The 57,124-nt window shown below is 59.5% G+C and carries 53 protein-coding genes and 5 pseudogenes (1 of these 58 cut by a window edge); 26 read left to right on the top strand and 32 right to left on the bottom strand.

Features of this window, described 5'->3' with window-relative positions; all coding sequences use genetic code 11:
- The 6 genes from HT585_RS28645 to HT585_RS28620 form a co-directional block, all read left to right on the top strand.
- Window positions 1–250, top strand: partial view of a DUF6691 family protein gene (locus tag HT585_RS28645; protein WP_176356190.1) — the 3' portion only. 200 nt of this gene lie to the left of the window's left edge; 250 of the gene's 450 nt are visible here — the last part of the coding sequence; the start codon falls outside the window, past its left edge; the stop codon is at window positions 248–250.
- A gap of 44 nt (window positions 251–294) precedes the next feature.
- A complete protein-coding gene (locus HT585_RS28640) occupies window positions 295–1,158 on the top strand; it encodes an MBL fold metallo-hydrolase (RefSeq protein ID WP_210270617.1) in 864 nt (287 codons plus the stop codon).
- A gap of 23 nt (window positions 1,159–1,181) precedes the next feature.
- Complete coding sequence (locus HT585_RS28635; RefSeq protein WP_176356188.1) at window positions 1,182–2,855, top strand: bifunctional protein tyrosine phosphatase family protein/NAD(P)/FAD-dependent oxidoreductase; 1,674 nt, start codon at window positions 1,182–1,184, stop codon at window positions 2,853–2,855.
- Between the two features lie 69 nt (window positions 2,856–2,924).
- Window positions 2,925–4,685, top strand: a complete 1,761-nt coding sequence (locus HT585_RS28630; RefSeq protein ID WP_176356187.1) for a SulP family inorganic anion transporter — start codon at window positions 2,925–2,927, stop codon at window positions 4,683–4,685.
- A 398-nt stretch (window positions 4,686–5,083) separates the two neighbouring features.
- Entirely contained in the window at window positions 5,084–5,527 is a 444-nt protein-coding gene (locus HT585_RS28625; RefSeq protein ID WP_246707993.1) for a Spy/CpxP family protein refolding chaperone, read from the top strand.
- A 34-nt stretch (window positions 5,528–5,561) separates the two neighbouring features.
- Entirely contained in the window at window positions 5,562–5,948 is a 387-nt protein-coding gene (locus HT585_RS28620; RefSeq protein ID WP_176356283.1) for a DUF302 domain-containing protein, read from the top strand.
- A gap of 749 nt (window positions 5,949–6,697) precedes the next feature.
- Here HT585_RS28620 and HT585_RS28615 read toward each other — a convergent pair.
- The 3 genes from HT585_RS28615 to HT585_RS28600 form a co-directional block, all read right to left on the bottom strand.
- On the bottom strand, window positions 6,698–6,964 hold the full coding sequence (locus tag HT585_RS28615) for a DUF1488 family protein (protein WP_176356185.1): 267 nt from the start codon (window positions 6,962–6,964) through the stop codon (window positions 6,698–6,700).
- Window positions 6,965–7,535: 571 nt separating this feature from the next.
- Window positions 7,536–8,846: a glucoamylase family protein gene (locus HT585_RS28610; RefSeq protein ID WP_176356184.1), complete on the bottom strand. Its 1,311-nt coding sequence runs from the start codon at window positions 8,844–8,846 to the stop codon at window positions 7,536–7,538.
- A 385-nt stretch (window positions 8,847–9,231) separates the two neighbouring features.
- On the bottom strand, window positions 9,232–11,838 hold the full coding sequence (locus HT585_RS28600) for a cation-translocating P-type ATPase (protein ID WP_176356183.1): 2,607 nt from the start codon (window positions 11,836–11,838) through the stop codon (window positions 9,232–9,234).
- Window positions 11,839–12,325: 487 nt separating this feature from the next.
- On the opposite strand from HT585_RS28600, the gene HT585_RS28595 reads away from it, so the two are divergent.
- Window positions 12,326–13,090, top strand: a complete 765-nt coding sequence (locus tag HT585_RS28595; protein ID WP_176356182.1) for a Crp/Fnr family transcriptional regulator — start codon at window positions 12,326–12,328, stop codon at window positions 13,088–13,090.
- On the opposite strand, the gene HT585_RS28590 is transcribed toward HT585_RS28595, so the two are convergent.
- Together HT585_RS28590 and HT585_RS28585 are read right to left on the bottom strand one after the other, a co-directional pair.
- Window positions 13,066–13,848: an amino acid kinase family protein gene (locus HT585_RS28590; protein ID WP_425513796.1), complete on the bottom strand. Its 783-nt coding sequence runs from the start codon at window positions 13,846–13,848 to the stop codon at window positions 13,066–13,068. The genes HT585_RS28595 and HT585_RS28590 overlap by 25 nt on opposite strands.
- A 165-nt stretch (window positions 13,849–14,013) precedes the next feature.
- Window positions 14,014–14,478, bottom strand: coding sequence for a Rossmann-fold NAD(P)-binding domain-containing protein (locus tag HT585_RS28585; protein WP_343214109.1), 465 nt, complete (start codon window positions 14,476–14,478; stop codon window positions 14,014–14,016).
- Window positions 14,479–14,501: 23 nt separating this feature from the next.
- Here HT585_RS28585 and pyrF point away from each other — a divergent pair, with 23 nt between their 5' ends.
- Window positions 14,502–15,254 (top strand): orotidine-5'-phosphate decarboxylase, encoded by a 753-nt coding sequence (gene pyrF / locus HT585_RS28580; protein ID WP_176356181.1) that lies wholly within the window; start codon window positions 14,502–14,504, stop codon window positions 15,252–15,254.
- 91 nt (window positions 15,255–15,345) lie between these two features.
- Complete coding sequence (locus HT585_RS28575) at window positions 15,346–15,534, top strand: hypothetical protein (protein WP_176356180.1); 189 nt, start codon at window positions 15,346–15,348, stop codon at window positions 15,532–15,534.
- 123 nt (window positions 15,535–15,657) lie between these two features.
- Here HT585_RS28575 and HT585_RS28570 read toward each other — a convergent pair whose 3' ends face one another.
- Together HT585_RS28570 and HT585_RS28565 are read right to left on the bottom strand one after the other, a co-directional pair.
- Window positions 15,658–15,786, bottom strand: coding sequence for a type II toxin-antitoxin system RelE/ParE family toxin (locus HT585_RS28570; RefSeq protein ID WP_210270608.1), 129 nt, complete (start codon window positions 15,784–15,786; stop codon window positions 15,658–15,660).
- 114 nt (window positions 15,787–15,900) lie between these two features.
- Entirely contained in the window at window positions 15,901–17,679 is a 1,779-nt protein-coding gene (locus HT585_RS28565; RefSeq protein ID WP_176356179.1) for a chloride channel protein, read from the bottom strand.
- Window positions 17,680–18,400: 721 nt separating this feature from the next.
- Here HT585_RS28565 and HT585_RS28560 point away from each other — a divergent pair.
- From HT585_RS28560 to trxC, 3 genes are read left to right on the top strand one after another with little or no spacing between them, the layout of a single operon-like run.
- Entirely contained in the window at window positions 18,401–18,781 is a 381-nt protein-coding gene (locus tag HT585_RS28560) for a DUF302 domain-containing protein (RefSeq protein ID WP_246708003.1), read from the top strand.
- Between the two features lie 52 nt (window positions 18,782–18,833).
- Window positions 18,834–19,310 carry an EF-hand domain-containing protein gene (locus HT585_RS28555; protein ID WP_176356178.1) on the top strand — a complete coding sequence of 159 codons (477 nt, stop codon included), beginning with the start codon at window positions 18,834–18,836 and terminating at the stop codon, window positions 19,308–19,310.
- Window positions 19,307–19,768 (top strand): thioredoxin TrxC, encoded by a 462-nt coding sequence (gene trxC / locus HT585_RS28550; protein WP_176356177.1) that lies wholly within the window; start codon window positions 19,307–19,309, stop codon window positions 19,766–19,768. Before HT585_RS28555 ends, trxC begins: the two co-directional genes overlap by 4 nt.
- A 141-nt stretch (window positions 19,769–19,909) precedes the next feature.
- Here trxC and HT585_RS28545 read toward each other — a convergent pair whose 3' ends face one another.
- The 9 genes and pseudogenes from HT585_RS28545 to HT585_RS28510 all read right to left on the bottom strand — a co-directional run bounded on the left by HT585_RS28545 (window position 19,910) and on the right by HT585_RS28510 (window position 27,956).
- Window positions 19,910–20,671 (bottom strand): DUF1194 domain-containing protein, encoded by a 762-nt coding sequence (locus HT585_RS28545; RefSeq protein WP_176356176.1) that lies wholly within the window; start codon window positions 20,669–20,671, stop codon window positions 19,910–19,912.
- Between the two features lie 470 nt (window positions 20,672–21,141).
- Window positions 21,142–22,908: an arsenical pump-driving ATPase gene (gene arsA, locus HT585_RS28540; RefSeq protein WP_176356175.1), complete on the bottom strand. Its 1,767-nt coding sequence runs from the start codon at window positions 22,906–22,908 to the stop codon at window positions 21,142–21,144.
- 326 nt (window positions 22,909–23,234) lie between these two features.
- Window positions 23,235–23,504, bottom strand: a pseudogene (locus tag HT585_RS28535) (DUF2442 domain-containing protein); the annotation flags it as partial.
- A gap of 12 nt (window positions 23,505–23,516) precedes the next feature.
- A pseudogene (locus tag HT585_RS31940) lies at window positions 23,517–23,763 on the bottom strand (hypothetical protein); the annotation flags it as partial.
- A gap of 102 nt (window positions 23,764–23,865) precedes the next feature.
- A complete protein-coding gene (gene rpiB / locus HT585_RS28530) occupies window positions 23,866–24,312 on the bottom strand; it encodes a ribose 5-phosphate isomerase B (RefSeq protein WP_057217418.1) in 447 nt (148 codons plus the stop codon).
- Between the two features lie 20 nt (window positions 24,313–24,332).
- Window positions 24,333–25,610, bottom strand: coding sequence for a TRAP transporter large permease (locus HT585_RS28525; RefSeq protein ID WP_176356173.1), 1,278 nt, complete (start codon window positions 25,608–25,610; stop codon window positions 24,333–24,335).
- 12 nt (window positions 25,611–25,622) lie between these two features.
- Complete coding sequence (locus HT585_RS28520) at window positions 25,623–26,090, bottom strand: TRAP transporter small permease (RefSeq protein WP_176356172.1); 468 nt, start codon at window positions 26,088–26,090, stop codon at window positions 25,623–25,625.
- Window positions 26,091–26,170: 80 nt separating this feature from the next.
- Window positions 26,171–27,163 (bottom strand): TRAP transporter substrate-binding protein, encoded by a 993-nt coding sequence (locus HT585_RS28515; protein WP_176356171.1) that lies wholly within the window; start codon window positions 27,161–27,163, stop codon window positions 26,171–26,173.
- Window positions 27,164–27,203: 40 nt separating this feature from the next.
- Entirely contained in the window at window positions 27,204–27,956 is a 753-nt protein-coding gene (locus HT585_RS28510; protein WP_176356170.1) for an FCD domain-containing protein, read from the bottom strand.
- A 459-nt stretch (window positions 27,957–28,415) separates the two neighbouring features.
- Between HT585_RS28510 and HT585_RS28505 the strand changes: the two genes are divergently transcribed.
- Window positions 28,416–28,565, top strand: coding sequence for a hypothetical protein (locus HT585_RS28505; RefSeq protein WP_210270606.1), 150 nt, complete (start codon window positions 28,416–28,418; stop codon window positions 28,563–28,565).
- Window positions 28,562–28,789, top strand: a complete 228-nt coding sequence (locus tag HT585_RS28500) for a hypothetical protein (protein ID WP_176356169.1) — start codon at window positions 28,562–28,564, stop codon at window positions 28,787–28,789. The genes HT585_RS28505 and HT585_RS28500 overlap by 4 nt, the downstream gene beginning before the upstream one ends.
- 621 nt (window positions 28,790–29,410) lie before the next feature.
- On the opposite strand, the gene HT585_RS28495 is transcribed toward HT585_RS28500, so the two are convergent.
- From HT585_RS28495 to HT585_RS28485, 3 genes are all read right to left on the bottom strand, one after another.
- Entirely contained in the window at window positions 29,411–29,698 is a 288-nt protein-coding gene (locus HT585_RS28495; protein WP_176356168.1) for a hypothetical protein, read from the bottom strand.
- Between the two features lie 29 nt (window positions 29,699–29,727).
- Window positions 29,728–30,477 (bottom strand): Crp/Fnr family transcriptional regulator, encoded by a 750-nt coding sequence (locus tag HT585_RS28490; protein ID WP_176356167.1) that lies wholly within the window; start codon window positions 30,475–30,477, stop codon window positions 29,728–29,730.
- 1,795 nt (window positions 30,478–32,272) lie between these two features.
- Complete coding sequence (locus HT585_RS28485; RefSeq protein ID WP_176356166.1) at window positions 32,273–33,118, bottom strand: LysR family transcriptional regulator; 846 nt, start codon at window positions 33,116–33,118, stop codon at window positions 32,273–32,275.
- A 100-nt stretch (window positions 33,119–33,218) separates the two neighbouring features.
- Between HT585_RS28485 and HT585_RS28480 the strand changes: the two genes are divergently transcribed.
- The 4 genes and pseudogenes from HT585_RS28480 to HT585_RS32315 all read left to right on the top strand — a co-directional run.
- Window positions 33,219–33,680: an Atu1372/SO_1960 family protein gene (locus HT585_RS28480; RefSeq protein WP_176356165.1), complete on the top strand. Its 462-nt coding sequence runs from the start codon at window positions 33,219–33,221 to the stop codon at window positions 33,678–33,680.
- Between the two features lie 11 nt (window positions 33,681–33,691).
- A complete protein-coding gene (locus tag HT585_RS28475; protein ID WP_176356164.1) occupies window positions 33,692–34,849 on the top strand; it encodes an aminotransferase class V-fold PLP-dependent enzyme in 1,158 nt (385 codons plus the stop codon).
- Between the two features lie 20 nt (window positions 34,850–34,869).
- Window positions 34,870–35,658, top strand: coding sequence for an SDR family oxidoreductase (locus HT585_RS28470; protein ID WP_176356163.1), 789 nt, complete (start codon window positions 34,870–34,872; stop codon window positions 35,656–35,658).
- Between the two features lie 260 nt (window positions 35,659–35,918).
- A pseudogene (locus HT585_RS32315) lies at window positions 35,919–36,140 on the top strand (arginase family protein); the annotation flags it as partial.
- A 39-nt stretch (window positions 36,141–36,179) separates the two neighbouring features.
- On the opposite strand, the pseudogene HT585_RS28460 reads toward HT585_RS32315, so the two are convergent.
- Window positions 36,180–36,368 (bottom strand): annotated as a pseudogene (locus HT585_RS28460) (integrase core domain-containing protein); the annotation flags it as partial.
- Between the two features lie 136 nt (window positions 36,369–36,504).
- Between HT585_RS28460 and HT585_RS31935 the strand changes: the two are divergent.
- Window positions 36,505–36,966 carry a hypothetical protein gene (locus HT585_RS31935; RefSeq protein ID WP_246707992.1) on the top strand — a complete coding sequence of 154 codons (462 nt, stop codon included), beginning with the start codon at window positions 36,505–36,507 and terminating at the stop codon, window positions 36,964–36,966.
- A 128-nt stretch (window positions 36,967–37,094) separates the two neighbouring features.
- A complete protein-coding gene (locus tag HT585_RS28450) occupies window positions 37,095–37,490 on the top strand; it encodes an ArsR family transcriptional regulator (protein WP_158556202.1) in 396 nt (131 codons plus the stop codon).
- A gap of 22 nt (window positions 37,491–37,512) precedes the next feature.
- On the opposite strand, the gene HT585_RS28445 is transcribed toward HT585_RS28450, so the two are convergent.
- The gene (locus HT585_RS28445) at window positions 37,513–37,941 is read right to left on the bottom strand and encodes a hypothetical protein (RefSeq protein WP_115422767.1); all 429 of its coding nucleotides are present in this window, start codon (window positions 37,939–37,941) and stop codon (window positions 37,513–37,515) included.
- The gene (locus HT585_RS28440; protein WP_176356162.1) at window positions 37,942–38,661 is read right to left on the bottom strand and encodes a hypothetical protein; all 720 of its coding nucleotides are present in this window, start codon (window positions 38,659–38,661) and stop codon (window positions 37,942–37,944) included.
- A 143-nt stretch (window positions 38,662–38,804) separates the two neighbouring features.
- Here HT585_RS28440 and HT585_RS28435 point away from each other — a divergent pair, with 143 nt between their 5' ends.
- Window positions 38,805–39,035: a helix-turn-helix domain-containing protein gene (locus HT585_RS28435; protein WP_115422812.1), complete on the top strand. Its 231-nt coding sequence runs from the start codon at window positions 38,805–38,807 to the stop codon at window positions 39,033–39,035.
- 384 nt (window positions 39,036–39,419) lie between these two features.
- On the opposite strand, the gene HT585_RS28430 is transcribed toward HT585_RS28435, so the two are convergent.
- Window positions 39,420–39,890 carry a ProQ/FINO family protein gene (locus tag HT585_RS28430; RefSeq protein ID WP_176356161.1) on the bottom strand — a complete coding sequence of 157 codons (471 nt, stop codon included), beginning with the start codon at window positions 39,888–39,890 and terminating at the stop codon, window positions 39,420–39,422.
- Window positions 39,891–40,130: 240 nt separating this feature from the next.
- Between HT585_RS28430 and HT585_RS28425 the strand changes: the two genes are divergently transcribed.
- Window positions 40,131–40,793, top strand: a complete 663-nt coding sequence (locus tag HT585_RS28425) for an XRE family transcriptional regulator (RefSeq protein WP_176356160.1) — start codon at window positions 40,131–40,133, stop codon at window positions 40,791–40,793.
- Window positions 40,794–41,411, top strand: a complete 618-nt coding sequence (locus HT585_RS28420; RefSeq protein WP_176356159.1) for an RES family NAD+ phosphorylase — start codon at window positions 40,794–40,796, stop codon at window positions 41,409–41,411.
- Window positions 41,412–41,431: 20 nt separating this feature from the next.
- On the opposite strand, the pseudogene HT585_RS28415 reads toward HT585_RS28420, so the two are convergent.
- Window positions 41,432–42,457, bottom strand: a pseudogene (locus HT585_RS28415) (type IV secretory system conjugative DNA transfer family protein); the annotation flags it as partial.
- Window positions 42,458–42,655: 198 nt separating this feature from the next.
- Here HT585_RS28415 and HT585_RS28410 point away from each other — a divergent pair.
- Window positions 42,656–44,374, top strand: coding sequence for an adenylate/guanylate cyclase domain-containing protein (locus HT585_RS28410; RefSeq protein WP_246707991.1), 1,719 nt, complete (start codon window positions 42,656–42,658; stop codon window positions 44,372–44,374).
- A gap of 318 nt (window positions 44,375–44,692) precedes the next feature.
- Here the strand turns inward: HT585_RS28410 and HT585_RS28405 are convergent, their stop codons facing one another.
- The 8 genes from HT585_RS28405 to HT585_RS28370 form a co-directional block, all read right to left on the bottom strand.
- Entirely contained in the window at window positions 44,693–44,971 is a 279-nt protein-coding gene (locus HT585_RS28405) for an HU family DNA-binding protein (RefSeq protein WP_115422300.1), read from the bottom strand.
- 183 nt (window positions 44,972–45,154) lie between these two features.
- Window positions 45,155–45,526 carry a hypothetical protein gene (locus HT585_RS28400; protein ID WP_176356158.1) on the bottom strand — a complete coding sequence of 124 codons (372 nt, stop codon included), beginning with the start codon at window positions 45,524–45,526 and terminating at the stop codon, window positions 45,155–45,157.
- Between the two features lie 951 nt (window positions 45,527–46,477).
- Window positions 46,478–47,917, bottom strand: coding sequence for an NAD-dependent succinate-semialdehyde dehydrogenase (locus tag HT585_RS28395; RefSeq protein ID WP_176356157.1), 1,440 nt, complete (start codon window positions 47,915–47,917; stop codon window positions 46,478–46,480).
- A gap of 151 nt (window positions 47,918–48,068) precedes the next feature.
- Window positions 48,069–49,682, bottom strand: a complete 1,614-nt coding sequence (locus HT585_RS28390; protein ID WP_176356156.1) for a dipeptide ABC transporter ATP-binding protein — start codon at window positions 49,680–49,682, stop codon at window positions 48,069–48,071.
- Entirely contained in the window at window positions 49,679–50,497 is an 819-nt protein-coding gene (locus tag HT585_RS28385; RefSeq protein ID WP_115422304.1) for an ABC transporter permease, read from the bottom strand. Before HT585_RS28385 ends, HT585_RS28390 begins: the two co-directional genes overlap by 4 nt.
- Complete coding sequence (locus HT585_RS28380; protein WP_176356155.1) at window positions 50,494–51,438, bottom strand: ABC transporter permease; 945 nt, start codon at window positions 51,436–51,438, stop codon at window positions 50,494–50,496. Before HT585_RS28380 ends, HT585_RS28385 begins: the two co-directional genes overlap by 4 nt.
- A 15-nt stretch (window positions 51,439–51,453) precedes the next feature.
- Window positions 51,454–53,013, bottom strand: a complete 1,560-nt coding sequence (locus HT585_RS28375) for an ABC transporter substrate-binding protein (protein WP_176356154.1) — start codon at window positions 53,011–53,013, stop codon at window positions 51,454–51,456.
- A 140-nt stretch (window positions 53,014–53,153) separates the two neighbouring features.
- A complete protein-coding gene (locus HT585_RS28370) occupies window positions 53,154–54,065 on the bottom strand; it encodes a GntR family transcriptional regulator (protein ID WP_115422307.1) in 912 nt (303 codons plus the stop codon).
- Window positions 54,066–54,196: 131 nt separating this feature from the next.
- Between HT585_RS28370 and HT585_RS28365 the strand changes: the two genes are divergently transcribed.
- Window positions 54,197–55,315 carry a C45 family autoproteolytic acyltransferase/hydrolase gene (locus HT585_RS28365; RefSeq protein ID WP_176356153.1) on the top strand — a complete coding sequence of 373 codons (1,119 nt, stop codon included), beginning with the start codon at window positions 54,197–54,199 and terminating at the stop codon, window positions 55,313–55,315.
- A gap of 57 nt (window positions 55,316–55,372) precedes the next feature.
- On the top strand, window positions 55,373–56,701 hold the full coding sequence (gene aptA / locus HT585_RS28360) for an omega-aminotransferase AptA (protein WP_176356152.1): 1,329 nt from the start codon (window positions 55,373–55,375) through the stop codon (window positions 56,699–56,701).
- The last annotated feature ends 423 nt before the right edge of the window (window positions 56,702–57,124 follow it).

Raw genomic sequence — 57,124 nt, 5'->3', positions numbered from 1 at the left:
CCTTGAGGAGCGGTTCCAGTTGCCCACCGCCACGCGCCTCGATGCCCGACTTCTTGGCGGATCGGCACTCTTCGGCATTGGCTGGGGCATTGCCGGCTTCTGCCCTGGCGGGGCGCTCCCCGCCCTTGGCACGGGTCGTATTGAAGTGTTCGCATTCGTCGCAGCACTCCTGTTGGGGATCTTCGCCGCCAGGGGGCTGATGGCACTTGACAATGCTCGTGCCTCGCGTGCTGCACCCGGTGCCCAATAACACCTCATGAACAGGAGATTTCCGTGACAAATTATCCGATCGACATGTCCGTAAAGCCTGAAGTCGAAGCCTTTTTCGACCCCAGCACCAATACGATAAGCTACGTGGTCAAGGATCCCAATTCGTCCTCCTGTGCCGTGATCGACAGCGTGATGGACATCGACTACGCCGCCGGGCGGATCTCCTATGACCACGCAGACCGGATGATCGCCCATATCCTCAAGCATGAACTGATGCTGGAATGGATCATCGAGACCCATGTCCACGCGGATCACCTGTCTGCGGCCCCTTACATCCAGGGCAAGCTGGGCGGCAAGATCGCCATCGGCGACAAGATCCTGGTGGTGCAGGATGTCTTTGGCAAGATCTTCAACGAAGGCACCGAGTTTCAACGGGACGGCAGTCAGTTCGACGCGCTGCTTAAGGACGGTGACACCTATCGGATTGGCGGCATGACCGCTGTGGCGATTTATACCCCCGGACACACTCCCGCGTGCATGGTGCATGTAATGGGCAATGCGGCTTTTGTCGGCGACACCCTTTTCATGCCTGATGGCGGCTCGGCCCGTGCCGATTTCCCCGGCGGGGATGCCGCGACGCTCTATGACAGCATCCAGAAGGTGCTCTCCTTGCCGGACGAGATGCGCCTTTTCATGTGCCACGACTACGGCCCCAATGGCCGGGACATTCAGTGGGAGACCACCGTTGGTGCGGAAAAAGCCCACAATATCCACGTCGGGGCCGGAAAGACCAAAGACGAATTTGTCAGGTTCCGCACCGAACGCGATGCCACCCTATCGATGCCGAGACTAATCATACCGTCGTTGCAGGTGAACATGCGCGCAGGCGAGATGCCGACGGACAAGGATGGCCGGCCGATGCTGAAAGTGCCGGTCAACGGCCTTTAAACGTCGCGAACAGGGAGGTCCCAATGGAACCCAAAGAAATCTCGGCGAAACTATCGGTCAGTCCGCAGATCACTCCGGAAGACGTGGCGAAGGCCCATGACCTCGGGTTTCGCGCCATAATCTGCAATCGGCCCGATGGCGAAGGCCCAGACCAGCCGAGCTATGCCGAAATCGAAGCCGCTGCGACGAACGTGGGGATTGAGACGCGCTATATCCCCGTTGCCGGAGGCATGGTCGCCGATACCGATACCCAAGCTTTCGCAACGGCGTTGCGCACCCTTCCGGGGCCGGTTCTCGCCTACTGCCGCACCGGCACGCGGTCGGCCACGCTCTGGTCGCTCGCCGAGGCGGGTTCGCGCCCCCTCCCCGAAATCCTCGGCGCGACCAAGGCTGCAGGCTATGACATGGGCGGCGTTGTGCGTCGCATCGCAAATGGCGGCAAGACCCCGACGGACAAGGCCGATGCCAGCTACGACATCGTGATCGTTGGCGCCGGCGCTGCCGGCATCGCTGTCGCGGCAAGTCTCATGTCTCGCAGGCCGGTGTTGCAGATCGCCATCATTGATCCGGCCGATGTGCATTACTACCAGCCGGGATGGACGATGGTTGGCGCGGGCGTCTTTAAGCCTGAAAAGACCGTGCGTACTATGGGTTCGGTGATCCCGAAGGGCGTGCACTGGATCAAGGCGGCCGTGGCGGCTTTTGAACCCAAGACGAACAGCGTCATCCTTGATGGGTGTCGGGTCGTGGGCTACAGGCGGCTGATTGTGGTTCCCGGCCTCAAGCTCGACTGGAACAGGGTCGAGGGACTTGTCCAGACGCTGGGGCGCAACGGCGTGACCTCGAACTATCGCTACGACCTTGCCCCCTACACATGGGAACTGGTGCAGGGCCTGAAATCCGGCCGCGCTCTGTTCACCCAGCCGCCCATGCCGATCAAATGCGCAGGCGCACCGCAAAAAGCACTTTATCTGTCGGGCGATGCCTGGCACCGCTCCGGCGCCCTGAAGAACATTGACATACAGTTCATGAACGCGGGCGGCGTGTTGTTCGGGATCAAGGAATATGTTCCCGCATTGATGGAGTACGTGCAGAAATATGACGCATCGCTGAACTTTTTTCACAACCTTGTCGCGGTGGACGGTCCGGCGAAAAAAGCATGGTTCGACGTGGCCAAGCCCGATACGCCAAGGGAACGGATCGAGGTCGAGTTTGACATGATGCACGTCTGCCCATCCCAGACCGCGCCCGATTTCATCCGTGTTTCTCCGCTCGCCGACTCTGCAGGCTGGGTTGATGTGGATCAGGCAACCTTGCGCCACAAGACATTTGACAACATCTGGTCGCTTGGCGATGTCATGAACGCCCCCAATGCCAAGACGGCGGCGGCGGCGCGCATGCAGGCTCCGGTGGTGGCCGAGAACATCATTGCCGATATCGGCGGCAAATCGGCGGCGGCGCAATACAACGGCTACGGCTCGTGCCCGCTGACGGTGGAGAAGGGAAAGGTCGTGCTGGCCGAATTCGGCTATGGCGGCAAACTGCTTCCCAGCTTCCCCAGGTTCCTGATCGACGGTACAAAGCCCAGCCGCGCCGCATGGCTCCTGAAAGAGATGATACTGCCGCCGATCTACTGGCGAGGGATGTTGCGCGGCCATGAGTGGTTGGCAAAACCTGAGAAGATCACCGCAGCCTGATCCGTATGTTCATCAATTAAGACCAGCGGTTCTTCTCGCGGCCGGTCAACCACCGCAGGGTCCAACAGCATGACGTTCAAAACGCTTTCCGCCTACATGCCGATTCTTCGTTGGGGTCGGACCTACGATCGTCAGGCGTTTTCTGGCGATCTTCTCGCGGCGGTCATTGTTACGATCATGCTGATCCCGCAATCTCTGGCCTACGCCATGCTTGCGGGTCTGCCACCCGAGGCGGGGCTTTACGCATCGATTGCGCCGATCATCCTTTATGCGATCTTCGGCACCAGTCGGGCGTTGGCGGTTGGGCCGGTGGCCGTGGTGTCGCTCATGACCGCCGCTGCCATCAGCACGATCGCCGATCAGGGCAGCATGGGATATGCCATCGCGGCCCTGACTCTGGCGGGACTATCCGGCGTGATGCTGCTGACGCTGGGACTGTTCAAGCTCGGCTTTCTCGCGAACTTCCTGTCGCATCCTGTGATCGCGGGGTTCATCACGGCAAGCGGCATCCTGATCGCAGCCAGCCAGATCAAGCATGTTCTCGGCATCAGCGCAAGCGGTGACACGCTTCCTGAACTGCTCGGATCAATTGTCGAAAACCTCGGCGAGACAAACTTGGTCACGCTGGCCATTGGCCTGCTTGCAACCGCCTTTCTGTTCTGGGTGCGTAAGGGGTTCAAGCCGTTGTTGCGTCGTCTCGGCCTGGGTCCTCGTCCGGCGGACATGGTCGCAAAGGCAGGGCCGGTCTTCGCCGTTGTTTTGACCACGTTGGCAGTTTGGGGATTTCGGTTGGACGCGCAGGGCGTCAGCATCGTCGGCGCGGTTCCTCAAGGGTTGCCGCCGCTGACGCTGCCTTCGTTCTCACCCGATCTGATCGGCCTGCTTGTTCTGCCTGCGTTCCTTATCTCGATCATCGGATTTGTGGAATCGATTTCGGTCGCACAGACCCTGGCCGCCAAGAAACGCCAGCGAATTGATCCGGATCAAGAGCTCATCGGTCTGGGCGCGGCCAACATCGGTGCGGCTTTCACCGGGGGTTACCCTGTGACCGGCGGGTTTGCGCGGTCGGTGGTGAATTTCGATGCAGGCGCTGAAACGCCCGCCGCAGGGGCATTCACTGCCATCGGGCTCGGTATCGCAGCCCTGGCTTTGACGCCGCTGATTTACTTTCTGCCCATTGCCACCCTGTCGGCGACCATCATCGTGGCCGTCCTGAGTCTTGTCGACTTCTCAATCCTGAAGCGGAGCTGGTCTTACTCCAAGCCCGACTTCATCGCTGTTGCGGCAACCATGCTCTTCACGCTCGGAATGGGGGTTGAGACAGGCGTTTCTGCGGGGGTAATTCTCTCCATTGGGCTGCACCTCTATCGAACGTCGCGCCCGCATATCGCCGAAGTCGGCCTGGTTCCCGGAACACAGCATTTCCGCAACATCCACCGCCACAAGGTTTTGACCGATCCCGGCCTACTGACGATCCGCATTGACGAGAGCCTCTATTTCGCAAATGCGCGGTTTCTGGAGGACTACGTCTATGATCGCCTCGCGGCCGAAGGCTCGATTCACGATGTGATTCTGATGTGCTCGGCGATCAACGAGATTGACCTCAGCGCGCTTGAAAGCCTTGAGGCTATCAATCATCGGCTCGGCGAGATGGGTGTCACACTGCACCTGTCAGAATTGAAAGGACCAGTTATGGATGGGCTGAAGAAATCCACTTTCCTCGAAGCGCTGACCGGACAGGTGTTCCTGTCGCAATACGACGCCTGGGTGAGGTTGGTGTCACAATCAAGTGATGTCTGGCCCCGTCCAGTCGCAGTACCAAGCGGTTAAGCGCAGATGTGTTCCACTACGGCGGGACTGTTCCGGCCGGAAAAATAGGCGCGTTCCGGCAGGGTCCTCAGGGATGGCGGGGGATCGGTCTGTGCCTGATGCCCGCGAGCTTGCGGGTAGCGCCGCTCAACTTTGATGGGAAACACGTTAGCGCTGCATTCCGTTGGATTGGTAGCGGTTGATCGGCCGACGTGACGCGTCATTGCGCGATTTGCATCTGCCAGGCTGATCGAGATCAGCTCCATCTCGCTCCAATTGGCCCAATATCCAGGGGCAGCACCCCAGTGTGGAGGTGCGAAAGGATATTCGCCATGTCACGGTTCTCCATATCTGCAGCAGTCTTGGTCTTGCTCGGAGCATCCTTCACCTCACCATCCTACGCTCAGCCCCAAGGAGGCATGATGGGAATGATGGGTGGCGGGTGCCCAACCGTTGGCATGATGGGTCACGGTCGGATGGGCCAGGGCTTCCAGGGCGATGGCGGTTGGTTTGGCGGCGCAATGGGACGCCAGCCGAAGATGGGTGCAATGACCGAGGGCCGAACAGCCTATCTCAAGGGCGAACTGAACATAACTTCGAAGCAACAGGCGGCCTGGGACGCCTACGCGTCTGCGGTTTCCGGACGCGTCGAACTCATGCAGGGTTTGCATGAGGGCATGATCGAGACAATGAAGAAGGGTACTGCGACGGAGCGCATGGACTCTCGGATTTCAGGCATGGAGGCGATGCTGGAGTCCTTGAAAGCGATGAAGCCGGTAACCGAAGGTCTCTACGCCGTGTTGACCGATGAGCAAAAGGTCGTCGCTGACGATCTGATCGGCGGCGATTGTGGTGCTTTTTGACCTGCCGACAGCGAGGCGCACTCAGGAGATTTCGATGAGCTATTACTTCAGCAGGACCATCGCGCTGCCTATGGATAAGGCGATTGAGCACGTCACTGCGGCTCTTGCGGCAAAAGGGTTCGGCGTTCTCACGACGATCGACGTCGCGGCGACGTTGAAGAAGAAGTTGGACGTGGAGTTTCCTCCGTACGTGATCCTCGGTGCCTGCAATCCGGATTTCGCTTACAAGGCTCTGCAGCGCGAGCGTCGGATCGGCACGATGCTGCCGTGCAACGTCATCCTGCAGCAGGTCGATGCAAGCCATATCGAAGTCTCTGCCGTCGATCCTGTCGCCTCGATGCAGGCAGTGAACAATCCGGACCTCGTCTCCCTCGCGGGGGAAGTGCAAGACCAGCTAAAGCAGGCGTTGGCAGGACTTTGATGGAAAGGTTCATATCTGGCGTTGATCTCCCTGCAACTCCTTCTTAGCCATTGATGTACTAAAAAGAAGCTGAAAGAACAACGGTTCGAATCTCTTCAGGGCGAGGGAGGGCATGCGTCTAGGAAGACGATTTCCGGCCGTTGATAGGCCCACGTCGCATCCGAGAATTCGTTATGCGAAAAACCCTGAGCGCTTCGCTTTTCTTGCCCCGTTGTTCTCACTCAGAGCCAGCTGCTCACGCAAATGCCGGCAATCTTCGATTGGTGTGTCCATTGTGGCGTGAAATCGCCATTGTGAAACGACCCAGCGGCAGCGTAGTCTCGGCTGGCCCAGAGTACTGAAGGTCGTGCACGGTGACGTTGCTCGTGGGCACGGTTTCTCCTTTCCGCTGTGTATAACGCAGTGGATAACCTGTGGACTGATTATCAGATTGTCAACGTCGGTACCGTTTTTGTTCTTTTCGTGTTCTCGTTGCGCCGAGAGTCAAGATAGACCGCAGACCTGACCGATGATGGGCCGATCAAGGCCATCAAGAAAAAATGGCGGCGACAATGACGAGCTCGAACCGACGGCTACGCATCGCTTTGTGTAAACCTCGGCAGCTTCGCGCGGTAGGGCGAACCGCCTTTCATGCTCCGCCCCACTGGCCGGCTCTGGCCGACATCATGTCGCGTCGCCGCTGTTAGCCATTGGGGTCCGCGGGGATCAATGAGCGGCTGATTGCCGTGTGACGTCGCGGCGTTCACGATTTACCTGAAGTTCGATACACCCAACACAATAGCGCCTTGCGGGTTGGAGTTGTACGCGCGCGTCGCAGCGTCCACGATTATTGGCCGCATCTTGTCAAAGGCTTCAAGATATTCTCGTTCTCCCGGGGTTATCAAAGATAATCCCCTGGCGAGAACATCCAGGGTAACGAAACACTTGACCTCAAACATCCCATCGTATCCGGCAAAGCGAACGCGCCTGTGGGTTTCGTCATAACTGCGGGCATTATTGGGAAATGAGAGAGTCATGACGTACTTTCGGTTGGAGCAACATGGAAGTGCTGAAGGCGGAGGAGCACCCTCCTGTTTCGGGCATCGCTCGAGTGCATGTTCGTTCCTTCGGCCGGCCATGGAACAGTATGCGCCTACCTCTGGGAATCCTTAAACATTTCCATCGTGGTCGCAGCCAGATCCTTCCGAACCGTTCAATCCCGTGCAGCTTTTACGACTACCTCCATCTTTGAATCCATCAAGAGCCGCAGATTCCGGATTAACGCTTCCAGACAGAAACCGTCACAAAGTGGAAATCACCGCCTGAAACCCTTTTTAGGGGGAACAAATTACTTCCCTGGCAACTACCGGACGCGGAGCGCGTCATTGTCAGGCAAGGGATGGATCAGCCGTATGTCTCGGTTCTTGCATGGCTCCCGCAGATGGTCATCAGTGCCGCGTGCCTAAGCCACAGCGGTCCCGATCGAGTTGGCGACTGCGCAGACTGCCCGCCGTTGCGGCGCAATACGATGGGGCCCTTCGCCAACTGCCTACACATTTTTTTGCTCCGCCGAAATATCGCCTTCAACAATCTGAATCCGCAACAGCGTCACAGCCAACCGCCCTTGAATCCCGCACGCCGCAGTCCTGTGACCACGTAAGGGCACGCGCGCATCAGCCGCCACAGTAAATCCGATCTGTAATTCTCACACATCAGTACCACAGGACCGAGGTTGATGCCGAAGTGATAGGGCGACGTCCAGCCAGCGTCGGCATCTGCTTCGTTCTGAAAGGTCAGATTGAAGCTGCACCGAAAGCAGTACTCGCCGGCAACTTGCGGATAGACTTCCTGAAAATGAACAATCGTCGGCACCACGATCTCGGGGGCGAACGGCAGCGACGCCACCACGGCCCACGGCGCGACCGTCCCGTCATCAGGGCCGTACGGTACGCCGCGCGCGACATAGTCGAAGAAGGCGCGTTCGATGCCCTGGACACGGCGGGTCGTCCATCCGGGTCCGTCGCTCGCGGTCAAGCCCCAGAAATTTTCTCCGTAGCCCACAAATTCAAGCGGATTGCGGATCGCGTACTCTAGCTGGACATAGGTGGCGCGGCGGCTGTTCTCGAAATAGTCGATCCCTTTGTCTCGCGTGAACGCATCTTGGATTCCCCGGAAGTCTATCCAGATGTGCGAGTACTGGTGGATGAAGAACGGGCCGCCATAGATGAATTCATAGCCGTAGATTTCCTTCCACTGGTAGGTCGAGGTCCACGCCAAGTAGCTCTCCTCAGCCAGGGGATGGGTTGGCGAGCCCAAGCCGAGGACGTAAAGAAGAGCAGCCTCGTCGTAGCCTTCCCAGCGGTAGGGTAGAAACCCGGCCTCGGGTGTCCAGCCGTGGCTCAGCGTCGCGGCGCCGTCGCACGCCCATTGCCAGTCCGCCCGCCGGTAGAGTGCGTCGGCGAGCGACCGTATCTCCTGCTCGTCTTCGCTGTTCCGATCGAAATACGCCGCGGCGGCGAGCATGCCGGCCAGCAGGAAGCCGGAATCGACGGTTGATAGCTCGCACAAGCCTGCGCGCCGTCCGGTGGTCATGTCGAGAAAGTGATAGTAGAAGCCTCTGTGTCCAGTCATGTCAGCGTCTGTTCCCTGCGGGCTGGTCCAGAAGAACCGCAACGCCGCAAGGGTTCGACCCACCGCCTTGGTGCGGGTGATCCATGCGCGCTCGACGCCGACGGGATAGGCCGCGAGCGCGAAACCGACCGCCGCAATGCTCGCAGGGGCGCCCGATTGCGATTTGTCAGCCACAAGGCCATTCGCGGGATTGGTTTGGTGAAGGAAGTAGTCAAAGGCGTGACGCTGCAACGCATCCAGCCGCCCTTCTCCAAAATCTGGTGGGCTAGCGTTCGGTTGGCGCTTCAAGATGTTCCCTCCGTTTGCGAACCCCGACAGACCGCGTTCTTCCCTTTTACAGCCCTATGATGCGGTTGACTTCTCGATATGCCCGCCGAACTCAAATCGCATAGAGGACGTAAGCCTGTCGGCAAACTCCGCCTCGGCGCGCGAGCGGAAAAGCGAGTAAAGTGCCGTGCTAAGAGCCTGACCGAAAAGGGGAGTTGAGTGAAATCAGCCAGTCGTGATTCTGTTTGTTTGCTTAGGAACGAACGGAGACCACAATGGGCTGGACTGATTTCACCCGTCCGCAATATGCCCGACGCGCAGTACGGTATGGGCGGCGCGGGCGGGCCTATATCGTCCCGCCCAACTTTCCTCGCAGTGGGCTGTTCGAAATTACCCCAGTCAATCCTCATTGCGCCACTTTGCTTTCAATCGCCAGGCCCGTCTTTTGTTCTCGAGCTTGCAGTACCAGGCGCCAGAACGGTTTTAGCCCCTCCAGCGCCAGCAGCACACCGATACCGGCCAATGGCGGCACGGCGAGCCAGATGCCATGCAACACGCCGAAGCCGAACAATTCGCGCGCCGGGGCCCAGAACAGCGCCAGTGCGAGCAGCCCAGCCACAACGGGCAGCACTGCGGCCAGCGCTTTGTTCGGCCGCAAGAGCGCCGACAGGATCGAGTTTGAGTTGGAACGGTCAATCAGGATCAAGGCGACGACGCCAAGCACCAGCGTGGCAAATGCCAGCCCGCGCACCTGATCGGGGTCGAGCCCATAACCCGGTGCGAACCACGCGGCAGATCCCGCTGCGCCGAGCACCATCAGGCCCTGAAGAAGGCTCCAGACGACTGTCGGCCAGGAAAACAGTGGCTCGTCGATCCTGCGCGGCGGGCGGCGCATGACACCCTCTTCCTCCTTCTCGGCCTCGAAGACCAGCGCGCAAACGGGGTCAATGACCATCTCCAGAAAGGCGATGTGCACCGGGCCGAAGAGCAGCGGCATGCCGAAGAGCAGTGGCATCAGCGCAAGGCCGGCAATCGGAACATGCACGGCCAGAATGAAGCTTATCGCCTTGCGCAGGTTGTCGTAGATGCGACGGCCCAGACGCACCGTCGTCACGATGGAGCCGAAATCGTCATCCAAAAGGACGATGGAGGCGGCCTCGCGCGCCACATCGGTGCCACGCTCGCCCATTGCGACGCCTATATCGGCAGCCTTGAGGCTCGGCGCATCGTTCACGCCGTCGCCGGTCATTGCAACGACGGCACCCTTGGCCTTTAGCGCATTGACGATGCGCAGTTTCTGTTCGGGCAGGATGCGCGCAAAGATATTGACGGTCGTGACCGCCTTTGTGAGATCGTCATCCGCCATTGCCGTCAGATCGTCCCCGGTCAAGACGGTATCGCCCGGCAGTCCCGCTGCATTGGCGATGGCGCGCGCGGTGACCGGATGATCCCATGTGATCATAATGACCCGGATGCCCGCTGCATGGCACTCGGCCACCGCGGCAGGAACGGAGGCGCGCAAGGGATCCGCAAGCCCGACCAACCCCACAAAGGCAAAGGTGAACTCACGCTGCGTCTCAGGCAGCGCGCATTCTGCTTGCCAGGATGCTTCAGCCACGGCCAGCACCCGCAGACCATCGCGGGCCATCACCTCGACCTGGGCGGCGATAGCGTTGCGCTGGTCCGACTGCAGCTTGCAAAGTTCCGCTATCGCTTCGGGCGCACCCTTGGCAGCGATAATCCGGCCATCCGCAACCTGCCAGACTTGCGACATCGCCAGAAGATCGGGGGACAGGGGATAGCTGTGAACCAGCAATTTCCCCACACCTGGCAAGGCATCGCCCGCCCGCAGATCGGCTGCGGCCAGCGCATGAAATGCTTTCTCCATCGGATCAAACGGTTCCGGGGCGGAGGCCAGGACCCCTATCGCAGCCAGGTGTTGAAACGCCGGCGGCAAAGATACGTTTGCCGCAATCGGGTGAACGGTGCCATCGGCCAATCGAAATGCTGCGATCGTCATGCGGTTTTCGGTGAGCGTACCGGTCTTGTCGGTACAAAGCACACTTGCGGCCCCAAGTGTCTCGATGGCAGAGGCGCGGCGGGTCAGCACCCGCCGCCTGGAAATCCGCCAGGCGCCCATCGCCATGAAGACCGCAAGCACCATGGGAAACTCTTCCGGCAGCATGGCCATTCCGACGGCGATCCCCGCCAGGACGGCATCGAGCCAGCCGCCGCGCAAGAGCGCGTAAAGCACGACGACAATGACGCTCACAGCGATGCCGATCCCTGCTGTGGCGAGGACCAGCATATGCATCTGGCGCTGAAGATGCGGTGTTTCGGGTTCGATCTGGCTCAGGCTTTTGCCGATCCGGCCAATCTCGCTCGCCGCGCCGATGGCAGTGACCTGCGCGAGCGCCGATCCTCGCACGATCAGCGTGCCGGAAAAGACCTGCGGCAGATCATGGCCACCCGGTCGGACATTGGCCTGGGCGGCACCCGCCTTTTTGCGCACGGCCTCTGCCTCTCCCGTCAACAGGGATTCGTCGGCGGAAAGGTCGGTTGCCTCGATCAACAAGGCATCTGCGGGCACCCGGTCGCCTTCCGACAGCACGATCAGATCGCCGCGCACCACGTCTCGGCCCGCAATGCGCTGACGTGCTCCGTCGCGGATCACCAGTGCGCGTGGGCTGGAGAGATCCCGCAAGGCTTCCAGCACGCGGCCGGTTCGAGCCTCTTGTGCTGCGGTAATGGCGATCGACATGCAGGCAAAGGCAAGCAGGATCAGCGCTTCTGCTTGGCTACCCAGCAGGAGATAAACAACGCCGCCCGCCAGAAGCAACGCCAACATCGGTTCGCGCAACACATCCAGCACGATGCGCAGAACCGATCGGCGCTTTGCCGTGGCCAGTTCATTGATCCCCTCGGCGGCAAGGCGGGTGCGCGCCTCGTCGTCGGTGAGACCGCTATGCATCGGCGTTTCAGGGACTGGCGCGGTCGGGCTCGTTGTATCCATGGACCTCATCTATCAGGGCTTGATTTTGCGATTGGGACAATTCGGCCCTCCCGGATAGCTGGGGAGGTTGGACGAGCCAACTGTGGACACGATCACTCGCAGCCATGGAGGTTGATACAGTGGTTGCGGGCTCACGACCTGCGGATTGAGTTTCCACCGGCGATGATGCGATTGATTAGCGTTGCAACGGCTGTGTGCATTTCAACGTCCTCCGTTGCGCCTTTTGCATTCTCATGCGAGGCCGCCGCGTCTTGGAGAATGCCAACGATCTCGCGTTCAGGGAGCACCTTGGCATCGTTGAGCGCGAGAAGCAGAGCCTCGCAAATCGAAAGCGCTGCAATTCCGGAATGGGTGGCATGATCAGACATTTTGAGATGGCCCTTCTTGACCTAAGCGCGCCCTAACGATTTCCAGGCGGCACATCAGGCAACTTTTCAGACTATCGGGCGTTATGTGCTGATCGACATCAGTTGCTGGTCAGATTTCCATGCTAGGCGTCTGGCTTGCTCCGAAGATTGGTCAGCGTTTGGAAAAGACACCACTTGTTCGAAAACTAGGTGCTTTCGTTGCCTTGTCAGGCACCGAACTCTCCGTCCTGGATGCGCTGCACAAACGTCGGCGCACGTTTGTTGCGGGGCGCGATCTTGTTCATCAGGGGCAATTGGATCAGGCTGCCTACATTCTCATTTCTGGTTGGGCCTGTTCCTACAAAATCCTTGAGGATGGGCAGCGACAGATCGTCGATTTCCAGATACCCGGTGACTTTCTGGGGCTGCGCAGTGTTTTGTTGCACATGTCGGACCACAGTATCGAGCCGATCACTGATATCGAGGTGACGGAGGTTACCGTGGCCGACCTGCTGGATGCGTTTTCGCAAACTCCCAGGCTGGCAACTGCAGTCTTTTGGGCCGCATCGCGTGATGAGGCGATGGTGGTCGAACATTTGATTGACATTGGACGTCGAGCCGCAGCGGAGCGCATGGCGCATTTTCTGCTGGAACTGGGCGCCCGACTTTCGCTCGTGGGCTTGGGCAGCAAGGCTGGCTTTGCCTGCCCCCTATCACAATATCTTCTGGCTGATGCACTTGGGCTGAGCGCCGTCCACGTCAACCGGGTGCTGCGAACGCTGCGGGAATCGGGAATGGTCACATTCCGCGATGGGTTCGTCACTTTCGATTCCTATAGTCGGCTTACGGAGTTTGCCGAGTTTGACCCAGTCTATCTCGATCACACCGGGCCGCTTCTCAGATAGGCGGAACTGGTTGTGTCCTGCATGACGCGCGTCCCGGCACGTCCCTCAAGGATGGCGCGGGCATCACTCAGCCGGCCAATGCCAGCGAACCTGCCGCTCTTCCTGGCGAAATCGGACGCGGCGGCAACCTTCGGACCCATAGAGCCCGGCGCCAGATCAAGACCGTCAAGTGCGTCCGCTGTCGTCGCGCCGAGCGCGCGTTGGTCGGGGCCGCCATAATCTTCAAAAACGGCGGTCACATCGGTTAGCAACAGAAGTGCGTCCGCCTTGAGCTCCAGGGCCAGCAGGGCTGCCGTCCGATCCTTGTCAATCACCGCTTCGACGCCCTGCATGTCGCCATTCGAATTTTGAACAACCGGAACGCCGCCGCCCCCGGCGCAGATCACCGTCTGGCCCGCACCAAGCAGGACCTTGATGGCGTCGAGCCCTATTATTCTCTGCGGCAAGGGTGAGGGGACCGCGCGGCGAAGTCCGCCGGACACTTCGGTGACGAGTGTCCAGCCGTGTTCTTTCTGCGCTTGCGCGGCCTCTTCCGGCGAATAGAAAGGACCGATGGGCTTGCTCGGTGCGTTGAAGGCAGGATCAGCCGGGTCCACTTCGACCCGGCTCAGCAGGGTGGCGCAGTGTGAGCCATCCGGCAGCGCGTTCATCAGTTCCTGTTCGATCAGATAGCCGATCATGCCTTCGGTTTCCGCGCCCAGCACATCCAATGGCCAGGGTTTGGCCGGGTCATAGGCCGCACCCTGAAGGGCCAGCAACCCAACCTGTGGGCCATTGCCATGGGCAACACGATCTGGTGGTCTCGCGCCAGATCGGCCAGCGCAACCGCCGCAATTTTCACATTGGCAATCTGTGCGGCAGCCGTCATCGGTTCGTGACGACGGAGAAGGGCGTTCCCGCCCAAGGCGACGACGACGAGCATCTCAAGACCCCATCGTTGCCACGAGGACGGCCTTGATCGTATGCATCCGGTTCTCCGCCTGATCAAAGACGACCGAAGCGCGGGATTCGAAGACGTCCTCGGTCACCTCCATGCAGTCGATGCCGAATTTCTGGAAAGTAGCTTCGCCGACTTCGGTGTCGCGATTGTGGAAGGCCGGCAGGCAGTGCATGAATTTGGCGTAAGGGTTGCCGGTTTTCTCCATCATGGCTTTGTTGACCTGATAGGGCGACAAAAGCGCAATCCGCTCTTCCCAGACCTCATCTGGCTCGCCCATGGACACCCAAACATCGGTATAGACGAAGTCGGCGCCCTCAAGCCCTTCCGCGTGTTTCTCTGTCAGGGTGATACGAGCGCCTGTGGTTTCAGCGATCGACCTGCATTGCGTGACAAGGTCCGGATCGGGCCAGCAGCTTTGCGGCGCGCAAAGACGAATATCCATGCCCATCAGGGCGCCGCCGACCATCAGGGATGCTGGATGCCGTCGAGGGACATGTCGGATTCGTAAAGTTCCAGGCTGCATATTTCGAAGCTGGCGGGCTCGCCGGTCTAAAGGCGCTTTCGGCTGGAATGAAAAGGGCAAAGGCGGCCGGCATCGGCGTCATTCTGGACGCCAAACGGGGAGATATAGGTGCAACGGCCACCGCATACGCTCGTGCCTATCTGACACCTCTCGCAGATGGTGGAAGCGGCGATTTCGAGGCCGACTGCTTGACCATTAACCCGCTAATGGGCCCCGATACGCTGGATCCTTTCGTTGAATGTGCGACCCGTTTCGGAAAAGGATTGTTCGTGCTGTGCCGAACATCCAATCCAGGCGCAGGCTGGATCCAGGACAAGATGGCAGGGAACAGACTGATTTCGGATCGTGTGGCGGATTTGATCGGGAGCTTTTCACCTCCCCATACTGCCACCCTATCTCCCATTGGTGCAGTGATCGGAGCAACTGTTCCCAATGAAGGTAGGCGTCTGAGGCATCTTCTGCCACGTTCAATCATACTTGCGCCTGGCCTCGGCGCTCAGGGAGGTGATGTCGCAAGTATACATTCACTACGCGGTATCCGCCCTGGCGATTTGCTGGTGCCTGTATCACGAGGGTTGACGCGGGTCGAAGACCGAACTGTGTCGCCCGACACCTATCGCGAAATGATCGTGGAAAGTACCAATCAGTTCAAGGCCGCGATAGCCTACGACTATGCAGGAAGCCAACACGCATTGGGATGATGCCGGAAATCATATGTCGAGGCATGTCGCCTACCGTATATCTGTGCCCCTTTAATGTTCAGGGGGCAGCCAGTTCAAGGATGTCCGGATCGTGACCATTGACGAGCTGTTCGGAAAGCTGTTGCTGCTTCGCGAAATGCTGGCAGGCGAACGCTACGTGTCGCCGCCCGGCGATCCATTGTTCGAGGTCGAAGCGGATGACGAGGGCGACGATTTTTACTTCGACGAGGAAGAACCAGTTTCCACACAGCTGTCACGGGTGGGGCAACCCTTCGGATAAGGCCCTTGAAGGCTACGCATTAATCCTGCTGAGCCGTCCCGCCTCTTGGGCATAGCCGGACAGGGGCAAATCGTTCGTTGGTGCTGGGCCAGTCCGTGCTTGCCTTCATTGGTAGTCAACTATTTAAACGTCTTCGATACCAGCATCAGTCGATACGAAGCATATGCGCCACTGATCATTGATCCGGATCGAATGTTGGCCTTCTCTATTCTCCTTACGGGCTTCTAACCGACTACCCGGAGGAGAACGCAAGCCCTCAAGAGCTGCAATGCTGTTTCAGGATTGTCAATTTCCGGACGCCAATCTCACGATAACTGAAGGAAAGCCTTTTGGTGCTCTGCCGCAGCACGAAAGTTGCCGTCAGCACTACAGCTCGCCGGTAGCTTCCCGCCTGTTCCTGTCGAGTTCTTCGCTGTAGCGTCTCAGCGTGTGGCTTTCCGTCAGGAGGCCGATCACATTCTGGCCGATCAAGTCACTGACGACGGCAAGGGCTTCGCTTTCTGTTTCGTCGAAGAGCGCCGCCGCTTGCCTGGCGTTCATGTTGGGCAAGAGGATGTCGTTGCTATGCCTGGCAAAGCTGCGGATCGGCGCGACTTCGTTCTCTCCCTCGACGAGGTTTCCGTGCACGTCGGGCACGAGGACAATGCCGGCGTATTTTCCGGTCTCCTCAACTAGGATCACGCGCTGCGTTGAACCGATGGGGAACTCGGCCCGAAAGCCCTTCACGGACATGTCAGCGTGCACGGTGCGCACATCCGCTCGCATCATCTTATCGACTGTCAGGTTTCGGATCCAGCCGATGTCGTGCGCGCTTCGGATCGTCTCGCCGCGCAGATGGAACCGCCATGTCGCGAAGGAATAGCCGAACAGCGTGCGCACGATGAATGACGCAGTAATGACCGAGGCGAGGACGAGGGCCGTCATCGGGAAGTCGCCGGTGACTTCCAATGCAAGAAAGGTCATGGTCAGCGGACCGCCGATGATAGAAACGGCGAGTGAACTCATGCCCACGACCGCGTAGCTCGCCGGCTCCAACGTGGTATGGCCGAGATAGGGCGCTGCAAAAGAGAAGAGCTTGCCGAGCAAAGCGCCCATAAACAGAGAGGCGAAGAAGAGGCCGCCGCGGAATCCTGAGCCGATCGAGATGGCCGATGCCATCGCCTTTAGCAGGAAGAGGCCGAGTACGCCCAGGACCGGGACATCGTTTTCCAAATTAATGTGAAGTGCGCCATGCCCGCCTGATAGGACCTGCGGACTGACCATGGCGAGCAGTCCGACGATTATTCCGCCGATGGCCGGGCGCAAATAGCCAGGAATCAAGCTCTTGCGCGCTATCTCCTCGATGAAGGCGACACCCTGCATGAGGAGGATGCCTACGCCACCGCAGATTACGCCGAGGACGAGTGCAGGAACGTAATCGGCCGGAAGGATGCTACCGACGCTGCCTACGTCTATGCCTGCGTCGCTCGCCGCCAGCAGCCGCGCAACGAGGTTGGCTACTAGCGCCGATACGACAACCGGGGTAAGCGATATGATTGTGTAGGCTCCGATGATCAGTTCAAAGGCATAGAAGGCGCCTGTTAGGGGCGCATTGAAAGCGGCCGCGATGGCCCCCGCCGCGCCGCATCCGACGAGAATGCGCATGTCCGAGCGACGCAGCTTCAATTTGCTGCCGAACTTGGAGGCAATGCCCGAGGCGACCTGAGTGTAACCAGCCTCCAGACCGACCGAGGCACCGAAGCCATTGGAAAGGAGGTTCTGCGCAGCAACGATTAAGCTGTCTGTCAGCGATAGCCGGCCGCCATGCAGCGCATTGGCCTCAATGGGGTCTACCAGCGGTCGTTTGCGCCATCGCGAAAGCCCGAAGAGTAACAGGCCAAGAAGGACACCCCCGACAATCGGTGCGACGAAAATCAGAGCCTTTTCATCGACGGCCGCACCGCTCAGCCGCTCGCCGGGTTCCAGCCGAAAGATCACGGCGTGCATAGTGTGAGCGATGAAGGTCATGGTAGAAACGCAAAGCCCTGCCGCAACGCCTACGAGAGCGCCAGCGAACAATAGGCCGAACTCGCTGCGGCGCGGGAGCCTGCGCATCAACTCGATACTGACGAACCGATAGAGGACGGAAGGGCGCAACCTGCGCATGCGCTTCAATGTGCTGGTAAAAGGAGGGTTAGCTTGTGTCATTTTTGGTTGTTGAACGAATAGCGGGCGTGCTCATCCCTTGATGAAGACGTGTCCCAGCATTCTGGTCTACTTAAATGGCATTGCCTTTCAAAGGCCTTTCTGTTGTAGGCCTGAAATTCATAAGAGACGGTCCACCCGTCGTCAGTGTTCGAGACGATGTCAAGGGCAGCACCGAGCCGACGCTGGCGAGGTCCGGTCGCGAGGGTTTGCATGACCTGTTGTTAATCTGGAATTGCGTCTGAAGGACTTCGCCTGGCAGAGATCCTGGGCCAACCTGCAATCGGCGCGTCGTCGTTGCGCAGACACGTCAGGATCCTGCGTGCACGCTCTGAATACTGCACATTTGAGGTCCCTGAGCCGGATCGCATCCGCGGCGTACTCATCGCAAGCTTGCTCAATAGATTGTTCGCTTCACTGATCTTCGTAGTCGCTGGGACATGATCTACAGAGGCGCGGGCCAGATTATTGCAGCTTGATTGCACGCGCACCGGAGCATCGATGGACACCTGTGAATAGCGCGCATTTCGGTCGAGTTAAATTTCTGAAGCATGTAGCAATGCATCAACGAGAACCGATGAAAGGAAGTCCGATGAGCTACTAATTCGCAAAAACGTTGTCATACGGCTTTGACGAAGCGGTAAAGCGAACGATAGGCGCCTTGAAGGCTGCCGTTTTTGGCATGATCACTGAAATCGACGTCAAGGAGGCGCTGAAGAAAATCGACGTGGAATTCCGTCCCTACCGAATCCTCGGCGCCCGCAACCCGCGCATGGCATATGAGGCGCTTAACATCGAGGGTAAGGTCGGGACTATGTTGCCGTGCAACGTCATCATACAGGCTGCCGGAGACGGCGAAGTTGCCGCCTTGATTCTATCGCCTCGATGCAAGCGTTTGGCAATCCAACGCTTTTGGAGACGACCATGCGAGCACGGTCGATGCTGGAGAGCGTCGTCGAGGGATTTTGACCGGTCGTCTCGCTTACAAGCTGACGAAAAGAAAATCAGAGCCACTGGTTGTCGGCTAGAGACATCGGTTCGCACACTTGATGCCGATCAATGACCAAATTTTGGTCGCGACTTATCATTGATGCTCACTCAGTGGGAGCAAAGCGATGTTCAAGGTCTCCATGACTGTACTGATGACCCTTGGGATGTGGTCAGGACAAGTGCTCGCCGATGACGACGTCGGACCGCGGTGGGGTTGGGGACAGGGGCCCGGTTCTGGAATGATGCAGCGTCTCGGTGCTATCGATACCAATGACGACGGCATGATCAGTGATGACGAAGCGGCCGCCCAGGTGGAATTGGTGTTCGCCGCGATGGACAGTGATGATGACGGTGAGTTGACCGAGGACGAATATTTGAGTGTGCGCATGGGCCCTGGACGAGGTTTTAATGCAGCGCGGCAGAAGGTCATGCAAGAAAGAAAGAAGACCCGGTTCGCTCAAATGGACCCCGACAAGAACGGCAAGGTCAGCAAGGCGGAGTTCATGGCGGCCGGCAAGGCTCGCTTTGAAGCGGCCGATACTGACAAGGATGGACGGGTCACGCCCTGGGAATTTCGCGCTCAACACAGGAATTCGATGTGAGTACAAGTAGACATATTGTGTGTCCTCATTGTGCCGGGGTAAACCGGTTAGCGGCAAACCGTGACGCGGGATCGGCTAAGTGCGGCGTCTGCAAGCAAGGGTTGTTCGACGGACGCCCAGTGGATGCAAACGCAGAGATGTTCACGCGCCAGATCAGTCGTAGCGATATCCCCGTGCTTGTTGATGTCTGGGCACCTTGGTGCGGTCCCTGTCGGATGATGGCTCCCGCTTATGCAGATGCTGCGAAAATACTCGAGCCGGGCATCCGCGTGGTGAAGCTCAATTCCGAGGAGCATCAACAGGTCGCCGCACAGCTCGGCATCCAAGGCATCCCGACGTTGTTGCTTTTCCATGGCGGCGTGGAACTCGCCAGGACTTCAGGCGCCATGAACACGCGCCAAATTGTTGACTGGACCGGCGCCCACTTAAATGGTCAGCAGCGACAACCGCTCGCTTAGCAAAAGCGTTCAGGTGGTCTACACATGAAAATGGCAGTTTACGCCTTGCGCGTGCCAGACGCCATCACTGTCATCAATTCAGGACAGAAGCGAAAACCGGTGCCACTACGCTGATCAACAAAGGATCTGACACGCGAGCGTTTAGGGACCTAGTGGGAGTTTTTCCCCAATCGTACAGTCTGTAGCCGGTTCACCTGCTGCGAGCTGAAAGCGGTCAGCGGTCGAACGCCCGCTCACTTCCATAACTAGCTTTTGACGGATAGCGACGGCAAAGTCCTCTGGCTCGTGCACGGCGAGCACGAACGAACTGGGGCCACCGATCACGCAGTCTCGATAGTACCGGTCCAGAGGGCCGAAAGAGACAGAGGGCCGAATCATGATGGCAAGTCCGTTGATGATGATGCCGCGGGCTAGAGTATCAGTGCGTGCGGAAATCACAGGAGGTCCGGTGTTGTTCGGTCCATCGCCTGAAATATCTAAGATTCGTCGCGTACCAGAAAATTCATTCCCCTCGATTAGAGACGTAGCAAAGGAGATTGCGTTGGAGAGGGAAGTCGCCCGTCGTGTTCCAATTGGCCGGGCCTCGAGTTTGGCCGCGAAGGCTTTGGCATCCTCCGCATCATCAATTACCTGCCACGCGATGACCGAGTTCTCGTTTACCAACCCTGCCCATTCGAAATAGCCTAGGGCGATGCGCCCAAGATAACCGCCCTTAACTGCGGCCACGAAATCCGGGTGCCTCAGTGCCTCAACATACCCGGTCCGCTGCACATGCGCTTCTTCCAGGTCCATCGAGCCTGATATGTCGACCGCGAGCATGAGCTCGACATCAACTGGTTCGGCAGCCATTGTTTGAAGCGAGAATCCGCTGAACGCAAGGATCACTGATAGAACTCTGAGCATCGTCCTGACTCGCCTACTTAGAAGACGCGGTGCCATTTGCGAGTACTATTGTATCGGCCCGCCTTCTGACCGCAAAGCGGTAAGATGGTAGACTAGAGGTGCCACAATAGCGGCACAGTCGGCCGCAACTTCACTATTTCATATCGTGTAAGTCGTCGGTCGCGCGGCGTGACGCAGATTTTGCGAGATCGCTGGCCGCTGGAATCGCAAGGGCAGTGAGAAACTATATGAATAGTCATGACTGCCAGATAAAATCACTTTCATACAAGGCGACGACGGGTGAAGAGCTCGCGAGTAATTATCGGGCTGGGCAGGTGAGCATCAATCATTAACCACCCGAGTTTGTCGTGGAACCCAACGAGTCAGGATCGGCATTGACATCAGGCCTGCTAAGACTGTTATCCAATGCCAGCGCTTTGAGCGCGAGCATCATGGATTGCGAGGGGCTTCGCTTGGCCCAGACTGTCGTCTCACTCCCGCGCGGAGAGCCGTTTCAAGGCTTCGATGCCAACCGGGGGAACAGCCTGGAATGGCAGAATATAGGCTTGTTTTGCCAGGTTGCGTCTGATCCGGTCGATTTGGACCTGTTCCCCCGCAAGACGCGACTGCAGAACCGGGTCTTGCGTGCCAGTCGCCGCCATGGTCCTGTTGACCACCCAGCCGTAAGGCTCAATCTTTGCTCGCCGTAGGTCGTCCTGCAGCATCGCCGCTTCGGAGACTGGCGTCGTTTCCGCAAGGGAAACGAGGATAACGCGGGTATAGTCCGGGTCCTGAAGGCGCATCAGTGGCGTGACTATCCGGCCAGGCCCGACTGCCTCCATCTGTCGCGTCATCTGGCGATGATAGGCTCCCGTCGCATCCAGCAGGAGAAGCGTGTGCCCCGTCGGAGCGGTGTCGATGACCACAAAGGCGTTGCGGGCCTCTGCCACGATCCGTGAGAAGGCGTGGAAGACAGCGACTTCCTCCGTGCAGGGAGATTCAAGGTCTTCCCGGAGCAGCGCCTTGCCTTCCTCGTCGAGATCGCGTCCGCGTGAGGACATGATCTTCTCGATATAGCGTTTGGTTTCGGCAGCCGGATCAATCCTGTCGACCGTCAGACCGCACATATTTCCCTCGACAACGAACGACAGGTGAGCAGCCGGATCAGTGGTCGTCAAATGCACGGCATGGCCGCGTTCGACCAAGCCGACCGCAAGGGCCGCAGCGACCGTCGTCTTTCCGACGCCGCCCTTTCCCATCACCATCACCAGGCCCTTGTGGCCACCGGCGATCTCGTCAATCAATTTCGCAAGCGACGGCAGGGTGGTCTGGGCGGCTGCCACCGGTTCCTGGATGGTCGACGCCTGTGACTGAGGTGCGAACAAGGCACGCAGTGCATCGAGACCTACCATGTCGAAGGGAAGCATCGGAAACTCGTCGCTCGGCAGCCGGGACAGTTCAACCGGTATCGTCGAGAGCGCGCTACTTTGTGCTCGCTCAATCCCGACTGCGATTGGATCGTCTCTCTTCGTCGCGCGGAACCGGCCATTGATCGCAAGCAATTGGTTCTTCAGCCCAAGGGCCGCCAGTTCCCCTGATGTGCGTGAAGCCTCCTGAAGAGCACTCCTGTCCGGACGGGCGACCAAGACTATCCGGGTGCGCTTCTCATCTCCCAGGCATGCGAGTGCTTTCTGGAACCGCGCCTCCTGCATCTTCAGGCCGGAATGCGGACCCAAGCACGAAGCGCCCCGATCATTTCCCTCGAGAAAACCCGTCCATGCCTTTGGAAGACTGAGAAGCCGCAACGTGTGACCCGTGGGGGCGGTGTCGAAAATGATATGGTCGACCGTCGACATGTCGTCTGCAAGGAGGCCGACAAAGGCGTCGAAGGCGGCTATCTCCGTCGTGCAGGCTCCGGAAAGCTGTTCCCGAACCGTGTTCCGTTCGCTCTCGGAGGCGTTGGTTGCCATCTGTGCCAATACACGATCGCGATAGTCTTCAGCGGCTGCTTCCGGATTGATGTTCATGGCGTAGAGGCCGGGCACGGATGGGACTGGGGTGGGGATATCACGGAGCGGCGTCGCCAGCATCTCGTCCAGATTGGAGGCGGGGTCAGTGCTGACCAGCAGCACCTGCTTTCCGCCGTCGCAGAGCGTGATCGCGCTCGCACAGCTTAGAGAGGTCTTGCCGACCCCGCCCTTGCCCGTGAAGAGCAGGTACCGCGTCGGGTTGGTCAACATGTGCAGCGTCTGGGTCATGACGATCTCACTTTCAGAGGAGCTTAAGAGATAGAGGCCGAACCACCCTTGCTCGACCTCAATCAATATGTCTGAGGCTTAGCTTTTTCGCACAGCATTCTCTGTGACACGGGATCCGTGCGCGTCCGCAACAGGCATGACCGCTAATGGCGCGCAGGAGACATGACGCCGCTGCGGAGCTAGTCTGCTTAGGACTAGCGTGATGGCGACCTTTACGACGGACTGCTCATCATGAGCCATGGCGTGTTGCTGGGTTGTTCACGCTCTGGTGCGTACAGAATTGCATAATGTATCGACTGAAACAGCGCGCTGCGGCGATTGGCCGGCTAGCTGATCTTCCGGGGACGCCCGCCCTTCGCGCCGTTGGCTCGGCTTGCCTCGATCTTCGCGGCGGACCGAGATTGCCCGCCTCGGCGTTGAGCCTCCATGAACTTCGCAGTTCCGAATATGCCCTTCATTAAACCGAGGATGGTGAAATCCACGTCTAAGGTTTCCCAATGCAAGCCAGTTTCGCCCAAAAGCTCGACTTCCGCCAACTGGGCAGGCGTTGCATTCTCCAAGCATTGTACGGATCGGGCAGGCACCGTGAAAGCTGCGGGCCGGGCTGATCAGCGCGCCACTGCTAGCAGGCCGATCATCGGATCATCTCTCATCTGGCTGATCGTTTCCAGCGTCATGTATTTGGCGCGCTGGACGTCGGGCTCGGCCTAGTCGATGATTGTTGCCAGCTTCGCCACCTTTGGCCGGATCTGGTCGGCGACGGCTCGCCATTGTAGGGACGCTGCCTCGGGTGTCTCCTGAGCGAAAGCGGTGGCGATGAAGGCCGACGCTGCGGCCGCTCTTGCCGGCGTGGGCCCAATCGCCCAGGAATACAACAGGCAGCCCTCGCGGGGAGGGCGACCGTGTCCCGGCTCGTGGGAGAGGTTTCAGGAGGATCTGACCGCCGACGAAAGCGAACTACCGCTGGTCGTCCATTTCGGCGAGCTTACGCACGCGGCGCCTGAAGTCTTCGTCGGTCGAGAACTCGGCCTTGAGGTAGGCTTCGACCAAGTCCTTGGCGAGCCATGCGCCGACGATCTGGGCGCCAATGCACATGACGTTGACGTCGTCGTGTTCCACTGACTGGTGAGCCGAATGGACGTCGTGGCAGACAGCTGCGCGGATACCCTTGACTTTGTTTGCCGCGATCGATGCTCCCACGCCGGTACCGCAGACCAGCAGTCCGCGGTCCGCGGTGCCGGCGGTGAGCGAGGAGGTGACGTTTTTCGCGATGTCGGGAAAATCGACAGGATCGGGGTTGTAGGATCCGACGTCATTCACCTCATGGCCGAGCGATTTGATATAGTCAATGATCGTAGCCTTAAGCGGAAATCCGGCGTGATCCGAGCCGATAACGATGCGCATGTTATTTCTCCCAGTTGAGATTATTGAGCAATCAGACGAGGTAGCCAGAGCGTGAAATCCTTCGCGAAGGTCAGGACGGCCAGTGTGGCGAGCAAGGGTACATAGAAGGGTAGGAGCGCCCGTAGCAAACGTCTGATCGACACCTTGGCGATGTCGGATACGAGGAACAGGGAAAGGCCCATCGGCGGTGTCAGCAGACCCATCATCAGGTTGAAGATGGTGACGATGCCAAGCTGGACCGGATCGACGCCGGCTAGCACGAGCGGCGGTGCGATGATGGGCACCAGCAGCAGCGTTGCCGTCGTTGAATCCAGGAACATGCCGGCGATGAAGAAGATCAGGTTGGCAATGAACAGCAGAGTTAGTGGATCGTTGGATAAGGCGAGCAGAGACGCTGCGAAGGTCTGGGGGATCTGCTCGACGGCAAGGATCCAGCCGAACAGGGCTGCCGAGGCAACGATGATAAGGATCGCACTACAGCTGCGGGCTGTCAGCAGGGCCGAATTCCAGAGGTGAGCAAAGGTCAGTTCACGGTAGAGCACGCCGCTGATGAAGATGACGTAGACGGCGGTGATGGCGGCGGCTTCGGTTGGGGTGAAGGTGCCTGCGGTCATGCCTCCAACCATCAGCGCCGGGGCAATGATGGCGGGAAGTGCAGGCAGCAGAGCTTTGACGATTTCCATTGGCGATGGCCAGCGCTCGGCGCGGGGATGACGATGACGAGTAGCGACGACAAGTACCGTCAGCATCAGCATCGCGGTGCAAAGGAGTGCCGGCATGATGCCAGCGATCAGCAACTGGACGATGGAGACACTTGTTACCGAGCCATAGACTATGAGCGGGATAGATGGAGGAAATATCGGTCCAAGGGTCGCGGACGCGGCCGTCACCGCACCGGCAAAGGCGGGATCGAAGCCGCGCTTCTTCATGGCGTCGATCTCGATGCGGCCGAGGCCGCCGATATCGGCCAACGCGGCTCCCGACATTCCGGAAAATACCAGGCTACCAAAGACGTTGACCTGCGCCAGTCCGCCGGGAACGCGGCCGACCAGCGTGTAGGCGAAATGGAAGATGCGGTCGGTGATGCCGGACAGATTCATCAGGTTGCCGACGAAGATAAACAACGGCACGGCAACCAACGGAAAAGAATCAAGCGCATAGGTGATGCGCTGTGAGAGAAGGCCAAGCGGCAATCCCTCGATCAGGACATAGAGGATCGACGGCAGCAGGATGGCATAGACCACTGGAAAGCCCAGCACGAAAAGACTGAGGAAGGCGATAACAACTAGAAATCCCATGGGATTTTTTCCTTACACAGCAATGTTCGTGTCCGCCTGGGGCGGCTTGCGCAAATGCACCAGATGGACGACGGCTGCCCCGGCGAAGCCGAAGAACGTAGCTCCAAGGAAAATCCAGAAGGGGATGCTGAGAGTAGGTGTCGCGTTCAGCAGGTTCTTGGAAATGCTGGTGACAGTAACCCAGGCCAGGAATAAGCTAATTGCAACTGCCGTGATGGAGATGGAAACGTTGATGATGCCGCGCAGCCTTTTTGGCAGTGCGGCCTTGATCTCGCCCATGACGATGTTTTCACCGTTCTGGACCACCAGTGGGTAGGAGACGAAAACGAGGCAGATCAGCAGGAACCGAGTCAACTCTTCCGCTCCGATGAAGGGAAGCGTGAATACGTTTCGCAGAATGACCTGAGTTGTCGGGACGATCACAATGCCAGCCATCAGGCAGACGCAGATAACGGTCAGCACGCGTTCCAGCAGGCGCATCTTGTTTGCTCCATTCACAGGTTCAAATTATTGGGTGTGGGGATGACGCTTGGCCGTCCCCACATGCCGCGTTACGTGGCCTACTTGACAGCAGCGATCTGGGCCAGAGGCGCCTCAAAGGCCGGGAAGTCCTGCTTGATCTGGGCGCTTACCTTCTCGCGAAAGGCGGCTACATCAAGCCCGTCGGCTTCGGTGAGAACAGTCATGCCACGACCTTTGAGATCCGCAACGAGCTTGACTTCGGACTCAGTTGCCATCTGCAACGACTTCTTGGCTTCGTCGTCCAGCACTTTGGTGATGGACGACCGCTGCGCCTCGGTCAGCCCTTGCCAGATTTCCTCGTTAATGAAGACGGCAAGCACGGCCCGCATGTGGCCGGTCATGGAGAGATGGCTCTGAACTTCGTTGAGATTGTTAGATGCAATCATTGTCAACGGATTTTCCTGGCCGACCACGACGCCGGTCATCAGAGCCGTGGGCAGTTCGGCAACTTCGACAGGGGTCGGGATTGCGCCGAAGCCCTTGACCATCGAGACCCAGAGTTCAAGCGGCACGGCGCGGAAGGGCTTGCCCGCCAGGTCGGCCGGCGTTCTGACCGGGAAATTGGACGAAATATGGCGGTCACCGCGATAGATACGGCCAATTATGCGGATGCCCTGTGCGACCAGCTTATCGTTGACGGCCTGAAGGGCCGGCGAAGTGGCCGGATCTGTCGCGGCCAATGCATGGGCGCCGTCGCGATAGATGAAGGGCGCGTTGAACACGGCCACCTCCGGCACAAGGCGGGCAAGTGAAGCGAAATCGTGATGGCCCATGGAGATCGACCCCATGCGAACACCATCGACCATTTCGGCGACGCCCCCAAGCTGGCTGGCGGGATAGACCGTGACGGTCACTTCGCCATTGGTGGCGGTCTTGATGCCTTCCGCGGCGGCGGCGGCATAAATCGTCTGGATATCGCCTTCGGCGCCGACATGGGCGTATCGCAATTCCGCAGCCGAAACCGGCCCGGCCACGAGCGCTGCCCCGAGTGCGAATGCGGCCAGGCCGCGTGTTTTGAGAATGTTCAGCATTTTCTTCTCCTCCCTTGGATAAAAAAGACTGATCTGCCTGTTATTTCTCCTCCGGCAGACCCTTCCTGGCGAATGCGGCTATGTAGCTCTTGCGCCGAAGCTCATCGCCGATGGCAAAGTGTTGGCGCAATTTGGTCTCGGCCTCGTCGGGATCGCGCGCGAGTACGGAAAGGTAGACCTCCCGGTGAGCCTCAACGAGGTAATCGCGGATGCCGGTCGTATCGCTGGTTTCGATGCGCCGCTGGACATGGCTGCGCTTCAGCAAGGTGGCTATCGAGTGATAGATCGTGATCAGCGCCGGGCTGCGGCTAGCCTCCACGAGCGCCAGGTGGAACGCGAAGTCTGCAGCGCCGCCGTCCTCGGCATCATCAAGCGTTTCCATGAGTGTCGAAAGCAGACCTCCGATCCGTGAGAGATCTCCGTCGGTTGCGCGGCTACATGCCAGGCGGATTGCCTGGCACTCGATGGCAATTCGCGCCTGCATGATATCGTCGACCATGTCGGGCTGCTGGGCCAGGCAGAAGGTCAGGAAATCCCCCAGGACGGCAATATCGGCCTTGCGCACGAAGGCGCCCTTGCCGTGGCGGATATCTAAAAAACCGTAGTTTGCGAGTGACCGGAGCGCCTCCCGAAGCACGGGTCTCGAAACCCCAAGAGCGAGAGACAGTTCACGCTCGCCCAGCAGCCTGTCACCCTCCTTTAGGGCGCCGGATAGCAGTTGCTCGCGAAAGAACGACAGGACTTTTTCGGTCCCGGCTACTGCATCGGACTCGGCGCTTTTCAATGTATTCACAACTGGCCTCCACTGGTATTACCACTTGAGCACCAGATGCCGCTATGGTCAACCACTTACCTTTCGTTTCGGATGTGGCGGGCGCTTACCCCGCTCGTGCAGCTTCCAGCTCTCATCGAAGACAGGGCCCCGAGTACGCAGACCTCCAGGATCCATTGCCGGAGCGGCTTGCCAGGCCTAGGTTTCCCGGATCCCGGTCAATGGCCGTCGCGACTGATCCTCCGAGACGAGCCTTTTGGTCGTTCAAGCGCGCGCGGAGTGGCCCTGGCAGCTTAGCTGCCGGCGACGGTACGCCCAATTCTTCTGATGCCAGAAGGCCGGCTGGCTTCGTGGGCTAAACGCGGCGGGCTAAGACATTGCCCGAGATGAACAGCACTGCCGCTCCCCTGGTTTAGCGCGGCGGATTGTTCCGGTTGAGTGGCGATACCCGTATCGCAACCGCCATTGAAAGCGAGATGGATGGGGCAACAACATGTGCCGCCGGAGGCGCCTTTGGGGCGTCACCACAACGCCGCCTGCGTCGTGTCGATGGTCGATCGTCTCGTCCACAATGCCGAAGTCATTGCCATCGAGGGCCAATCCACCCGGCTCAAAGAGGCCACCGAATGATCGGAACTGCGCACCGAGCAGAGAAGGGCGCAAAGGCCATGACGAAAGCCCCCGCGAAACCTGGGTTGCCGCTCTCCTTGTACGTCGAGATCCCGACAACCTGGACACAGGAACAGGCCCTGGCCGTCTTCGAACTGCTGACCGAAATCCGCGACAGCGTCTGGCACCAATACAACGCCCAGATCCAGACCGAGCTCCAAAACCAGCGCCTGCCAAACAAATGATCTGACAGCACACCGAAAGCACGCTGCCTTATTCCGATTCCTCGGCAGCGAATAACCGCAGTTTTAGGCGACCGCTAACATGCGATCGCTGTGTGCGGATCCTGGGCGACGTCGATCTGTCGGCCGAGGCGGTGCGCTCAGTTGCCGGCACTTGCTGTATGTCAAAAAAAAGCCTACCGTAACTTCCAGTCGAGGAAGAGGATGCATCGCCTCATTTGTTTGGTTTACCCCATGACGCAGTCTTCGACGGGCATAGATGTTTGCCAATCGGCTCTCCTCGGACGCTGGTTCCCGCCTCCAACACTAAAAGCGAGGCAACCCAATGGACGTCTATATCGCCACTGAAAACATCAGGAGATTCAATTCTCTACTCCGGACGGAGAAGGACGAATCCCACAGACGCCTTCTCCTGGAGCTGTTGTGCGTTGAGAACGAAAAGCTGGCTGCGGCGCTTGCGACACAATCGAAAGCGACACCTCCTGAGACGCAAAAATTTTGAAATCGCCTTTGTGCAAAATTGGCAGTGATTTGGCTGCTCCTCAATCCGGGGTGGATCTCTGGCGCCATCAAGTCTGCCGAAGCGCTGGAGCCGAGAACGGGCTGCGTCGGAATGGTTCCTGATTAAAAATAGGACCGGTCGAACGGCCCGATGTATTCGGTTCTGAAGCCATCCATCCGAGCCTTGCGGATGAAAGCATTCGCACCGGCAAGGTTTGTCTCCAGGACGCGGGCGCTTTGATTGCTTTCCGCGAAATTTACTTCAAACCAGTGGCTCGCGCGTGTGGAGAGCAGGCTGATACGCCAGTTCCGCGCCTGCTGTCTCTCGACGCGGAAGTCCGCATCAGCAGGGGTTGGCTCGTTTGGCTCCGCTATATTGGCAGGTGCAAATGCTCGATCTGCATGGTTCATGCTCACGCTCCTCCTGTTTCCGTCGGTAATCAGCGATCTGTGGTCTGGTTTTCCCCCTGCCCGAGGTGCTCCCAGGACGCGGCGAGCCGTGTCTCCTCGAGAACCTCAAAGCGCCGCGGTGTAAGAGCGCGGATGATGCCTTCTTCCTGCAACGCCAGAAGCAAATGCGCGAGGTTCGTTGTCGTGGTGCCGATGTGCGCCGCCAAAGCAGTGCGATTTATTGTCACCACCGCAATTGAATTGCGCTTTATCGAGACGACAGTTCGATCCAGGTCGAACGGTCGATAGATGGCACGCAGAAGGAAATAGCCGAGACGATCGATTGCTCGTCCACGCATGAAAGCGATCTGGTCGAGGCAGCCCTGCAATTGCGAGGCTGCGGCGGTCAAGAGAGTAGTGGCCAGTTCCGGCGCGCTTCTAATCGCAGCTTTCAGTTGCGCCTGATCCAAGCACCGGATTGTCGCCGGCGTCAGGATCTCGAATTCAATCTCGCGGTTGCGCGCGATTGCCAAGGAGATGATGTCATGAGGTCCGAAGAATTGGAGAATGGGATTGTTGCCGTCTCTGCGCAGCCCACGCGCCGCAACGACGCCGTCGATAATGACGCCGAAAAAGAAGACGCCCGTGCCATTCCCAAACAGCGTGGAGGCAGCCTCAAAGCGTTTCACGCGCCCAAACCGACGCAAGCGCCGTTCTATGTCAACCGATGCCTGATCGTCGAAAAGTCGATTCCATGATGGTCGGTGATCGCGTTGTGTGGTGAAGATCTCTTTAGCCATGAAGGGACCCCAGATTATCGAAAAATCCGTGCAGACTTATTCCGCAATAGGCGATGGCGGTCTTTGAGGTTAATCAAAAGATCTAAAATAAAATTTCTAATAGTTGACTATTCTTTTATGAGTTGCGACGGGAATATTCGCCAGTAATACGAGAGTATCTTGCGTTTATGTTCGGGTTCTCTGATTTCTGTTATGATTGTTACAGCATTCAGAATGCTATAATATCTGGAGTCACCCAAGTATTACGCAGAGACGATCAATTCCTCCATCGTGATCTGTAGGCGGAGAGTTCATGCCACTGCAGCCAACGTTGGATCAGCGCGCGAACCTGGCGGTCTCTCGGTTCCGCTTTACAAATGCGGCGCTGCCAAGAGACTTCTTCGAAGTCTTTGAAGGCACGCTGAGGGTCCTCAGGGTTCTCAACGATGGCTGCCGCGTCCTTCTTGGTTTCGTGCGACAGATCTGCTCGGCAATTCGCTCCTTTGTTCAGTTAAGGCGGCCACGCCCGACAAAGTCCATGCCGCTCCGGTGTGAGCCGTTCGTCGTGTGCTCTCTATCGCTGGGGTGGGACTGGGTTAGTGGTAGTGAGGCTGCCCGTGCAAATGGATGGGCATCACAAAATCGTCACCACGCCGGCCGCATCTCGATAGCACGGCGGATTGCCTTTCGAGGTGATGACGAAGTGCTGATTTTCGAGCAGTGTCAGGGTTGAACACTGATGATGTAAGCAACGATTTCGTCAATCTCGCTCGATGTCGCCAGGAAATTGGGCATGTCGGGATGTTCGAGGGGGACCCCTTTTGCCAGCGTCTCCCCGAGCGTCCCCTTTGGATAGCGCTCAGAAAACCTGCGGAATGGGAGTGCGTCCGGATGTCGGCTCGCGTCAATCGGTCCAATAGCGTGACAGCCGCTGCAGTTAGCCTCCGCCAAAAGCCGACCTCGTTCGAGCTCGGACGCCCCCCACGCCGATGAAGGAACCGATAGTAAGACCAGAAGAACTGACTTTAGTGACGACATGTTCACTCGGCGCGATTTTTCTATTGCGGCACGAGGGTACTCTGAGACCAACATTCGCGCAAAGGCGAGGATTCGCTCGGCGTCCAAGGGCAACGCTGAGGAGCGCGGCGTGCTCGGAGTGGGCCTCATGTTCACCGACAGGGTCGATCCGCTACTCCGCAGACCTTCTGCCGGATCGACGCCGCACCAACTGTCCTGATGCGCTCCCGCAGCCGGATTACTTGGCGCTCGCTCGGGAGGGGGAGAGCCTAAGATCGCATAATCTATCGACTGGAAGCTGCCCCGGTTGACGCTGGTCTGCATGTTAAAGAGGTTCTCAGATCGTCTTTGCGCCGTCGATCTCGACGACGGGGAACACCGCTCGGATCACGACATCATGATGCTCTCTTGAGTGAATGGAGACATGACCTTGTCATGCGAAAGGGCAATAATAATGTATTCGGATAATGTTTATGGCAATATAAAGAATATTGATGGCGAGGGATTTAGATTAGCCGGCCAATTGATGCTCCCGTGGGTTTTCGAGAAACTCGATCGCCAGGCAAGCGCCAGCATTACGATCAGGGTATTGAACGGGCGTCATGGGCACGGCAGAGGCGCATAACATGTTTCTGGGAGTTTCCCGGCCGACATCGCGAAGCGATAAAGGCCCTTCTGGATGAATAACCACCAGCGCATCTCTTCGAGGGTCTGAGCCAAGAGACATGAACGCTGGCGAACACCGCTGCCGCGCTCGTGTTGTCAGGCTTCCAAAAAACCTGGACACCGCAAGGCGCCGTTAGAACCCAGCACGTAGAAAGGTCGCGAGTTCGTCGACGAGTTCAGGAGACTTCTGACACACATATACGCCAAATTCGGCTGTCGGCGCAGGCGGCAGCCCGTACTTTGTTTGGAGGTTTTCGCAATCCGCGGGCAGGCCTTCCTGCAGAAGAAGTCCGATGCCGAGACCTGCCCGCAATGCTGAGATCAAAGCCGAGAAGGTCGAGGCTCTGCAGCCCGCGGTCCACTCTATTCCGTCTTCGGCCAAAAGGGCGAACATCCGATCCTGCCATGAGCAGGAGCCGTCGAAGATGATGATGGGTATGGGGGCGTTTTCGTCCACTTCCAGCATGCGACTCGCGCACCAGATGAGCTGGCGGGAGATAAAGCCAGTCGGAGTTGTTGAAAAGCGGGCGGGGTCGGCCACGACAATGTCGCTACGTCCATCCACCAGCGACCTTGCGAGGTCTGCCGAATGCGAGGAGTTCAAATCGATCTCCACCGAGGGGTGACGCCTCTTGAAGTCCGCGATAGCCGAAGGCAGCCTGGTGACGGCGAGATCTTCCACCATACCGAGCCGAACTCTGCCCGAAAGCTTTTTGCCGACGATTTGCCTGCGCATGTCCTCGCCAAGGGCAATCGTCTTCCTGGCGTAGGCAAGGAAAGTCTCCCCGGCGTCTGTCAGGGAGACACCTTTATGGGAACGGACGAGCAGCTGCGTGTCAAGATCCATCTCAAGACGCTGCAATTGCATGCTCACCGCGGGCTGCGTCCGAGCGAGACGATCCGCGGCTTTGCTGACGGTCCCAGTTTCTGAAACCGCGATGAAGGCTTGCAACAGCCTCGTGTCGAAGTTCAGCTCCATATAAAACATCCTTATAGCTCTCTAAGAATTATAACACTACACAGCATGGCGGTCAGATGACAACCTCCCCTCACAGCAAAAATGGTGACGGAGACCTGTCGTGAGCTACAAGGAAAAACTCGAAAAGTGCGGCGTTAACTGGCCCAGTCTCAGCCGGCCAGATCTCCCCTTCGCGCCGACCAAGCGCATTGGCGACACGCTTTACGTTTCCGGCCAAATCCCGGAAGTGGCCGACGAAATCGCTTACATCGGCCAGGTCGGCAAGGAAATCGACGTCGAGATGGCGCTCCAGAGCGCGAAGATATGCGCTGCCAACATCGTTTACTGGGTCGAAAAATCGCTCGACGGCGATCTCGACCGTGTCGTGCAAATGGCAAAGATGAATATCTTCATCAACGCCGTTCCCGGCTTCACCGCTTACTCTCAGGTCGGCAATGGCGCTTCGGAAATCATGAATGCCCTATTCGGCGAGCGCGGGGAGCATGCCCGGTGCGCGGTCGGCATGGGTGGTCTTCCGGCCAATGTTCCCGTCGAAATCGACGCGGTCTTCCACGTGCGCTGAAGGAGAGCGAGATGCCGCCTGTCATTCACTTCAATCACGCGGGCGCAAGCATCCTTGCTCCGGAAACAGTCGAATTGATAGTGGCGCATCTCCGCCGCGAAGCGGAACTGGGTCCCATGGAAGCTGGGACGGCCGCCGCTGACCGCTTGGAGGCTGGATATGCGAGGGCGGCCCGTCTCCTGGGGTGCGCGGCCACGGACGTCGCGTTCGGGACCGGTCACGGTCAGCTTTACGGCGACATCCTCGCTTCGGTGCCGCTCAAGGCGGGCGACCGCGTCCTGGTAAGCCGCCAGGAGTGGATCGGCAACGTGCTTGCCCTGAAGCATGCGTGCCATGTTTCGGGCGCCTCAATGTCGGTGATGCCGTGGGATGAAACCACCGCGGTAGACGTCGAGGCGGTGGTGAGGTCTCTCGATCCCGACGTGAAGATAGTGGCGCTTACTTGGGTTGGTGCGAGTGGCGCTCTTATCAATCCCGCCGAGGCGCTCGGCAAGGCGTTACGCCAAGCGAAATCGGGAGCCTTCTACATGATCGACGCCAGCCAGGCGATCGGACAACTTCCTGTCGATGTGTCGGAGATCGGGTGCGACGTCCTAGTCGCCTGCGGCCGGAAATTTCTGCGGGGGCCACGCGGAACGGCTCTCGCCTATATCTCGCCCAGGCTCGCGGTGTCGATGGTTCCGAGGCGCGTGGACGACCGCTCCGCCAAGCTCGACGTCGGGCGCGCGGCCATCCACCAGAGTGCTCAAGCTGTGGAAACCGCCGAGTTCGCCGTGGCATTGCGCCTGGGGTTGATCGACTCGCTCGAGCGAGCCCTGAGCCTGAATGCGTTCGACACCCGGGTGAAGCTCAACGCACTCGCCACGGAGCTCCGCAACAGGCTCACGGATGTGCCCGGCGTAAACATTCTCGACCTCGGCCGCGACAAGGCCGCGTTCGTGACTTTCGTCATCGAAGGCATTCCATGCCAGCGGGTGAAGGAGCTTCTCGCAGCCCGCGGGATCACGATCGGAAAGAACGGCGTCGGATACACGCCGTTCGACATGGACATCAGAGGCATCACGGAAATCCTGCGAGCCTCGGTCCATTTTGGCAACACTGACACAGACATCGAAAAGTTAGTCCAGGCCGTGCGCGAGATCGCCGCGGAAGCGGCCGAGGCCGCGTGACGGAAGAGGGAATTGGATAGATGAGCACAGCAAACGTGAAGAAGACCGCACTGGTACTGGGCGGCAGCAAAGGACTGGGTTTCGGCGTAGCTGAAGCCTTGGCTGACAAAGGGGTCGACGTGGCGCTTGTGGGCCGCGACGAAGCGACTCTCCGCGCGGCCGAGGCAAAGCTCGAAGGAAAGCCCGGCGTGGCGATGTCCTTCTCTTGCGACCTGTTCGAGAAGAAGGGCGTGTCCGAACTCCTAGGCTGGGTCGATCGGCATATGGGGCACGTCGACATACTGCTTCTCAACGGAGGCGGCCCTCCGCCGTTTCCGGCTTCGAAGTTCGAGGAGGAGATCTGGCTTCAGCAGTTCGGTGCGATGTTCCTCAACCAGGTGAGGATTGCGTCACACTTTCTGCCGGGCATGAGGGCTCGGAAGTTCGGCCGCATCGTGGCGGTGTCTTCCACGAGCGTCAGGGAGCCTATCTCTGGGCTGACTGCTTCCAACGCGTTGCGTTCGGCTCTCGCTGGTTGGGCGAAGACGCTGTCGCTGGAAGTGGCCGCCGATGGGGTCACCGTGAACGTGGTCCTTCCAGGAAGGTTCGCCACGGAGCGCACCGTGTATTTCGACGCTATGGACGCGGCTGACCGCGGTGTTGATCCGTCCGTGATCGCCGGGGAAAGCCAAGCCGAGATACCGATCGGCCGTTACGGGACACACGAGGAATTCGGGGCCGTCGTGGCGTTCCTCGCAAGCGACGAGGCTCGCTATGTCACGGGGGTGGCGATGCCCGTGGACGGCGGCCTTAGCAGATCGATGCTGTAGCTGGAAGGTGCGGGAAATGGAACTCGAAGATCTTAGGACGGAGTACTCCGGCGCTCCGGCGCTACTGGCGGCGCGATTCATGATCCGGCGTTGAAGGCGGTCGCGGACGGTCTTCTTACGGGCGATCACAGAAGATGGCCCTTTGAGGGCGTTCGGACGTTCCTCGATGCGCCCTATGTTGAGGACGCCGCCAAAGCGCTTTTTCTCCGGTCAGACGATATCGGGCATCGACGTAGCTCTCTCTCGGGTTCAGGAACAGGGCCGGCTCGCGCCTGGGTCCCAAGGCGGTTCGGCAGGTCGAGCGCGTCGGACCTTATAATCGGGTGCTCAAGGCGGCCCCGTCAACCGTGCTGAGAGTTGCCGACATCGGCGACGTCCCGATGAGGAGCAGGTTCGACCTGGAAAGCTGCCACGCCGACATCGAGGAGTTTTTCGGTTCACTTGCCGCAAGCGACTTGGTGCCGCTTGCGGTGGGGCGGTGACCATTCCATCTGGAGTTGCCCCCAAAAGATCGGACATGCTCAGGTTTGAGATTGCGAGCTGATGAACTCGCGCGGTGATTGATATCCTAAAGCACTATGCGGGTGAAGATTGTTGTAATGCTCGAACCAGAACGGCAGTTGAGCGATCACTGTTTCAGCATCCGGGGTGGGGTTTACCGAGACGTAATCGCGCTTGAATGTTTTGACGAACGCCTCGGCCATGCCGTTCTTTCAAGTCCAGGACTACAGTTCGTACTGACACTCTTGCCCGCATAGAGTTCGAGGTTACGCACCCGTTCCATCCGTGGCGCGGCCTGCGCTTCGTGCTGTCGACACGCAAACAGAACTGGGCGAAGACCGCGTCATGTTCTACGACGCCCAAGGACGGTTGCGTTCGCTTCCGGCCTCGTTCATCGACGCCTCCGAACCGTTCCTATGCATCCGCGAAAAAGCGTTCGACGGCCATTGCCTTGCCCCACTTCTCGATGGTCTCTGCAAGCTGTTGCCGACTATCTTTAAGAGCTTGAGCGACTTTGCGGGCATCCTCCCGTCATTAATGTCAAACAGCGCAGTTGCTCTCAAAGGAAACAATGTCGCTCGCCTGCCAACGCAGCTGTTGGGGAATGCGCATTTCGAGCGCAATCACGATTTTTCCCGCCTTCAATCGTCTCCGAGCCGCCAATCAGTCGTTTCGGGTCTGTTCTCGGGAAATGAGGGTCGTTTTCGACTTTCAACGCAACGGGGCCGGTGGCTGCGCCACCGGCCTACCGCCCTGACGAAGGCGCTTGAGAGGGTGTTTGCAGGAGGCGGCGGGATCCTATGCTGATCCGAGCGCGCGCTTGCGATTTTGCCCGAATTCGCCCTTTGGGCTGACGCCCTCCCGAAAGTGAAGCCACTTGTGCTTTCCGCGTCAGAATGTTTGACATACGTCAATTAGCACGGAGCTCGGCGGGGATGACTTTGAGTGAATGGAGCGAAGATCGGGCGCGCGATGCGGCTCAGTTTTTGCAGGCGATCGCGCATCCGACACGCCTTCTGCTCCTGTTGCTGTTGGCCGAACGGCAGTTGCCGGCGAGCAAGCTTGCGCGCGCCGTTGGTGTTTCCCAGCCGGCTGCGTTTCGACATCTGCGGTGCATGGTTGAAGCTGGCATCCTTTCGATCAATACACGAACCGCAAGCATGACCTTTGCGATCGCCTCACCCACAACGATGCGGGCTGTGCTGGAGATGTCGGCGGCCCTGTCGGCTGAGCTAAATGCGCCAGAAGGAACCGCGAGGCGCCAACGCTCGCCCGACCGCAACCGGGATCTTCCACCGGAAGCCTCCCGTGCGCTGTCGAGCGCAGCCTAGGCCCTGGCAACACGTTCTTCGATCACGTAGCCCGCAACATCCTTCGCACCCTTTTCGACACTTCATCGAGTGTCGCCATCACTCGGTTTATCTGCGAGAGCTTGGCAGTCGGCACTGGACCATACCGGATGACGATATACTCTCGGTTTCTGGAGAGAGTTGCCAAGTGCTCCGCCGTGCGGCTGCGCAGAACGAGGCCAGCATTCACGGCTATTCGGGTCCGCTCACCAAGATCGTGCTCAAAGCCGCAAATTGTCTTTTGATCGATGCCCTTGGCAAGCAGAAGTGCATTGAGATAGAGCTCGATTGAATGGAGAGCGAGAAGACGTCGCGGAATGTGGTTGGGTTTAGACACGCCCTCACCAAGCTTGACGGCCGCGTCTCTATACTGCGTCGCCAATGCCAGAATATCTCGAACCTTTGCTGATTGATCGGGATGTGCCAGGTCCATTCAGCATGCCTCCCGGCTCGAGTTGGAATCCCATGTCTCAGCCACCCGCTCTTCCATGCGGATAAGATCCCTCAGCAGTCTCCGCAGCTCTGGCCAGGGTGCCACATCGAGCTTCAAGCCGGGATCCTGCATAGCGATCAGGCAATGGAGCTTTGCGGTGACTTCGGTCAGAGAGGAAGGCGCTGTGATCCGCATAACACGCCCTGCTATGCCCGCTTGATGCGCGAGCTCCTGTTCCCGAGTGATAGCCGCCGCGCACTCCAGACGCTGATCGGCTTCTCTCCACCGTTTCCGACGCCGGCGAAGTTCGACCCGTGCCTGGGACAGTTGTTCGGCATTCAGCTCAGAGCTCAGCCGATTGATGTCAGCGAAAGAGTGAACTGGGACAATCTGCTCGGTCCCAATCCGCAACTCGACAATGGGAGCGCCGCCGGTCACTTCCAGCAACTTCGTTTCTAGCTTTTGTCTGAGACGCGTCGCCCGCACGTGCTGCAGATGGCACGCGTACCATCTTGGCCACATCTCCCTGACAGGTGTTGGACCACTCGGCCTTTGCTGATCACGTGTTGCATCGAAACGTCCGCTTAGCCAACGTGCCGCGACGGGGAGAAGGTTTCGGCGGTCGATCACCTGCGGCAGCTTTTCGGTGGCGCCGTTCTCAAAATTTTCTTCTCTACGGGTGATTGCAGGCAAAGTTCTGCTATTCTCAGAATCAGCCATGATCCGAGCTCTCTAAAGCTAGATTTTGGTCTTGGTTCGCTTGGGGTAGGGAACCCCAGCGGGGCCGGGTTTGAATTCGTAACGTGGATACGATAACCGCCAATGCTGCTCTATTCAACGCTAAATCGTATCAGTGTTACGAAATGACGCCAATTCAGTGCAAGATGGCGCGAGTGGCGCTGGGCTGGGGTACGCGGGATTTGGCAAAGAATGCCAGCGTATCGCCTGATACTATCGCCAGACTGGAACGAGGCGAGCGGCTCCGAGATTCAACCGTGGACGTCGTGCAGGCAGCTTTTGAAAGAGCTGGTATAGAGTTCATCCCAGAAAATGGTGGTGGCGTCGGTGTTCGCTTTTCGAAACCAAAAGATTGAGTTCACGGTTCGAGGGATACGCCCCGCATCAGTCTCACTGATGATCCAACGGCCGCCAGAGACGGTATCATCGAAATCTCGGCTTCGCTGGCCAGCTCGGGCAGGCGACGGCAGAGCACTTTTGAATTGGAGCGGTTTGCCGGGCCTAGGCTTCCCGGATCCAGGCCTGTGGCCGTCGCGATGCTGATCCTCCGAGACGAGGCTTTTAACCGGTCAAACCGCGCGCGAACTGGCTCTGGCAGCGCTGCTGCTGGCGCCTGGTGCGCTCATTTTTTGCTGACGCCCCGAAGCCGACTGGCACGTGGCGAGCTAAACGCGGCGGGCCAAGACAATACTCAGACGAGCAGCGCTGCTGCTCACGACCGAAACATCCGCTCTCCTCAGTCAGCGCGGCGCATTGTTCCGATTGAACAGAGCAGCGCGGATCATATCCGCCTTTGAAGCCGGGATGGATCGGACAACCGCAGGTGCCGCTGCCTTTCGGGTCTCGTCGCGCTTTCTAATGCTTTCAATCTTCTCTGAGGCTGCCAATCTGTCGGCGTCCGATACTGTGTCAACCGGCATTCCGTTGGTGTCGTGACGAGCGGATCGTGGCTGTGCGACCGCCATATGATATCTCTTTGAGTGGAGATAGGCTCCCGTCGCCCGTCGCAGCGCCGAGACGCTGATCTCGGGCCTCAGAAGTGGTCTAATTTCATTCCAGAGCCCGAGCGCGAATGGTCGGATTGCATGACCAGTTTCCGTGGGCAGGATCGCGATCGGTTGGGTGAGGAGCGCATTGATGGCCTGGGCTTTCAATACATCCGTCTCACGCGCCACAACCGGACCAGATTTCTCTCTCGACGATTTGCTCATGGAAGGTTTCTCGTGCGTCACTTCAATGCCGGTAGCCTGTAGCAACGGATTTGGGCAATGTCACGGTTGAGAACATGTCCGCTGAGAGTGACGAAGGTCTGAGAGGACGTTCGAGATCGTCACTCATATCGAAGCGAAGGTTCCCCTCGAATTCCGGGTTGGCGAACGAAGTTTGCAAACTTAACGAACTTGACGAACTATCACGGCGCGCCTAGATACTAGGACAGGAGGCTGAAGCCCATGTCCGTCACGAAAACAGTAGACAGCGATTCTTCCAAAGTCGCACTCTCGATGAAGCTGCCCCGGAAGGCCGATTTCGAAAAAGCCCTTATCAGGCAGTACGCCAAGGCGGTTCAACTGAGCCGGAAGGCTGGCCATCAGGTCAGCTTCCGCGTGGTCGTGGATCCGCTGGCCGGAGCGCAGACGATTTCGGTCGTCGAGGAGGAGCCGGCGCTTCGAGAGAATGCGTTTCCGGTCGAGTCTGTGGCCGATCCCGATGACGAGCTGCAGGCCGCGCTAGCGACGGCGCGGGAGCGCGGTCGACGGCGCGTTGCGGAAATCCTCGCCGAGGACGGCATGCTGAGCGCGGACGCATTTGCCGATCTGCTTGGCATGTCACGTGTCACCGTCAACACTAAGCGTCAGAATGGACAGGTTCTGGGGCTCGACGGCGCCAAACGCGGCTTCCGCTTTCCGGCATGGCAACTCGACCGGGACGGACGGCCCTATGCTGCGCTCCCGAAGTTGCATGCGATTCTGGGCAGCGCATGGGCGGTTTACCGTTTCCTGGTTACGCCGCATGGCGCTCTGGATGGGCGGACGGGGCTTGTTGCGCTGAAACGCGGCCATGACGACGAAATCCTTGCCGCGGCCGAAAGCGTTGCCCACGGTGATTTTCGCTAAATGACTGCAATCAAGCCGCCGGCGGGTTTTGAGAATTTCCCGCTCGATATCGAGGTCGTTCCCGCTGGTCGCCAATTTGGACGCATCTACGGAAGCGCCTTCCCAGACCCGTTGGGCTATGGAAAGACGCCGAGTCGATTCAGCGATCCTCGCCGGCGTGACGCCGCCAAACGGTTTGGCGTTCTCTATCTTGGCGAGACGCTCAAGGTCTGTTTCCTGGAAGCAGTTCTGCGCGACCGGCGCGACGGTCTCATCGGTGACCTTCCCATCGAGGAGAAAGAACTTTACGCCCGACGCTACGCGGAGATCGAGACTAACGCGGAACTCTACCTTGTCGATCTGCGTGAAGACCATGCGATCAGGATGGGCGTGCCGACGGATGTCGCGAAATCTTCTCGCCAGAGCCTCGCGCGGGCATGGTCGCTTGCGTTTCATGAACACGGATCGAAGCCGGACGGCATCATCTACCCATCGCGCCTGAATGGACACACAAACCTTGCGATCTTTGACCGTGCGGTCGCAAAGCTTGCCGCCGTGCGCCTCGTACCACTGATTGGAGCGCGTGGACTTGCCACCGTCATCAACGACCTTCGCGTAAGTCTCGTTGACATAGCCTGAGGGGTGCATTGACGGTCTCGTCACTCCGGATGGAAGGTGCCCTTGAACTCCGGATCTGCATAATACCGCAGCTTCTGAACCCAGGCCGGTCGCTGCCCCTGCCGCAGCAGGATCATCCTGTCTTCCGGCAGTCGCATGATCTCATCGGCATTGATGAGATCACGCGCCGAGATGTGCTCGGACGACGAGTTCTTGCCCTCGCTCCAGGACCTGGTGATGTACTGCGCGTCGGTCTTGCCGATCGAGCGTGCGATCAGTTCGGCGGTTTCGATATCATTGACGCCAAAGACCTGAAGGACGGCGGCATTCGACAGGAAGGTTCCCGCTCGGCGCCCATAAGTGGCGCGCAGCTGATGGATATCCTGGAGGATCGGCCAGAGCTGGACACCATAGCCGGCCATGAGACCCATGGCGCGCTCAATCGGGGCGAGGTGGCCGAGAGCGGCGAACTCGTCGAGCAGGTAGAGCACGGGCCGGGCAGGGGAGGCGGGATCGCGCGCCATGTCGGTGAGGCTTTGGGTGATCAGCAATCGCAGCCACCTGGAATAGGTTGAGAGCCGATCAGGCGGCAGGACCAGAAACACGGTCGCGTTGTTTCGTTTGAGATCGGAAAAACGGAAATCCGATCGGCCGAGCACGGCGGTCATGCGTGGGCTATCGAGGAAATGGGTGTGACGCTGCGCGGCCGACAAAACGCCGGCTGCTTCCCGATCGGACTTGCCAAGATGGCGATTGGCGGCACGGGCAATCAGCCCATTGGCCTCGTCCATGTCCTGCATTCGCGCGAGCAAACCGAGGAGGCGTTCCGGGGCGTAACGTCGAGAGGTTTCGGCGCCCCGGAGAACTGCGATAACGATCTTGAGGATGGGGCCGGCGATCAGTGCCTTGGCCTCCTCGTTCCAATGGGCATCACCGGCCATGCCCGGTTCGTCGAACATCAGGGCGTCGGCGAGTGTGCTGGCATCTTCCGCGATATCCAGGCTATCTGGGTCGAGCATGTCGAGGGGATTGAAGGCTGCTGAGCGATTGCCCGTCACGCCGAAGGGGGCGACGCCTGTTGAAGATGCCACTCTCGTGAAGCGTCGCCATATGAGCGCCTCAGTGGTATCATGACCCAGCGCGGTCGCGGTATCAGGCAGCCCGATAGTGCATGTCGCCTCAATTGCCTGGCTTCATGCGGCGGATCTCCTGAGGGGGAGACAGCCATGGCAACTGCAAGAGCAGAGCGGCGGCTGGCCGCGATCATGGCCGCTGACGTCGTCGGTTACTCCCGCCTCGTCGAACATGACGAGGCTGGGACGTTGTCGGCCCTCAAGGTTCTGCGCCGGGAGGTAATCGATCCCCTTTTGGCCGAGCATCAGGGCCGTATTGTCAAGTTGATGGGCGACGGTGCGCTCGTGGAATTCGGCTCGGTCGTCGATGCCGTCGCTTGTGCGGTCGCCATCCAGAAGGGAGTTGCCGAGAACCAGGCCGATATCTCGGCGGAGCGACGCATCATCTTCCGGATCGGCGTCAATCTCGGTGACGTGATCCATGAAGATGATGGGGATCTCTATGGCGATGGCGTCAACATCGCGGCCCGCCTCCAGACCTTGGCGGATCCAGGCGGCATTTTCATTTCCGGCACTGCGTACGATCACCTCCCGGGCAAGCTTGACTGCGGCTACGAGTACCTCGGAGAACGCGCGCTCAAGAACATGGAGCGGCCGGTGCGACTGTACCGCCTTCTTCTGGAAAGGACGACCGCAGGAACGGCATCGCCCAGTCCCGCACTTCCGGACCGACCATCGATTGCCGTGCTGCCGTTCAACGCCATGGGCGCCGACCCGGAGCAGGACTTCTTCAGCGACGGGCTCACCGAGGACATCACCACCGCGCTATCCAAGCTCAAGGGCTTCTTCGTGATCGCCCGCAACACGATGTTTACCTACAAGGGAAAGCCCGTGGATGTGCGCGCCATTGGGCGCGAACTCGGGATCCGCTATATCCTCGAGGGGAGTGTCCGCAAGTCCGGCAACCGGGTGAGGGTGACCGCGCAGCTCATCGATGCGGTCTCCGAAGTCCATCTCTGGGCCGAGAAGTATGACGGCGACCTCGGGGACATCTTCGTCATTCAGGACGAAATCACCGCAAGTGTCGTCGGTCGTATCGGGCCGGAACTCCTGGCGGCAGAGCATGCCCGCGAAAGCCCCAAGCCGCATCATGGCCTTGATGCCTGGGAGTGTGTCGTGCGGGCGGTGTTCCTGTGTTCCCAGTTGTCTGAGGAGAGCAGCGGCAAGATGCTCCCCCTGCTTGATCGGGCAATCGGACTGGCACCCGGTTATGCGCAGGCGCTCGCCATGAAAGGTTGGATTACCATGTGGCGCGCGTTCCAGGGGTGGGAGGACATGGGACATGCCCTGACCCTTGCCAGGGATTTCGTCCAACAAGCCATTGCCGCGGACGATAAGGAACCGTGGACGTACCTTGCGCAGGCGATGATAGCTTTTGCGACGCGTGACAATGTCCTGGCTATGGCAGCGATCAGCCAGGCTGTCGCGATCAACCCCAACTCCGCGTTTGCACACGGGCAGTTGGGACTTGCGCATGCCAACGGGGGCCGCGCGGCGGACGCCATTCCCTGCATCGACTACGCCCTCAGACTGAGCCCGCGCGAGGCTTTTCTTGGCGACTTTCAGTTTTACTACGCCATGGCTTATTTCCAGGGCGCGAATTACGAATTTGGATTGAGTTACGCGCGGGAGGCACATCGATTGCGGTCTGGCCACGCGGTTCCGCTGGTTATCGGCACAGCCTGTGCCGGACTTCTGGGCAACCATGAGGCTGCCACAGACTTGCTCGGACGGCTCAAGTCGTTAGTTCCTGACATCTCACGGGATGCGGTCAGAGCAACATCTTCCTTCGTCCGCTCCGAGGATCGGGCGCGCCTGATCGAGGGACTTGCCCGTGCCGGGCTGAATTGACGGGCTGGATTGGCCACGAGAACGGATCGCTTACCGGAGGAGCGTTCCCGGCAGCACGTCGTCATCCACCGGCATTTCTTAATGCTGCTGCGAAACTCACCATAAACGTCGTTACGGTCGGCGTCGTGGCCGTTACAGAAGATCGCATAATGTATCATAGGGAGCCGCGTGCGGCGGGGACCCATCTCGGGTGCCGCATAGCTCAAATGCGTCAGCCCACAGGTTCTGCCGCACAATCCGCAATCGTTAAGGTTCGAGGCGACCAGTTAGCACCCCCGTGAGGTGGTGCGCTCGCTCGCCCCGAATCTCTGAGTTGTATCAGCCGTTCAGCGCGTCCTTGAGAGCTTTGGCCGGCGCGAAGGTCAATTTCTTCGCAGCAGCAACCTTAATGGTTGCACCGGTTGCCGGATTGCGCGCTTCCCGCTCCGGCGTGTCCTTGACCTTGAACTTGCCGAAGCCTGGGATCGATGTTTCCGCGCTGGATTTGGCGGCGGCGGTCACGGCTGCGAAGACCGCCTCCACAACCGCCTTGCTCTGGACTTTCGTCAGGCCATGTTCGGTTGCGATCTTTTCTGCAATCTCATTTGTCGTTGTCATTGTTTTTCCCCTCTTGGTGACGGGGAAGTCTCGCCTGCCCGGATCCCTTTTGTCATCCGGCGTCCCAGCGAGGTGGAGCGAAATGCCGAGGATTTCCACAACGTAATCGCCGCTTTTCGATGAAATTGGCCCCGAGCATGCGAGTGCCAGTTCGATCGAGGGCGGGCATTCAGATGTGTCTGGTCATCTCATGCAGCAAGGTATCGCCCGCCAACTAGAAAGGCGCGCGTTGACCAGTGTCGAATTCCCATCCACCACGAGCCACAGGTCGTTGTCTAGTGACTGAACCGTGAGGGGTTTGCGTTTCTCCAGATTGCATTTCGCTGCCGCCACCATGTGGCGGTTGGCATTGATGATGCCTCTTTCGCGCGCACGTGCGTTTACCAACTGCTCGAGCGGAATAAGCAGATGTGGTTCGCTCAGATCGAAGTAAAGCGAAGGGTCATCCGGGAGCCGGACGAGCGTCGCGGCGATTTCCTGATTGAACTCGATCGCAACAACAGCGCCGTCGGGTTGAAGAGCGGAATATTTTAGCGAAATTTCTTCAGCTTTCATGCCGTGCCTCTCGGGAAGTCTCGTGCCGGAAAGAAGGGACCCCGCCGCCAGGCGGGGCGAGTACCGCACCCATATGGCTCACTGGGCGCGGGCAGGAATGCGGTCCAACAGAAAATGCTTATGTACGCTACGCGCTTAGCTCCGCGGATAGAAGTTCTAATTCCTCGATTCCGGTACGCTGCCGCAGAAAAACTCGACCACGAACGTTGCAGCGTAAACCCGCGGCCGGCGCCCAGTAGGCGCAGCCGTGAGGAAAAGGCATTTCCGGCGCCACATTCATCCTCTTGTTTCACCGCAATCACGCGAATGGGCAAACTTCAATCCGCCACGTTACGAACGATGGGGAGCCCCTAAAATTAGAGGGAATAAATGTAGAAGAAAAGGCGCAACCATCCCGACTGTAGTCGGTCGTGACCTCATAGAAATGCTTGAGCCTCCACAGGGGAGCGGAGGCTCAAGGCATGCGCGCGCTTTAAAATAGCGAAATTGCGCGGCAATAAAAACCGGCACAAGCTCATCTCTAACGTGAGCTTTGGCTGTGCACAATTAAAAGTGTATTGTCGCAATTCCCGTGGTCCAAAGCAACGAATTTATGAGCGGCCTGACTAATCAATCCGGGTTACGCAAGGCGCGATCATACCTCAGCTAACTTGCTGTTCCGGGACGGCGTCGAATTCAACCTCCAGCTTCCGCAAAGAGCCTTGCGTTAAGGGACCGAAACTGGTCCGGATGCTCAACTCCGTCATGCGATGACCTCAAAACCGGATGCTGATGAAGACATTCTAGCGCCCCCGACGTTCCGTTCATAGTGTCTTGCTCCCTCACAAACTGATTGGCTAGATCGACCTGACTGGCCATCTGCAAGAAGTGCTCGTCACTCGATGAGAAGAAGTTGGATAGCGCCCAGGGGACGCGGCAGACGCCGAGGGCGGGCGCCTTCGCTCCATCGGCTCAGACGCTCTTCCGCGTGACGAAGCGCGTTTCCAGATAGGCCTCGATCGCGTCGGAACCACCCTCGGTGCCGTAGCCGGAATCCTTGATGCCGCCGAAGGGGACTTCGGGGAGCGCCAGGCCCAGGTGGTTGATCGAAATCATTCCGCTTTCGACCTCGCTTGCCAAGCGGTGGGCGCTGCGCTCCGATCCGGTAAAGGCATAGGCCGCAAGACCGAAGGGCAGGCGATTGGCCTCGTTGATCGCCTCGTCGAGATCATGGAAGCGATTGATGATCGAGACCGGGCCGAACGGCTCGTCGTTCATGATCCGGGCCGAAAGCGGCACGTCCGCCAGAACCGTCGGCTCGAAGAAGTAGCCACGATTGCCGATGCGATGGCCGCCGGTTGCCAGTCGGGCGCCATGCTCGACCGCGTCGGCGACCAGGCTTTCAATCGCCGGGATGCGCCGGTCGTTGGCGAGTGGCCCCATGTCGACACCGGCTTCGAGACCGTTGCCGACCTTGATCTTTTTCGATGCGGCGACGAAGCCGTCAAGGAACTGATCGGCGACGCGCTCCTGCACGAGGAAGCGGGTCGGCGATACGCAGACCTGGCCGGCATTGCGGTACTTGCTGCCGGACATGATCGCGACGGCGCGCTCAACATCGGCGTCATTGGTGACGATAACAGGCGCATGCCCGCCGAGTTCCATCGTGGCGCGCTTCATGTGCTGGCCGGCAAGGGCAGCGAGCATCTTGCCGACTGGGGTCGAGCCGGTAAACGACATCTTTCGGATCACCGGATGGGCGATCAGGTATTCCGAGATGACCGAGGGCACACCGTAGACGAGGTTGACGACACCGGCCGGAAGCCCGGCGTCGACGAAGCAGCGGATGAGTTCGGCCGGCGAAGCCGGTGTTTCCTCGGGCGCCTTGACGATGATCGAGCATCCGGTGGTCAGCGCCGCCGACAGCTTGCGCACCACCTGGTTGATCGGGAAGTTCCAGGGCGTAAAGGCGGCGACCGGACCGACCGGCAGCTTGACCGTCATCTGGGTGACGTCGGGCGCGCGCGGCGGAATGATCTGGCCGTAGGCCCGCTTTCCTTCCTCGGCAAACCACTCGATGATTTCGGCGGCACTCAGGATCTCGCCCTTCGACTGGGCAAGGGGCTTGCCCTGCTCGCGCGTCATCAGAAAGGCGATGTCGCCGGCCCGTTCGCGAAGCAGGGCGGCAGCCGACCGCATCACCTGGGCGCGATCGAAGGCGGATGTTGACCGCCATGTCTTGAAACCCTTTTCGGCCGCCGCAAGCGCCTCGTCCAGATCCTCCACGTCGGCCAAGGCCACATGCCCGATCGCTTCTTCGCTGGCCGGGTCGATGACGGGAATGGTCTTGCCCGATCGCGCCGGCCGCCAGGCGCCGTCGATGTGGAGGAGAATGTGCGGATACTGTGTCATGGAGAGCCTTTGATGAATGTTCAGTGCCTCGTTCGCGCGAGGTGAAGTGATCGAGCCAGCGGGCCTTGCCGGGTATTCTTGATCGCCAACAATGGCGGCGCAGCAGCAAGACAGTCGATACTGCGTCGTCCAATACCGCTGAACGCCTAGACTAAGCCGCTCGCCAGACGAGGTCGATGCCGCCGCCGTCAGCCGGAGTAAGCATGGGAACCGCCGACAGGAGCTTCTTCGTGTAGGACGACGTCGGCCGGTCGAAGATTTCGTCACGGCTGCCCTGTTCCTCGATGACGCCGCGGTGCATCACGACGACGCGATCGGCGATCTGTTCGACCACGCCAAGGTCGTGCGAGATGAAAAGGCACGCAAATCCCTGCTGTTCCTGCAACTGCAACAACAGTCTGAGGATCTGGGCCTTCACTGTCATGTCGAGAGCCGAGACCGCTTCGTCGGCGATGACGAGGTCCGGCCGGCGAGCGAGCGCACGGGCGATGGCGACACGCTGCCTTTGTCCGCCCGAGAGCTGATGCGGAAAACGATCGGCGAATTGTGGACCGAGCCCGACCTCGCTCAATACTTCGTTCACCCGCTCGCGTCGGGCAGTCGAACGCATCGACTTTTCGTGCCGGAGCGGCGCAGCGACGATCTCGCGCACACGCATCCTCGGATCAAGCGAGGAGTAGGGATCCTGAAACACCATCTGGCAATTCGCTCGGTAATCGGCGTAGCCGCCGCTCTTCCGGTTCACGGATTGGCCGCGGAAGGTCAGCGTGCCCTCGTTCGGCTGCAGCAGCCCAGCGATGATGCGGCCAAGCGTCGTCTTGCCGGAGCCCGAACCTCCGACCAGCGCGACGATCTCGCCGGGATGGATGTCCAGGTCAATGCCGTGCAACACAGCCTTGGCGCTGCTGCCGCTGCCATAGGCAAGTTTCATGTTTCTGACGCTGGCAAGCGGAGCACGCGGCACGACTGACCGAGCCGGCGCGCGGCGGGGAAGGGCGGACAAAAGTTTCCGGGTGTACTCATGGCGCGGCGCGCGCAACAGCTCGCTGGTCGCTCCTTCCTCGACGCACACGCCCTTCTGCATGACCAGCACGCGATCGGTATATTGGGCCACCATCGCCATGTCGTGGCTGATGAGCACCATTGCGGTGCCTTTCTCTTCGACCAGGGCATGCAGCAGTTCCAGCACCTCTCGCTGGACGACCGCATCGAGTGCGGTCGTCGGCTCGTCGGCGATCAAGAGTGCCGGCTCGAGCAGCATGACGGATGCGATCATGATGCGCTGGCGCATGCCGCCCGAAAACTCGTGCGGAAAGGCGCGGACGGCGGCGTCAGGATCCGCGATGCCGACACGCCGCAACATCGCAAGGATTGCGACACGGCGTTGCGCGGCGTCCATCGCTGTGTGCAACGCCAGACCTTCCTCGAGTTGCCGGCCGATTGTCAGCGCAGGGTTGAGCGAGGTCATCGGCTCCTGGAAGATGAGGCCTATACCCTTGCCGCGCAACTTGCGCAGTTCTTCGGGCTGAAGATCTCCCATGTCGCGATCCTCGAACCGGACGGTGCCGCCGAGCTTGGAGATTCCGGCTGGAAGCAGGCCGATGACGGCGCGCATCAGCATCGACTTGCCGGAGCCGGATTCACCGACGATGCCGATGCGTTCGCCGCGGCGAAGCGTCAGGCTGACGCCGTTGACGACCTGGGGGGCGAGGGCCGTGGCGCCGAGCACCAGACGGTCGACCGTGAGGAGGGTTGGCGTGTTCATTGCATGCCTCTCATTTTCGGATCGAGCCGATCCCGCAGTGCGTCGCCGAGGAGATTGATGCCGAGCAGCACGATTGAGATGCAAAGGCCCGGAAAGATCGCAAGCCAAGCGGCCTGGGCGAGGTAGGGGCGGGCAGCGGCCAGCATGTTGCCCCAGGTCGGCGCTGGTGGGGGTACACCGAGGCCGAGGAAGGAAAGGGCGCTCTCCGAAAGCAGGGTCCAGCCGAACATCGATGTCGACAGAACCGTCAACGGGGCGATGCAATTGGGCAGGATGTGGCGAAGCAGCGTGTACATCTCGGTATCACCTGATACACGCGAGGCATCGATGAATTCCCGCTCCCTGAGCGAAAGCACGGTACCGCGCACGATCCGGGCGACCGAAGGCGTATAGGCGATGCCGAGCGCCAGCACGATGCCGTATTTGTTGGCGCCAAAGATCGCAAGCAGGCCGAGTGCGAGCAGGATGCCAGGGAAAGCAAGCAGGGCGTTGGTGACGGCGACGAGCACACGGTCGGTCCATCCGCCGAGATAGCCTGATATCGAGCCCAGCGCGGTGCCGAGTACGGTCGCAATCGCAACGGTCGCGAGACTGACGATGCCGCTTGCCGAGGCGCCGAGCATCAGACGACTGAGCACGTCGCGCCCGAACTCGTCGGCGCCGAGCAGGTGCTGGGTCGACGGTCCGGCCAGACGCGCCTTCATGTCGATCGCCATCGGGTCGTAGGGCGTCCAGACCGAACCGATGCAGGCTGCGATCACGAAGGCGCCGACGAACAGGCCGCCAACCATCGCATTGGCAGAAAGGGTCTTCATGTGATTTTCACTCGCGGATCGAAGAGCGGGTAGCAGAGGTCGACGATCAGATTGACCAGCACGTAGATGACAGCGATGAACAGCAGACATCCCTGGATGACCGGATAATCACGGCCGAAGATTGCATCGACCAGAAGTCGCCCGAGACCAGGAATGGTGAACACGGTCTCGACGACGGCGATGCCGCCCAGCATGTTGCCGAGAACCAGGCCGATCAGCGTCAGCGTCGGGGCAAAGGCGTTGGGAAACACGTGCCGCCACAGCACGGTGCGCTCAGGAAGGCCCTTGGCGCGGGCATGGGTAATGTAGTCGAGCCTTAGGACTTCGAGCGCCGAGGCGCGGGCCATGCGCAGCAGCACGCCGATCTCGTGCAGGAACAGGGTGAGGATCGGCATCAGTACGTAAAGCAGTCCCCGACTCGGGTCTTCGGCGACCGATACGTAGCCGACCACCGGCAACCAGCCGAGCTTGAGGCCGAAGATGAGCAGGATGACGAGGCCGAGCCAGAAGGTCGGGATCGACAAAAGCAAGGCCGCAATGGATACGAGCGTCAGATCAAGCTTCGAGTTCTGCCGGAGCGCGGCAATGAAGCCGGCGGGGACCGCAGCAAGCGAGGCAAGGGCGACGGCAACGAGGACGATGCCGGCGCTCACCTTGAAACGCTCGATGACGAGATGGGCCACCGGTTCCTTCGTCGTGATCGACGTCCCGAGATCGCCCTGGAACACGTTGGTCAACCAGATCGCAAACTGCGTTAGGATGTTCTTGTCCAGTCCGAGATCCGACCGCAGGGCGGCGACGCTTTCGGGTGACGCCATGTCTCCGAGCAGAAGTGCAGCCGGATCGCCGGGAACGAGGCGGATCAGGAAGAAGACGACGACGGCGACGAGGAGGACCGTCGGAACGGCCATTCCTATTCGCGACAGGATGAAGCGCAGCATCTCGACCGAACCTTCTTACTCGGCGATCGTAACTTCCCATGCCCTTGGCATGGAAAAGATCGAAGCCGCGTAGTTCTGGACGTGCTTCTGATAGGCCGACGCCTCGAGCCCGTTATAGAGCATGATGAAGGGCACGGTTTCCAGGAAGCGCGCGTGCAGCTTGTCGAAGAGTTCCTGGCGCTTTGCCGGATCGGAATAACGCACGGCGTCGGCGAGCATGGCCTGTGCGTCCGGATCGTCCCAGACCTTGCGCGGCTCCTTGTCCTTGTTGCCCATGACGGAGTCCATGGTCAGTGCGGGGTCGTAGCGTCCCGAATAGGGAAACACCATCGCCGTATAGTTGCTGCTCTGATATCGGTCGAGCTGTGCGGCCCATTCCAGCACTTCGAGTTCAGCGGTAATGCCAACCTGTTGCAGCATTGCCTGTGCCACGATTGCCGCATCGTAGGTGTTGGAATAGCGCGTATTGGCGATGAGTTTGATCGGCTGGCCGTTGTAACCGGCTTCCTGCAGCAGCGCCTTTGCCGCCTCGGGATCGTAGCTGTAGCCCTGGGCCTGGGCTGCGGAATGGTACTGTGAGGTCGGCGGTATCAGCGAGTTGTTGGCCTTGCCGAGACCGAGCGTAATTCCCTCGACCATGGTCTTGGTGTCGAGAGCCATGGCGATCGCCTTGCGGATGCGCATGTCCTTGAGAAGCGGATCGCGCGTCTGCAAGAGGAGTGCGACGATACCGGGATTGGTCGCCAGCGAAACGGCGGTATCGGCGTTCTGCTTGAACTCTTCGACATCGGCATAGGGAACGTCCGGTACGATATCGATGTCGCCATTGAGCAGGGCAGCCTTGGCGGACGAGCGATCGGGAATGACTGCGAAGCGGACGGCCTCGACGAGCGGCCGCTTGGCACCGGTGTAGCCGTCCCGCTTTTCTTCGCTGCGTACCGCGTAGTCGGCAAAGGCTTCGAGGTCGATGAATTCGCCCTTACGCCATTCCTTATAGCGGAAGGGACCGGTGCCGACAGGCACGTTGAACGAGCCGTCGGCGTTGAACGATGATTTGTCGAGAATGCCGGTCATGCCGCAGTCGGTTCTGGCAAGCGTTGCCTGAAAGAGGGCGTTCGGCTTTTCGAGCTTGAAGACGACGGTTTGGTCGTCGGGTGCGGTGACCGATATGACATGGGCGGCGCCGCCCTCGGCGAAGTCGTTACGGCATCGCCATTTCGTGGCTTCGTCCATGTAGCGGCTCCAGTTCCAGACGACGTCGGCCGCAGTGAGCACATTGCCGTTATGGAACTTGACGCCATCCCTGAGCGTGAAGGTGTAGGTCAGGTCGTCGTCCGAGACTGCGACCTCCTTGGCGAGCAGCGGCTTTACCGAGGCGTCCTCGCTGTATGCGACGAGACCCTCGACCATGTGCAACACGACGGCGTCGCTGTTGGCGTCTCGGTTGACGCCCGGATCAAGGCTGCGGATGTCGGCATTGAGTGCGATTTTCAGCGTTTCGGCTGCGGCCGGGCCGCAGGTCAAGGTCAGCGCGAGTGCTGCGGCCGACGCGGCCAGTCTCTGTCTACGGTTCACCTCAGTTCTCCTCTTTGTAGTCTGTCCGGTTTTTCCGGTTGAGCGAACTGTGCCTTTTGTTTGATCATAAAGCAATACAGAAAATCGCAAACCTTGTTCGGCCTCTGCGAAAGGGGAGGCAAATGCGCTCTCCGCAGGCGTTATCTTTCGCTGCGGATCCGGTCCTCGACTTTCTGCAGCGTCGATTCAAGGTGGCGCCGCAGCGCAAGCTGGGCGAATTCGATCTCGCCGGAGCCGATATACCTGAGGATCTGGATGTGCTCCTTCAGCGACCTCTCCCTGCGCTCGGGCCGGAGCCGATCGAATACCGAGGACTCACGCAGCAGTCTGAGGTCGTTCTGCATGCGCACGGATTGCAGGATGAAGCGGTTGCCGGACCAGGCGGCGAGTGTCTCGTGGAAGGAGGCGTTCAGTTTCAACCAGCTGTCGCGGGTGATGCTGCCGGCGGCATTGATCTGGTCGAGCATGCTTTCATGTTCGGCAATGAGGGCCTTAAGCGCATCCGGATCGGCGCGGTAATTCGGTTCGGCAAGGCCTGCAAGCTCGATCGCGATGCGAAAACGATAGCTTTCGGCCAGGCTTTCTGCGCTGTCGAGCGAATCGACGAACGCCCAACCGTGGCCGCGCTGGCGGTGAATGAGGCCTTGCGAGGATAATTGTGTCAACGCCTTGCGGATCGTGCCGCGCGCAATGCCGTACCGTTCCGTCAGCTCATTTTCCGACACTTCCTGCGGAATGGTGCCGACAGAGCGGTCGCGCAGGATCTGCTGCTTCAGGCGTTCCGTTTCACTCTCGCTGAACGTCTCGATGTGGCTGCCGTTGCCGAGATCGGTGGCGGCGACAAAGCCTTTGTTGGGGATGAGGCGCACCAAATCCTTGGTCGCAAGGATTTCGAGAGCGGCCCGCATCGGCGTGCGCGATACGCCAAACATTGCTGCCAGGGTCTTCTCGACAATCGGATGACCTGCCCGCCAGCCTTCTTTTTGTGCCTGAAGCAGGATCTGCCGGGCAATGTCGATCTGCAACGCGCTCGGGCTGCTTTCCGTGCTCATCAACTGGCTCCAGGGTCTGGTCGGTCTTTGGGGTGCGCTTCTGACATAGCTGTTCGATTTCCTCTGGACAATTCCTTGTGATAGTGCATTTTAACATCACAAAACGCAACATAGAGTGAAAGAAAAGACAGATGACCGCCGCACCGTTTCCGTTCGTTTCGATCTCAGGAACTCCGCTCGAGCGTGGGCGTCAGTATGGGCAGCGGGCGAAGGACCGTGTGCGTCGCAGCGTTGAACTCTATGCGGGCCGGCTTGCGACGCTCGGGGTCTTGGCCGACGACCTGAAGTCGATCGTCACCGGCTATGTTCCGCTCATCGAGGCGTTCGACCCCAATTTCGTCGTGGAGATGAAGGGCATAGCGGAAGGTGCGGACTTGCCGTTCGAGCACGTCGCGCTGATCAATGCCCGTACCGAGATCCTTGCGAGGGCGCGAAGGACCCAGGCGGCGAGGGCCGAGCATTCGGGAGACGGCTGCACCGGGGTCGTCGTTCTGCCCGAGCGCAGCGCCACGGGAGAGCTCGTGCACGCGCAGAACTGGGACTGGATGGCAGAATGCGCGGAGACGGCGATCGTCTTGCGCGTCAAGCCGGATGAAGGTCCGTCCTACCAGACGTTCACCGAGGCCGGTGGCCTTGCACGCAGCGGCATGAACGACAAGGGCATCGCCGTCACGGCCAATTATCTCGAGAGCGACCGCGACTTTGCCGGTGATGGCGTGCCGTTGGCGCTCATCCGGCGCATGGTCCTGCAGCAGGAACATTTGGCGATGGCGATGCGTGCCGTGGCCGGAACGAGGAAGTCGGCGTCGAACAATATCATTGTCAGCCACAAGGATGGCTTTGCCGTCAGCTTCGAATGCGCACCGGACGAAGCGTTCAACATCTATCCGGAAAACGATCTCATCGTGCATGCCAACCATTGGCAGAGCCAGACGGCGCTTCTGAAATTGCGCGAGCAGGCGCATTCAAGCTGGTCGGACAGTTTTTACCGCGACTGGCGCGTTCGCCGCATTCTCGAAAAGTCCGACAAGATCGGCGTCACCGAGGTCAAGGCCGCGCTTTCTGACAAGTTCGGTTATCCCTACGCCGTCTGCCGTCCGCCACATCGTTCGTCGCGTGGCCATGTCTCAGCGACGGTCGCGACCATCGTGATGCGGCCTGCGGCCGGCGAGATGGAACTCGCGGTGCTGCCCGCCGACAATCCGAGCTTCAAGAGCTACCCGACCTACCGGGATGAAATTGCGGCCTGAAGGCCCGCCGGCGCGCCTTGCCGGTGCGCTTGCCCAACGAACAGAAGGCGCAATCACATGGATACGCTCACCACGCCCGGCTCGAACAGCCTCGATGCCTATTGGATGCCGTTCACGGCAAACCGGGATTTCAAGGCGAATGCGGCACTCATCTCGCATGCCGAAGGGCTCTATTACTTCACCAGTAACGGCCATCGTCTGCTCGACGCCATTGCCGGTCTCTGGTGCGTCAACGCCGGGCATGGCCATCCGCGGATCGTCGAGGCGATCCAGAAGCAGGCGGCGCGGCTGGACTTTGCTTCCTCGTTTGGCCTCGGGCATCCGCTTGTCTTCGAATATGCCAATCGGCTGACGTCGATCGCTCCGGCGGACATGAACCATGTGTTCTTTACCAATTCGGGTTCAGAAGCCGCCGATACGGCGATCAAGATCGCGCTTGCCTATCATCATGCACGGGGAGAGGGGCAGCGCCAGCGTATTGTCGGGCGCCAGCGCGGCTATCACGGTGTTGGTTTCGGGGGCCTGTCGGCGGCCGGAATGGGACCGCACAAGAAGCAGTTCGGCATGCTCTTGCCCGGTGCCGTTCACCTGCCGCACACGCACGATCCGGTTAGGAACGCCTTCAGCCTCGGTCAGCCTCGCCACGGTGCGGAACTTGCCGATGCGCTCGAGCAGATGATTGCGACATACGACGCTTCGACGATCGCAGCCGTCATCGTCGAACCTGTCGCCGGTTCGACCGGCGTGCTCGTTCCACCGGTCGGCTATCTCGAACGGCTGCGTGAACTCTGCACACGCCACGGCATCCTCTTGATCTTCGACGAGGTCGTCACCGGCTTCGGGCGACTTGGCCGGCCCTTTGCGGCCGACCGCTTCGGGGTCATACCCGATCTCCTGATGGTCGCAAAAGGCATGACCAACGGTGCAGTTCCGATGGGTGGTGTGATCGCCTCGAGCGCCATCTATGACGCTGTGACCGGAAAGGCGGGCTCGGGTGCCGTCGAACTGTCCCACGGCTACACCTATTCCGGCCATCCTCTGGCAGCGGCGGCCGGCCTCGCCTCGCTCGATGTCTATGTTTCCGAAGGCCTGTTCGAAAGAGCAGCGCGGCTTGAGCCGCATTGGCAAACATGCGCCCACACCCTCAAAGGGCTTCCAGGAGTCGTCGATATCCGTAATCTCGGTCTGCTTGCCGGCATCGAACTTGGAGAGGATCCCGTTCGTGGCAAGGCACTGGCCAGGAACGTCTACGAACACTGCTTCGATCACGGCGTGCTGGTTCGTCCTGTGGCGAATACGATCGTGCTGTCGCCCCCGCTCACCATCGGGGAGGATGAGATCGAGACGATATTCGCAACCATCAAAGCAGCGCTGAAGTCGGACTGATACAGCCAATAGCATCAATCAGCGGCCGTTCCCGCGGGGGGGCGACTGGCCAGATCGCCGAGTTGTGCTCAAGCAAAAGCTGAGGCAGCACCGTAGACCGGTGACTTGGGTTCGCGACCCCCTGCGGGCAAAGGCGGTGTCTGCTCCATTCACGCGGTCATTATCGAGGCTGAAAAGCGGGCGAGAGAATTGCCAGCCATACGCTGGCGAGCATCGCTGGGCGCGCGGCCGCGAAGGCGCCCAAGGGGTCTCCGGCAGCAAAGAATTGTCTCGCTGCCGAACGCCGCACCGCCGCCGCCGCGGCGTAAAGTCGGCTGGCGACACGCTTATGGAGAAGAACAGCGCGCTGCTTGCCCGTAGCGAGATCGGCATCGAGGATCTAAAGGGTGAGAAGATCATCTCGTTCTCGCGGCGGAACCTGTT

The sequence above is a fragment of the Ensifer oleiphilus genome, from assembly GCF_013371465.1.
Taxonomy (GTDB): Bacteria; Pseudomonadota; Alphaproteobacteria; order Rhizobiales; family Rhizobiaceae; genus Ensifer; species Ensifer oleiphilus.
The sequence above is the reverse complement of the archived record's forward strand: the minus strand, read 5'-3'. Positions and strand labels throughout refer to the sequence as shown.

Coding starts and splice junctions, on each gene's coding strand:
- HT585_RS28365 (WP_176356153.1), top strand. CDS start 54,197: ATGACCGCCGCACCGTTTCCGTTCGTTTCGATCTCAGGAACTCCGCTC.
- rpiB (WP_057217418.1), bottom strand. CDS start 24,312: ATGCGCATCGTTATCGGCTCGGATCACGCCGGATTTCCGCTTAAGGCT.
- HT585_RS28420 (WP_176356159.1), top strand. CDS start 40,794: ATGACTGCAATCAAGCCGCCGGCGGGTTTTGAGAATTTCCCGCTCGAT.
- HT585_RS28635 (WP_176356188.1), top strand. CDS start 1,182: ATGGAACCCAAAGAAATCTCGGCGAAACTATCGGTCAGTCCGCAGATC.
- HT585_RS28500 (WP_176356169.1), top strand. CDS start 28,562: ATGATCGGAACTGCGCACCGAGCAGAGAAGGGCGCAAAGGCCATGACG.
- HT585_RS28490 (WP_176356167.1), bottom strand. CDS start 30,477: ATGGCTAAAGAGATCTTCACCACACAACGCGATCACCGACCATCATGG.
- HT585_RS28430 (WP_176356161.1), bottom strand. CDS start 39,890: ATGAGCAAATCGTCGAGAGAGAAATCTGGTCCGGTTGTGGCGCGTGAG.
- HT585_RS28380 (WP_176356155.1), bottom strand. CDS start 51,438: ATGCTGCGCTTCATCCTGTCGCGAATAGGAATGGCCGTTCCGACGGTC.
- HT585_RS28555 (WP_176356178.1), top strand. CDS start 18,834: ATGTTCAAGGTCTCCATGACTGTACTGATGACCCTTGGGATGTGGTCA.
- HT585_RS28440 (WP_176356162.1), bottom strand. CDS start 38,661: ATGGCTGATTCTGAGAATAGCAGAACTTTGCCTGCAATCACCCGTAGA.
- HT585_RS28425 (WP_176356160.1), top strand. CDS start 40,131: ATGTCCGTCACGAAAACAGTAGACAGCGATTCTTCCAAAGTCGCACTC.
- HT585_RS28560 (WP_246708003.1), top strand. CDS start 18,401: ATGATCACTGAAATCGACGTCAAGGAGGCGCTGAAGAAAATCGACGTG.
- HT585_RS28385 (WP_115422304.1), bottom strand. CDS start 50,497: ATGAAGACCCTTTCTGCCAATGCGATGGTTGGCGGCCTGTTCGTCGGC.
- HT585_RS28410 (WP_246707991.1), top strand. CDS start 42,656: ATGGCCGCTGACGTCGTCGGTTACTCCCGCCTCGTCGAACATGACGAG.
- HT585_RS28620 (WP_176356283.1), top strand. CDS start 5,562: ATGAGCTATTACTTCAGCAGGACCATCGCGCTGCCTATGGATAAGGCG.
- HT585_RS28565 (WP_176356179.1), bottom strand. CDS start 17,679: ATGCGCAGGTTGCGCCCTTCCGTCCTCTATCGGTTCGTCAGTATCGAG.
- aptA (WP_176356152.1), top strand. CDS start 55,373: ATGGATACGCTCACCACGCCCGGCTCGAACAGCCTCGATGCCTATTGG.
- HT585_RS28435 (WP_115422812.1), top strand. CDS start 38,805: ATGACGCCAATTCAGTGCAAGATGGCGCGAGTGGCGCTGGGCTGGGGT.
- HT585_RS28625 (WP_246707993.1), top strand. CDS start 5,084: ATGATGGGAATGATGGGTGGCGGGTGCCCAACCGTTGGCATGATGGGT.
- HT585_RS28485 (WP_176356166.1), bottom strand. CDS start 33,118: ATGGAGCTGAACTTCGACACGAGGCTGTTGCAAGCCTTCATCGCGGTT.
- arsA (WP_176356175.1), bottom strand. CDS start 22,908: ATGACCCAGACGCTGCACATGTTGACCAACCCGACGCGGTACCTGCTC.
- HT585_RS28505 (WP_210270606.1), top strand. CDS start 28,416: ATGGGGCAACAACATGTGCCGCCGGAGGCGCCTTTGGGGCGTCACCAC.
- HT585_RS28640 (WP_210270617.1), top strand. CDS start 295: ATGTCCGTAAAGCCTGAAGTCGAAGCCTTTTTCGACCCCAGCACCAAT.
- HT585_RS28545 (WP_176356176.1), bottom strand. CDS start 20,671: ATGCTCAGAGTTCTATCAGTGATCCTTGCGTTCAGCGGATTCTCGCTT.
- HT585_RS28585 (WP_343214109.1), bottom strand. CDS start 14,478: ATGGGCATGGATATTCGTCTTTGCGCGCCGCAAAGCTGCTGGCCCGAT.
- HT585_RS28390 (WP_176356156.1), bottom strand. CDS start 49,682: ATGAACACGCCAACCCTCCTCACGGTCGACCGTCTGGTGCTCGGCGCC.
- HT585_RS28445 (WP_115422767.1), bottom strand. CDS start 37,941: ATGGACCTGGCACATCCCGATCAATCAGCAAAGGTTCGAGATATTCTG.
- pyrF (WP_176356181.1), top strand. CDS start 14,502: ATGCTGGATGCCGTCGAGGGACATGTCGGATTCGTAAAGTTCCAGGCT.
- HT585_RS28630 (WP_176356187.1), top strand. CDS start 2,925: ATGACGTTCAAAACGCTTTCCGCCTACATGCCGATTCTTCGTTGGGGT.
- HT585_RS28470 (WP_176356163.1), top strand. CDS start 34,870: ATGAGCACAGCAAACGTGAAGAAGACCGCACTGGTACTGGGCGGCAGC.
- HT585_RS28520 (WP_176356172.1), bottom strand. CDS start 26,090: ATGCGCCTGCTGGAACGCGTGCTGACCGTTATCTGCGTCTGCCTGATG.
- HT585_RS28400 (WP_176356158.1), bottom strand. CDS start 45,526: ATGAAAGCTGAAGAAATTTCGCTAAAATATTCCGCTCTTCAACCCGAC.
- HT585_RS28450 (WP_158556202.1), top strand. CDS start 37,095: ATGACTTTGAGTGAATGGAGCGAAGATCGGGCGCGCGATGCGGCTCAG.
- HT585_RS31935 (WP_246707992.1), top strand. CDS start 36,505: ATGTTCTACGACGCCCAAGGACGGTTGCGTTCGCTTCCGGCCTCGTTC.
- HT585_RS28595 (WP_176356182.1), top strand. CDS start 12,326: ATGCTAGGCGTCTGGCTTGCTCCGAAGATTGGTCAGCGTTTGGAAAAG.
- HT585_RS28525 (WP_176356173.1), bottom strand. CDS start 25,610: ATGGGATTTCTAGTTGTTATCGCCTTCCTCAGTCTTTTCGTGCTGGGC.
- HT585_RS28495 (WP_176356168.1), bottom strand. CDS start 29,698: ATGAACCATGCAGATCGAGCATTTGCACCTGCCAATATAGCGGAGCCA.
- HT585_RS28515 (WP_176356171.1), bottom strand. CDS start 27,163: ATGCTGAACATTCTCAAAACACGCGGCCTGGCCGCATTCGCACTCGGG.
- HT585_RS28395 (WP_176356157.1), bottom strand. CDS start 47,917: ATGACACAGTATCCGCACATTCTCCTCCACATCGACGGCGCCTGGCGG.
- HT585_RS28370 (WP_115422307.1), bottom strand. CDS start 54,065: ATGAGCACGGAAAGCAGCCCGAGCGCGTTGCAGATCGACATTGCCCGG.
- HT585_RS28615 (WP_176356185.1), bottom strand. CDS start 6,964: ATGACTCTCTCATTTCCCAATAATGCCCGCAGTTATGACGAAACCCAC.
- HT585_RS28600 (WP_176356183.1), bottom strand. CDS start 11,838: ATGGATACAACGAGCCCGACCGCGCCAGTCCCTGAAACGCCGATGCAT.
- HT585_RS28405 (WP_115422300.1), bottom strand. CDS start 44,971: ATGACAACGACAAATGAGATTGCAGAAAAGATCGCAACCGAACATGGC.
- HT585_RS28475 (WP_176356164.1), top strand. CDS start 33,692: ATGCCGCCTGTCATTCACTTCAATCACGCGGGCGCAAGCATCCTTGCT.